This window comes from Streptomyces sp. NRRL S-350 (genome assembly GCF_000719705.1).
Classification (GTDB): Bacteria; Actinomycetota; Actinomycetes; order Streptomycetales; family Streptomycetaceae; genus Kitasatospora.
The window spans coordinates 1-56,519 of sequence record NZ_JOHO01000006.1 but is presented as its reverse complement, the minus strand read 5'-3'; the positions used below and the strand labels follow the sequence as shown (position 1 = coordinate 56,519).

Here is a 56,519-nt window from a genome sequence, read left to right as displayed (position 1 = left end):
CGATCGGGATGCTCTGGCGCGGCGGCATCGCCGGTGCGATCGGCCTGGTGGCGGTCGTCCTGTCGGTGGCGATCTCGTTCCGGATCGGCCGGGGCCTGGCCCGCGAACTGATCGGCCTGCGCAACGCGGCCAACGAGCTGGCCGGCACCCGGCTGCCGTCCGTCATGCTGAGGCTGCGCCGGGGCGAGCCCGTGGACGTGGCCGCAGAGGCGCCCGAACTGCACTTCGGGGACGCCGAGATCGGCCAGGTCGGGCAGGCTTTCAACGCGGTGCAGCGAGCCGCCGTCGAGGCCGCCGTCGAACAGGCCGAACTGCGCCGCGGCGTCTCGGCGGTCTTCGTCAACCTGGCCCGGCGCAGCCAGGTGCTGCTGCACCGGCAGCTCACCCTGCTCGACACCATGGAGCGCCGCACCGAGAACCCGGCGGAGCTGGAGGACCTCTTCAAGGTCGACCACCTCACCACCCGCATGCGCCGGCACGCCGAGGGCCTGATCATCCTGGCCGGCGGCTCGCCCGGGCGCGCCTGGCGCAAGCCGGTGCGGATGGTGGACGTCGTCCGGGCGGCCGTCGGTGAGGTCGAGGACTACGCCCGGGTGATCGTCCGGCCGCTCCCCGGCACCGGCCTGCTCGGCAGCGCCGTCGCGGACGTCACCCACCTGGTCGCCGAACTGGTCGAGAACGCCGCGGTGTTCTCCCCGCCGACCACCCAGGTCACCGTCCAGGGCGAGGTGGTGGCGCACGGCTTCGCGCTGGAGATCGACGACCGCGGGCTCGGCCTGAGCGACCAACTGCTCGCCGAGATCAACGAACGCCTCGCCGTGGAGCAGGAGTTCGACCTCGCCGACACCGACCGGCTGGGCCTGTTCGTGGTCAGCCGACTGGCCCGGCGGCACGGCATCCGGGTGCACCTGCGGCCGTCCCCGTACGGCGGGACGACGGCGGTCGTGCTGATCCCGCGCGAACTGCTCGCGGAGGCGTCGGACGGACTGTCGGAGCCGCCCGCAGGTCGGCGGGCGGCGGTCGCCGGCGGTCGGCCCGGGCAGCGGGACCTGGCCGCGGTGCCGGGGGCTCCGGCCGGGCCGTCGGCCGCTTCCCCGTCCGGCTCTGCCGCGTCCTCCGCCGGGACCTCGCCCGGGCCGGCGTCCGGGCTCGCGGCTGCTGCGGGGTCCGGCGACCATGCGGCAGGTCGGCATCGGGTGACGGGCGGGCCGCGGCCCTCCGCGCCGGATGCGGGGCGGACGGCGGGCGGTCTGCCGCGCCGGGCCTCCCGGGTCAGGAGCGGGCCGGCTCTGGTTCCTGTGCCCGGGGCGGACGCCGCGGAGCCGCCGGGTGCGGGGCGGCACCGGCGGGAGGACGTCGTGGTGGCTGCCGCGGCGGAGGCTGTCGCGGCAGCTGCCGCCGCGGAGAGCGCCGCTGCCGAGACGGCCGCTGTCGGTGAGGCGCCGCCGGTGGAGGCCGAGGCCCGGACGCCGGGCGGTCTGCCCCGGCGGGTCCGGCAGGCGAACCTGGCGCCGCAGCTCAGGGAGCAGCTCACCGAGCAGCTGAAGGAACGATTCCGCAGTGCGGGCGGGTCAGAGGCCGACGCCCGGGCCGACACGGCCGGGGCCGCGCGCGGCGCTCACCAGAGCCGGGAGGCCCGGGAGACCCGGGAGGTCCGGGAGCGCTCGCCCGAGGAGGCCCGCGCCACCTTCGCCTCGTTCCAACGCGGCTTCACCCGGGGGCGGGGCGCCACGGCCCCGGCCGAGAAGAGCCGCGAGGGCTCGACCGGCGACCGTGCCACGGCCCCGACGGACCGCACAGACCGCACGGACCGCACGGACCGCACAGCCCGGGGGAACGCCCGGTTCACCGCCGTACCGGTCTGGCAGCCGCCGGACCAGTCCCGCCGGGCGATCAGCCCGGCACCCGCCCCGGCGGCGCTGCCCGCTCCCTCGGACACCGGCCGGGCGCCGCTCGTCCGCCGGCCGTCGCCCGGGCAACCGGTGCACCGGAATCCGGCCACCGGATCGACCGGATCAAGCGGATCGACCGGATCGCCGGTTCCGCCGGCCTCACCCGCATCACCTGCACCATCCGCATCACCTGCACCACCCGCTCCAGCGGAAGGAACTGATTCATGACCACTTCGACGCAGCCGTCCGGGGACCTCAACTGGCTCCTGGACGACCTGGTGGGGCGCGTGGCGGCCCTGCGGCACGCGGTGATCCTCTCCAGCGACGGCCTGGCCACCGGTGCCTCCGGCGACCTCGACCGCGAGGACGCCGAGCACCTGGCCGCCGTCGCGGCCGGATTCCACAGCCTCGCCAAGGGCGCCGGCAGCCACTTCAAGGTCGGCGGCGTGCGCCAGACCATGGTCGAGCTGGACGAGGCGTTCCTGTTCATCACGGCCGCCGGTGACGGCAGTTGCCTGGCCGTGCTGAGCGACGCCGAGGCCGACATCGGCCAGATCGCCTACGAGATGGCCCTGCTGGTCAAGCGGGTCGGCGAGCACCTGGCCGCCGAACCACGTACCGAAACCGCCCCGCCGGGGAGGTGAACGGGCCGATGGCGGATCCGAAGGCGGATGTGCCGGACGGTCCGGAAGTGCCGGTGGGCACGGCCGGGCCGTCCGGCGCGGAGGCGTCGCCAGACGCGGGCGCGGACGCGGGCGCCGACGCGTCGCCGGGCGGTGACCCCACGACGGGCGCCGGCGCGGACGCGGGAACGGACGTGGGCGCGCCCACGGGCCAGGACGCGCCCGCTCCGGCAATCGCGGAGCAGCAGGCCCCGGACGGGCCGGATGTCGACCTGTTCCTGCCCCGCGCCCCGGTCGAAGACCGCTGGTTCGACGACGAGGCCGGCCCCGTGGTGCGGCTCTACTCGATGACCCGAGGCCGCACCCGGCCGGTCGAGGAGGGGCTGTTCGACCTGATCTCGCTGATCACCGCCGCCGAGCCCGGCCCGGGCGCCGGGGCCGTGCCCGCGCACGTCCTCTCCCCGGAGCACCAGACGCTGCTGGTCCTGTGCCGCCGCGAACCGCTCTCCGTCGCCGAACTCGGTTCCTTCACCGACCTGCCGGTCAGCGTCGTGCGGGTGCTGCTCGGCGACCTCTACGACGCCGACCTGATCAGTGTCACCCGACCCGTTCCGCTCGCCGAGCTGCCGGACGAGCGCCTGCTGCGAGACGTGATCAATGGACTCCGTGCGCTCTGACCACCACGCCCGCCCGGACGGTCTCGCGTCCCGGACCGCGGACACCGACGACCCGCCGTGGCGCGGCGGTCCGGCCGCCGCGGTCAAGATCCTGGTCGCGGGCGGCTTCGGCGCGGGCAAGACCACCCTGGTGGGCGCGGTGAGCGAGATCCGGCCACTGCGGACCGAGGAGGAGCTCAGCGAGCTGGGGCGGCCGGTGGACGACACCTCGGGCGTGGAGGCGAAGCGCACCACCACCGTGGCGATGGACTTCGGCCGGATCGACCTGCGGCCCGGCCTCGCGCTCTACCTGTTCGGCACCCCCGGGCAGGACCGGTTCTGGTTCGTCTGGGACGAGTTGGCCCGCGGCGCACTCGGCGCCCTGGTCCTCGCCGACACCCGGCGGCTGGCCGACTGCTTCCCGTCGGTCGACTTCTTCGAGCAGCGCGGCATTCCGTTCGTGGTCGCGGTGAACTGCTTCGACGGCAGCGAGTGCTTCTCGCCGGAGGAGGTCCGCGACGCGCTCGACCTCGACCCGGACATCCCGGTGCTGCTCTGCGACGCCCGGCTGCGGGAGGACGGGAAGGACCTGCTCGTCGCGCTGGTCGAGCACGCCGCCGACCGCCGCCACCGCGCGGCGCCCCGGGCCTGATCAGGCCGAAAGCCCAGGTGCGGTACCCCGGTTCCGGACCGGCGCTCCGGCCGACGTCTCATTCGGCAGTCCGCATCCCGGACGGCCGGTGCCCGGAAGGTTGCCTGGACAGGCCCGGCCGTGGAAGGCTCTGTGGACGAAGGCCGCCCGGCCATGCCGTCGGAACCGTCGGAACCGTCCGAACCGTCCGAACTGTCCGAACCATCGGAACCGTCGGAAAAACCGGGACCGTCGGAAACGCCCCGTTCGCAAGGGCGTTGACCATCGGCGGACGGCCTTCGACGACGATCCGGCGAATCACCGTCGGCGCGCACCGGAAACGCTGCGTCGTCGCACGCGGAACCAGGGGGAGGGCAGCAGGATGACCGTCGGCAGACGACGCATCACCACCGCCGTGTCCGCGTCCCCCGCGCGCCGTTCCGCCACCGCGGCTCCCGTCACCGCGGTGCTCACCGTCCGCCGCTACATCGACCACGCGCTGACCTGCAGCGCGTGTTGTCGCTGACCGGCCTGCCCCACCCCCGGTACGTCCCCGGCGCTCCCGGCCCACCAGGCCGCCGCCCGACGCACCGCCACCCCGTCGACCAGGCCGAAGCGGACACCGCCGTCCGGCGTGCCCGCGGCCGACCAACCGGACCCGCCCAGCGGAGAGACCACCAGTGAACATCGTCTGCCTCAGACCGTCCCCCGGCGTCGCCGGCCGAGCCCGAACGACCGGTCCGGCCCCCACGACGTGCGTGGAAGGCGGACGGACCAGGCGGTGGAACGGGCGCGCGATTCGTGCCGCGGACAGCCGCCGGGGTCGCCCCGACCTCGAACCGTTCTGGCCGTCCCGGCAGCCGCACCTGTTCGACCAGACGTGTCCGGGCTCGCCCAGCGCGTCCCGGCCCTCCGCCCGCTGACCCGGTTCGATCCGGTCCAGCCCCGGCAGTGCGCCCGGTCGACGCGCAGACGACTCCACCCCGTCCGTCACGCGCGAAATGAGCGACACACCATGTCTTCTTCTTCCACGGCCACCCTGCCCCTGCCCGCCGCGACCCCGCACCTGCGCGCGGTCCGCTCGGTCCCGTCCGGCCCGTCCGGCCCGTCCGTCCCCTCCGTCAGCCCGGGCGTGCCCGGAACCGCCGGCGGCTCCGGACCGTCCGTCCCCCCGGCATCGGCATCGGCATCGGCATCGGCATCGGCATCGGCATCGGTATCGGCGTCGGTTGCCGAACGATGGCCCGGAGCGGCCCGCCCGTCGGCCACGCCGACGACCACCCCTGCGCCGCACCCGGGCGCGGTCCTTCCGCCGGCACCACCGGCGCTGCTCGCCGCGCTGCCCGAGGGGGCGGCCGTGGTCGCCACCCTGCCGCAGGGTGCGCTGCCGCAGGCGCTGCTCGCCCAGTACGGCACCCAGTTCGGCGGTGCGAACGGCAGCCCGATGGTCGGGTACCTGGTGCTGGTGCCGGCCGAGGCGGCGCCGGAGACCCAGGTGCTGCCCGGCGTGCCCGGCGTGCCCGGCGTGCCCGGTGCACCCGGCGTGCCCGGTACCCAGGCTCCCGGGGGCAGCCGCCCGGCGCGTACGGCCGGGCGCGGCATCAGTGTCGACAGCGAGCGACGCAACGCCTACGTCGACGGTCGGCTGCTCGACCTCACCTACCTGGAGTTCGAGCTGCTGGCGCACCTCACCGAGCACCCGCAGCGGGTGCACACCCGGGACCACCTGGTCTCCGCGGTCTGGGGCTACGGCCACGTCGGGGACGGACGGACGGTCGACGTGCACGTCGCCCGACTGCGCCGGAAGCTCGGACCGGCCTACCGCGACACGATCGTGACGGTCCGCCGGGTCGGCTACAAGTACACCCCGGCCGCCATCTGACGGCGCGGGCTCCTCATCGCCTCTTCCGCGCTCCTGCTTTCCTGCTCGACGCAGCGGCGGACTCGCCGGCCCTTCGCAATGGCCGGCGAGTCCGCGCTCGCGGATGACAGCTGACAGGCGACAGCGTTCGAAACCGGTCACCTGTCACCTGTCAGCTGTCACCTCATCTACCATCTGTTAGCGCTCACCCACTCGCCGCGAACTCCCGGCCCAACAACCCAACAGCCCAGCAGGCCGAACAGTGCATCAGGCTGAACAGCTCAACTGCTCAGCCGGTCGATCTCCGCCAGTTCCTCCGCCGTCAGCGGACCGCCGGCCAGCGCGTCGAGGTTCTGGTCCAGCTGGTTCACGCTGCTCGCGCCGATGATCACCGAGACCACCCGCGGATCCCGCAGCACCCAGCACAGCGCCAGCTGCGCCAGTGTCTGCCCGCGCCTCTCCGCGACCTTGTTCAGTGCCCGCAGCTGCTCCAGCTTCGGCCCGGTCAGTGCTTCCTCCTTGAGGAACTTCCCCACCGACATCCGCGAGCCGGCCGGCACCTCGCCCGACAGGTAACGATCGGTCAACAGGCCTTGGGCGAGCGGCGAGTAGGCGATGAGGCTGGTCTGGGTGTCACCCACCGCGTCCAGCACGCCGCCCTCCTCCACGCGCCGGTTGAGGATCGAGTACACCGACTGGTTCATCAGCACCGGAGTCCCCAGCTCCCGCAGGATCGCCACCGCCTCCCGGTGCTGCTCCGCCGGGTAGTTGGAGATGGCGGCGTACAGCGCCTTGCCCGAGCGCACCGCGCTGTCCAGCGCCCCCATCGTCTCCTCGATCGGGGTTTCCGGGTCGTAGCGGTGCGAGTAGAAGACGTCGACGTAGTCCAGCCCCATCCGGTCCAGCGACTGGTCGAGGCTGGCCAGCAGGTACTTGCGGCTGCCGCCGATGCCGTACGGGCCGGGCCACATGTCCCAGCCGGCCTTGGTCGCGATGAACAGCTCGTCCCGGTACGGCCGGAAGTCCTGGGCGAACAGGTAGCCGAAGTTGCGCTCGGCGCTGCCGTACGGCGGGCCGTAGTTGTTCGCCAGGTCGAAGTGCGTGACGCCCCGGTCGAAGGCCCGGCGCAGCACCGCCCGCTGCACCTCCAGCGGCTGGGTGTCGCCGAAGTTGTGCCAGAGCCCGAGCGAGACGGCGGGCAGCAGGACGCCGCTGCGGCCGGCCTTCCGGTAGGTCATCGATGCATAGCGGTCATCCGCGGCGAGGTAGTTCATGGCGGACATCCTGCCAGTCGGCGCCGGTCGATCAACCCCTTGCCCAGCATCCGGCCGGTGCTGGTGTCCGCGCAGGATCGGGTGCGAACCGGGGGTGGGGGCGGGGCGCGCGCCGGGGGCGGGGCGGGGGTGCGATGACGGTCCGGGCCGGAGGTGGCCGCCGGGTGGGGGAGCATCACCGGGAGCCGGCGCTCCTCCGTCAACTCCTGCCGCCCGCCGGGGGAGCCTCGGTCCCGGGCTGCCCGGTGAGCAGCAGCTTTCCTTCGGTCGGCTGGCGGTGCGCCCGGCGGTCCGACGCGAACTCCCGTAGCTGTCGGGTCGGCGCCCGCCCGCGCAACGCGCCGTGCACCCCCCAACGGGTGTGACGCCGACGACCGCCTGTGACGTGACGCGCGCCACCAGGGGTGCCGGAATGCCGTTGCGCCGCACGGGGGATGACGAACCGTCGAGGGGCCGTGGCCGCCGGGGGGCGGCGCACGGCCCTCTGTCGCCGGACGCCCTTCCCGGCGGGCCGCCCCGCCTCTGCGGTTCCGCCCGGTTTGCCACTAGCGCTCTGTACCTATTGGTATGTACAGTCGAGGCATGAGCACCCAGGACCGCCTCATCGAGAGCACCCAGGCACTCCTCTGGGAGCGCGGCTACGTCGGCACCAGCCCGAAGGCCATCCAGCAGCGCTCCGGAGCGGGCCAGGGCAGCATGTACCACCACTTCAGCGGCAAGCCCGATCTCGCCGCCGCCGCCCTGCGCCGCACCGCCGAGCAACTGCGGGGCGCCGCCGCGGCCGACCTCGACGCCCCCGGCACCGCGTACGACCGCATCGCCGCGTACCTGCGCCGCGACCGCGACGTACTGCGCGGCTGCCCGATCGGCCGGATGGCCCAGGACCCGGACGTCGTCGCAGACCCGCAGCTGCGCGCCCCCGTCGAGGAGACCCTCGACTGGCTGCGCGGCCGGATCGCCGAACTGGTCGCCGAAGGCCAGGCGACCGGCGAGTTCGCCCCCGCCCCCGACCCGGCCGACACCGCCGCCGCCCTGGTCGCCGTCGTCCAGGGCGGCTACGTGCTGGCCCGCGCCGCGAACAGCGCCGAGCCCTTCGACCGCGCCGTCCGCGGAGCGCTCGGGCTGCTCGCAGCGCACCGCGCGGCCTGACCCGCTGTCAGGAACCGTACGTCCAGGACCCGAGGAGCCCCGCCGTGCACGCCATGCAGTACGAGATCACCCTCCCGGCCGACTACGACATGGACATCATTCGCAAACGCGTCGCCGACAAGGGCCATCTGCTCGACACCCACCCCGGCCTCGGCCTCAAGGCCTACCTGGTCCGCGAGCGCGGGCAGCAGGGCTCGCCGGTCAACCAGTACGCGCCGTTCTACCTCTGGCGCACTGCCGAGGGCATGAACGGCTTCCTCTGGGGCCCGGGCTTCCGGGGCCTGAGCGCCGACTTCGGGCGCCCCGCGGTCCGTCACTGGCTCGGCACGGGCCTCGCGCACGGCACGGGCCTCGCGCACGGCACGGCGGGCCAGGCCCCCGCCGGGACCCACGGGGTGGAGAAGGTCTGGACCGCCGCTCTGACCACCGCCACCCGCGAGACCGTACGGCTGCCGGAAGGCGCCGACCCGGGGGAGGCCGTCGAGCAGGCGCTCGCCGGGCTCCCCGCGCACCCGGACCTGCACACCGCGGCCGTCGCCGTGGACCCGAGCCGCTGGGAACTGCTCCGCTTCGCGCTGTGGCACGGCCCCGCTCCCGAGGAGGTGCCCGGCACCCGCTACCAGGTGCTGCACCTCTCCCGCCCCGAACTCGACCGGCTGCCGTCCGGCCGACACTGGTGAAAGGTTTCCTCGTCCCGATGACCACCGCACCGATGACCCCTGTCACTGCGACCCCCGACCCCGAGACCCCCGACCTCGCGGCCCCCGACCCCGCGGCCCCCGCCTCGGCGCTGCAGCCGCCACCGGCGTCCACCGGCCTCACCCAGGCCCCGCTCGACCGCGAAGCCGGCTACGCCCTGCTCGCCGAACTCGCCGGCCCGGCCGCCGCCGCCACCCTCCGCGGACTGGACTCCGTCGCCCCCGGCTTCCCGGACTGGATCGTCACCAGCCTGTTCGGCGGCACCTACCAGCGCCCCGGCCTCGCGCTGCGCGACCGTCAGATCGCCAACCTGGCCGCGCTCACCGCCCTCGGCGGCGTGGAGCCCCAGCTGGCCGACCACGTCCGCAACAGCCTGGGGGTCGGCATGACGAAGGAGGAGATCACCGAGGTGATCGTCCACCTCGCGCCCTACGTCGGCGTTCCCAAGGCCCTGGCCGGCCTGCGCGTCGCGACCGCGACCTTCGCCGAAGCCGCCGGGAGCCAGGCATGAGCCCCGCCGTCCCAGCCGTTCCGACCACCGGCACCGTCCCGGCCACCGGCACCGTCCCGGTCACGGACCCCGTCCCGACCGTCCGCACTGTCCGCACTGTCCGCACTGTCCGCACCGTTCTCGGAGACGTCGACCCCGCCGCACTCGGCGCCACCGACTCCCACGACCACCTCTTCATCCGCAGCCCGCTGCTCCCGGGCCAGGAACTGGACGACCCGGCCGCCGCCGAGGACGTCCTGCGGGCCTTCGCCGCCGCCGGCGGCCGCTCCTTCGTCCAGTGGACCCCGCAGGGCATGGGACGCGGCGCGCACTCCCTCGCCGCGCTCTCCCGCGCGACCGGCGTCCACATCGTCGCCGCCACCGGTGCGCACCAGGCCGTCCACTACCCGCAGGGCTCCGCTGCCGTTCGCGGCGACGACCTCGCCGAACGCTTCGTCGCCGACCTCACCACCGGGCTGCCCGGCACCCCAGGCGGTGTCCGGGCCGGGTTGATCAAGGTCGCGGGCGACCCGGGGCCCGCCACCCAGCACACCCGTCGGACGATGGCCGCCGCCGCCGAGGCCCACCACGCCACCGGCGCCCCGATCGCCGTGCACCTCGAACCCGCAGGCGATCCGCACTGGGTCCTCCACCGGCTGCACGTCCGGCACGGTGTCCGTCCCGACCGGATCGTCCTCGGCCACCTCACCCGGTTCCCCGACCGGTCCGTGCACCGCAGCCTCGCCTCCGAGGGCGTCTACCTCGCGCTGGACAGCCCCTCCCGGATCGGCCACCCCGACGACCTCCAGGCCTTCGACGTGATCTCCGACCTGGTCGAGGAGGGCCACGCCGCCCGACTGCTCCTCGGCGCCGACACCACCACCCGCACCGCCCGGCAGGCCGACGGCCCGACCCGTCTGCTCACCGACCTCGCCCCGCGTCTCGCCCGCACCTACGGGCCCGAGCTGCCCGGGCTGCTCCTCACCGCCAACCCGGCCGCCGCCTTCGCCGCCGACTGGCGCACCCCATGAGCCCCGCGGATCCGGCCCCCACGTCGTCCCCGCTCCGGCGGCCGGGCTCCTCCGCCGGGACTTGAACCCGAGCAACCCTCCGGCCCCTGCGTCGCCGAGCCCGGTCGGTTCCGGTCCCGGTCCTGGGTCCTGGGTCCTGGGTCCGGCGTCGGTTCCGGTTCCGCCGTCGGTTCCGGCGGCGGCGCCGCGCTTGCGGTCGGCGGGTTCCAGGGCGGCCGGCAACCGTGTGCGGGACGGTCGCGCGGCTCGCCTCCACCGCCGCCACGGGTTCATCCTCGTCACCCCGCCCGGTGAAGCCGTCGGCCAACTCGTCCGCGAACTCGTCGGCGGACTCGTCATGACGCAGCCCCTCCTCGGGGCCGCAGGCGGATACCGCCGTCGGGGGCCGTCGGGCGGGCGGTCACATGTGGGTGCCGCCGTCGATGCGGAGCTCGGTGCCGGTGACGAAGGCGCCGTCGTCGGAGGCGAGCATGGCGATCACGCCGGCCACGGTCTCCGGGCCGGCGAAGCCCTGGCCGAGGGCGGGGCAGAGCTTGCCGAGCAGGCTGAAGTCGGCGTCGGCGGGCAGGCCGGGGTTGTTGGTCATGCCGCTGTCGATGCTGCCCGGCGCGACGCAGACCGCGCGCAGGCCCTGCTTCGAGTACTCCGACGCGATGGCGTGGGTGAAGGACTGGATGCCGCCCTTGGTCGCGGCGTACGCGGCCATGTAGGGGTGGGCGAAGCTCGCGGAGGTGGAGCTGAAGTTGACGACCACGCCCTTGCCGCCGGCCAGCAGTGCGGGGAGCGCCTCCCGGGTCATCAGGAAGGTGCCGGTGAGGTTGACCGCGAGGAGCTTGTTCCAGAACTCCAACGTGGTCTCGTGGGTGTGCGAGGAGCGGAGGATGCCGGCTGCGTTGACCAGGACGTCGAGGCCGCCCAGTCCGGCTGTCGCCTCGGCCACGCCCGCGACGACGGCGGCCTCGTCGGAGATGTCCAGGACCCGGATGGTGAGGCGGTCCGTAGTGCCGTCGGCGGTCGCGCGGTCCAGGGTCCTCTTCAGGCCGTCCTCGTCGACGTCGACGGCGACGACCGTCCCGCCCTCGGCGAGGATCCGGTGCACGGTCGCCTGACCGATGCCCGAGCCGCCGCCGGTGATCAGGACGTTGCGTCCGCTGAAGCGCTCCATGGTGGTACTCCGTTCGGTTCGTTCGCGGTCTCTCGACCTCGCGGGACACGGTACGCCCAAGTGGCACGTCGTGCCAAAAAGACGCGACGCGCCATAATGTCTTGGTGTGCCACTGTGGCACCGTGCGCTTAGGCTGGCCCCGTGACCGGACGTCCCACCCTCAACCAGCGCCGCCGTGACACCACCCGGCTGGAGATCGCCCGCACCGCCGCCGCGCTCTTCGCCGAACGAGGCGCGGACGCCACCACCGCCGAGGAGATCGCCCTCGCCGCAGGCATCTCGCTGCGCACCTTCTACCGGTACTTCTCCGTCAAGGAGGACGCCGTCGCCCCGCTGCTCGCGGCCGGCGGGCGGCAGTGGGTCGACCGGCTCGCCGACGGCTCGGCGGACCTGCCGCTGCGCGAGGCGCTGGAGAGCGCGGCGGCCGCGTCCCTGACGCCTGCCGACGAGGCGGGCGCCGAAATGATGCAGTGGACCCGCAGCCTGCTGCGCGACCCGCGACTCGAAGGCACCTGGCAGCGCGTCCACGCCGAGTCGGAGGTGCGACTGCGCGCGGTCCTCGCGGAGCGCTGCCCGGCGGACACCGACCCGCTGGAGATCCGGCTGGCCGCGGCAGCGGCGACCGCGGCGATCCGGGTGGCCCTGGAGCAGTGGGCCTCGTCCGACGCCCCCGCCACCGGCCCGGGTTCCCCCCGGGACCTCGGTGCGCGGTGCATGCGCGAACTCACGGAGGGGCTGCGGCTCTGGAAGCGGGTGGCCTGATCCGGCGCCCTTGTCGGTCGCGCCGCCCATGCCCGGGCGGGCGGTCGCCGGCAACTACCGTCGGCAGTCGGCAGTCGGCAGTCGGCAGTCGGCAGTCGGCAGTCCGCAGTCCGCCGGCGTCCGGCAGCCTCCCTGTCCCCTCCCAGCCGTCATCAGCTTTCTCCCAGCTACCGCTAGGGTTGGTCCTCGCGCCCCGGCCGGGGAACCGGGGTGACCTCCTCGGATGTCCCCAGCGGTGGGGACTGGAGTTCGAGGCGTGGGAGCAAGCAGGACATGGGTCTGACGAGCCACAAGGTGTTGGCGCTGACCGTATTGATCGCCGTCGTGATGATGGCCGGCACGGTCTGGCTGTGGCCCAGACTGGCCAGGAAGTCCTGGCAGGCGGTGCTCGGCCGGATCGGCGCGCTGCTCGCCACCCAGCTCACGGTGCTTGCCGCGCTGGGCCTGGTGGCGAACAACTACTTCGCGTTCTACAGCAGTTGGGACGACCTGCTGGGCACCGGCGACACCGGCCCGGTGGTCATCCACAACAAGGCGGACGCCTCGGGCCGCCTGCTGGTGGAGACGATCGGCCGCGCCTCGGTCAAGGGCGGCGGCGCCCTGGGCCGTGAGCCCGCCCAGTCCGGCGAGATCCGCAAGGTCCGCATCGACGGCGCGGTCAGCCGCCTGTCCACCGAGGGCTACGTCTACCTGCCCCCGCAGTACTTCCAGCCGGAGTACGCCCACCGGCAGTTCCCGGCCGTGATCGTCAGCACCGGCTTCCCCGGAATCGCGGAGAACCTGATCACCCGGTTCAACTACCCGGGTGCGGCGCTCAAGCTGTTGCAGGAGGGCCGGATGCAGCCGACCGTCATGGTCCTGATGCGGCCTTCGCCCGCCCTGCCGCAGGACACCGAGTGCGAGGACGTCCCGAACGGTCCGCAGTCCGACACGTACTTCACCAAGGACGTGCCCTCGGCGATCCAGGCCAGCTTCCGGGTGTCGTCGGACCCGCAGGCCTGGGCCTTCATGGGTAACTCGACCGGCGGCTACTGCGCGCTCAAGCTGGCCATGCGCCACCCGGACGTCTTCCCGACCGCCGTCGCCCTCTCCGCCTACTACGAGGCCGCCGACGACCCGACCACGGGCGACCTCTTCGGCGGCAGCAGGCAGCGCCGCGACGAGGCGAACCTGATGTGGCGGCTGAAGAACCTGCCGCAGCCGAAGGCGTCCGTCCTGCTGGCCGGCACCAAGAAGGGCGACGGCAACTACCGCCAGGAGACCGAGGCCTTCGTCAACGCGGTGCGCAGCCCGATGACGGTCTCGTACAGCATGCTGGAGAAGGGCGGCCACAACTTCGAGACGTGGAGCGCGCTGCTGCCGTCCTCGCTGGAGTGGCTGTCCCAGCACCTCAAGGTGCCGAACCAGACCGCCTGACCGCCTGACCGCCCGACCGCCCGACCGTCTGGCCGCCCGACCGCCCGACCGCCTGACCGCCCGGCCGGCCCCGAGGGCGGGGCGACTGAGGAACAGGCTGCCGAACGACCCGCACCCCCGGCGCCCGAGGCCCCGGGGGTGCGGTGGTCACGCGGCTCAGGCGACCTGCTCCAGCGTCCCGGTGTGCAGCTCGCCGACCCGGCCGCCCTCGCCCTCGAAGGTCCAGAAGGCCCGCACCGTCAGCTTGCCGAGGTCCATCACATGGCTGACGGTGATCCCGCTCTGCTCCGTCCAGCTGACGAAGTACACCTCCGGCGCGACCTCGGCGACGTGCAGCCGCACGTCCTCCCACTGGCCCGCGGACTCGCCGAGGCCCTCCCAGCGCAGCCGAGTGCCGTCGGCCGAGTAGGTGTTGCGGAAGGCCGCGCCGTTGTCGGCCCGGAAGAGATAGGTGCGGCCGGCGAAGGCGGGCAAGGGCACGATCATGGTGGGGCGGCTCCTCGTGTCCGTGTTCGGTGCTCTCGTGCACTGCTCTTGTGCACTGCGGAAGATGTCAGGCCTCCAATTTATCCGACCGGGTGCACTCGGTCGGTGCTTTGCCGAGGTCCGGTCCGTGAGACGCACGGCCCGGGGGGCGTCATGGTGGCGCGGGCGGTCGCGACCGCGTGGAGCCGGCCCGGACCCCGGAGGGTGGGAGCCGGTCGACGCCTGGCTCGCCTGACCGTCGGCATTGATCCAACTCGGCCGCGACGCAGCGTCGTTGATCGACACCACTGTGAGCTGCACGACAACCGGGCCGACGGAGTTGTCCGTTCACGGACGGTCTGCCTAGCCTGCAACGGTCGTCCGCCCTCGCGGACCCCGCCGCCGGGACGCCGAGTCCCGTCCACCCGTCGGCGGGTCACCGAGCACCACAGCGGACGGGAGCGGGGGAACCAAGGTCGGCGCCCGGTCCGTGTGCTCATCCGTACGGACCGCGGCTAGGGGTGAAGCCGTTCCACAGGCGGCCGGGCAACTGCAGCCCGAACCCGACAGCTCACCTCGCAGGCGTCGCAGAGGTCATCTCATGCCCAAGCCTGCCCAGCGCCACGCGCCGCGCCACGCCCGCCCCTCCCGCCGCGGTCGCAACGCCGCACTCGCCGCCACCGGGGCCCTCGCCGTCACCGGTGCCGGCCTGCTCGGACTGCCGTCCGTCGCCGGTGCCCAGGCGGCCACCGCGCCGACCGTCACCCAGGACCGCCTCGGCCCCGCCACGATGGTCGCGGGCCAGGCCGCCACCGCCTCGCTCGGCCTGCACTCCTCGGCCTGCTTCACCGCGAAGACCGTGGGTGTGGGTGTGCGCGACGCCCGCGGCACCAACCTGGACTTCCCCGGCAACGCCGCCAACGTGCAGATCTGCCCGAGCGGGGTGAACTTCACCAGCGGTGCGCGCACCCTGCCCGCCGGGACGTACAGCGAGTTCGGCTTCTGGCAGGACCTCGGCGGAGCCTGGCACAACCTGCCCGCGCAGCAGCTGGTGGTCTCCGCCACCGGCACCTCCACGCCGGCCCCGTCCCCGACGGCCACCCCGACCGCCACGGCCACGCCTACGGCCACCCCCACGCCTACGGCCACCCCCACGGCGACCCCGAGCGCCACGGCGAACCCGACCACCCCGGCGCCGTCCTCCCCGGTCGCCGGCAAGTCGCTGACCTGGTCCGACGAGTTCAACGGCCCGATCGGCTGGGGCCAGCGCTGGATCGGCGACAAGAGCACGGCCTACAAGTACGGCAACCACAACCCGGACGACAACAAGCTGGACTGGCTGAACAAGAACAACGTCAGCGTCGCCAACGGGGTCGCCACCTTCACCGCCACGCCCGGCGGGCCGGCACTGGAGAACGGCACGCAGTCCTGGAACACCGGTTTCCTGACCACCGAGGGCTCCAGCGAGGGCTTCCAGGTGAAGACCGGGGACTACGCCGAGACCCGGGTCAAGCTGCCCTCCGGAACCGGCGCCTGGCCGGCCCTGTGGACGTGGAAGAACGGCAACGGGGAGATCGACTCCTTCGAGTACCACCCCGACAATCCGAACCTGCTGGAGCTGACCAACCACGTCAACCCGGGCAACCCCGACTACTACACCGACGCGAAGGCCATCGCGAAGGACCAGTGGGTGACCGTCGGCACCTACTACGGCGCCAACTCGGTGGACTGGTACGTCAACGGCGTCAAGGTCTTCTCGGACGGCAAGGGTGTCGGCGCCAACTGGTCGGCTTACCTGATCCTCAACCTGTCGGTGTGCGCGGGGAAGTACCACCCCGCGCCGCAGGGGACCGCCCCGATCACCATGGCCGCCGACTACGTCCGCGTCTACCGGTAGTCCCGGGTCCGCGTAGCCCGGGTCCGCGTAGCCCGGGCCCGCTTGGCCCGGGCCCGCTTGGCCCGGGCTCGCGTGGTGCCGGACGGCCGTAGACCCGGGCCCGCCGCGTAGTCCGGGGACCAGCCGCTCTCAGGAACCGGCAGCCGTTGCGACGACCGTGATGTCGAACGGCTGCCGGTTGCCGTCCTCGCGCTGGTCGTCCGCGCCGTGCACCGCGACCGAGCCGCCGTGGAGCGTGCCGACCGGCAGCTCGGGGGAGAGCCGGACCGGGACGAGCGCGGTCGCACTGCGCAGGGGCGGCAGGCCGGGCCCGAAGACGCAGCGCACCTGTCGACCGTGCTCCAGGACCCTGCACTCCTGGGGGAAGAACGGGCCCTCGGCGGTGACGCCCTTCGGCAGGGTGACCACGACGGTGAACGGTGAGGCGGTGGTGTCCGGGCCGCGGTTGGCGACGAAGGCGTGGACGGTCGTGGTGAGGCCGGGCGCCGCCGGATCCGGGTCGATCCGGACCACCACCAGGTCGGAGTCGGACGGCACGGCTGCCAGGGCGGGCAGGGTGGACGGCCCGGCGAGGGCGGGCGCCGGAAGCGTCGAGGCCCCGACCGGCGCCGGAAGCGTCGAAGCCCCGACCGGAGCGGGAAGCGTGGAGGCCCCGACCGGCGCCGGCAGCGTGGACGCGTCGGCCACCGCTGGCAGCACGGACGCCGCGGGCGCGCCCGGCGCGACGACCTCCACCGCCGGCCGCGGCTCGGGCCGCCGCAGTGCCCAGGACGGGCTGGTGACCAGGACCGCCACCGCGCAGCCCGCCGCAACCGCCGCGGCCCACCCGGCGCCGCCCGACGCCCTGCCCCGTCCGGCGCCGCCCGACGCGCTGCCGCTCGCGCCGTCCCGTACGGTGCCGCGCACTCCCCGGTGCTCCATGCCGCTCACCCTGCCCTCGTGTCCCGGCCGCCCGCGCCGTTGCGGGCCGCGTCCGCACCAGGGTGGCCGAGCCGACGACGGGACCGGTCACAACCCGCCCGCCGTCCGCTCGAAAGGAGGACGGTGGGTGTTCGCCGGTCCTCGGCCGGACTCCCCCTGCCGCGTCCGGCCCCTTCCGACGGCACGGGTGGGTTGACGAATCGTCAGGGGGCGAGGACCTGGCCCAGGCGGGTGGCGATCTGCTGCATCACCGGCACCAGTGAGGCGGCCCCGGCCTGCTCCTCCAGGGCCCGGATGCGGGCCTCCGGCCCGGAGACCGAGAGCGCGGTGGGCGTCGGCGCGCCCGGGACGGCGAGCGCGATGCAGCGGACCCCGATCTCCTGCTCCTGGTCGTCGACCACGTAGCCGCGCTCGCGGGCCTCGGCGAGCTGGCGGATCAGCTCCTGCGGGTCGGTGACCGTGTACTCGGTGTGCGCGGGCAGGGGGTTGGGGCCGAGGACGGCGCGGGCCTCCTCCTCGGGGAGCTGGGCGAGCAGGGCCTTGCCGACGCCGGTGCAGTGCGGTTGGACCCGCCGCCCCACCTCGGTGAACATCCGCATCGAGCGCCGTGACTGCACCTGCCCGACGTAGACCACCTCGCCGCCCTCCAGGACGGCCAGGTTGGCGGTCTCGCCGGTGGCCTCCATGAGTTCGGCCAGGTAGGGGCGGGCCCAGCTGCCGAGCAGGCGGCCGGAGGTCTCGCCCAGTCGGATCAGCCGGGGGCCGAGGGTGTAGCGGCGGGCGGTGTCCTGGCGGACATAGCCCTGCTGGACGAGGGTACGAACCAGTCGGTGGATGGTCGGCATCGGGAGGCCGGAACTGGTGGAGAGCTCGCTGAGGGTGGCGACGCCGCCGGAGTCGGCCAGTGCCTCCAGGAGTTGGAAGGCGCGCTCGACGGACTGCACGCCGCCGCTCGCGCGGTCGGAGCCTGTCGTCGATGCTGTGTCGGGGGTCGCGACCACCGGCGTTCCCTTCGCTGTCGGGGAGGAGTAGAGTCCCGGCGACTCTTTCAACAAACCGTTGAAATTCTGTATCGCGGAAACTAGTCTCCACCTTACAGAATCGAACTCGCCGACAGGTGGGTTCCGATCGAGGAAGTTCCCGAGGAAGTTCCCACCGGAACTCCCTTCGCCAGGCTCAACCGCTTAGGAGTGTCCTGCTCATGGCTGCAGATCAAGGACCCGCCGGCGCCTCCCCCGCCGCCCCGGTCGTCACTGTCGCCGGTCCTCGCGTCCACCGGGCGGAGGAGGTGCTCACTCCGGAGGCGATCGCCTTCGTCGTCGGCCTCCATCGCGCCTTCGAGGGCCGCCGGCAGGAACTCCTGGCCAGGCGGAAGGCCCGCCGCGCCGAGATCGCGGCAGCCGGCACGCTGGACTTCCTGCCCGGGACCGCGCAGGTCCGGGCCGCCGACTGGAAGGTCGCCGAGGCACCCCGCGCCCTCCAGGACCGCCGGGTCGAGATCACCGGCCCGACCGACCGCAAGATGGTCGTCAACGCCCTCAACTCCGGGGCGAGGATCTGGCTCGCCGACTTCGAGGACGCCACCTCCCCGACCTGGGAGAACGTGGTGAGCGGCCAGATCAACCTGATCGACGCCTTCGAAGGCCGGATCGACTTCACCACCCCCGCCGGCAAGGCGTACGCCCTCAAGCCCGCCGCCGAACTCGCCACCGTCGTGGTGCGCCCGCGCGGCTGGCACCTCGACGAGAACCACCTGCTGGTCGACGGCACCCCCGTGGCCGGCGCGTTCCTCGACTTCGGGCTGTACTTCTTCCACAACGCCGCCCGGCTGCTCGCCAAGCGCGCCGAGGACCCCGAGGACCCCAACTCCGGGCCGTACTTCTACCTGCCCAAGACCGAGAGCCACCTCGAAGCCCGGCTCTGGAACGACGTGTTCACCCACGCCCAGGCCGAACTCGGCATCCCGCACGGCACCGTCCGCGCCACCGTCCTGATCGAGACCATCACCGCCGCCTTCGAGATGGACGAGATCCTCTACGAACTGCGCGACCACGCGGCCGGCCTCAACGCCGGGCGCTGGGACTACCTGTTCTCCATCGTCAAGAACTTCCGCGACGCCGGCGAGCACTACATCCTGCCGGACCGCAACAGCGTCACCATGGCCTCGCCGTTCATGGCCGCCTACACCCGCCTGCTCGTGCGGACCTGCCACAGGCGCGGCGCCCACGCGATCGGCGGCATGGCCGCGTTCATCCCCAGCCGCAAGGACCCGGAGGTCAACGCCGCCGCGCTGGAGAAGGTCAAGGCCGACAAGGACCGCGAGGCCGGCAACGGCTTCGACGGCTCCTGGGTCGCCCACCCGGACCTCGTGCCGGTCGCCCGGGCGTCCTTCGACGCGGTGCTCGGCGAGCGGCCCCACCAGAAGGACAATCCCGGCCCCTCCGAACCGGTCACCCCCGCCCAGCTGCTCGACATCGCCGGCGCCGGCGGCACCTGCACCCACGCGGGGCTGCACAACGCCGTCCAGGTCGGCATCCGGTACATCGAGGCCTGGCTGCGCGGGATGGGCGCGGTCGGCATCTTCAACATGATGGAGGACGCCGCCACCGCCGAGATCTCCCGCTCGCAGATCTGGCAGTGGATCCACAACGGGGTCGTGCTGTCCGACACCGGCGAGAAGGCGACGGCCGAACTCGTCCGCACCATGGTCGCGGCGGAGCTGGCCGAACTCCGCGCCGAGCTGGGCGAGGAGAGCTACAGCGCCGGCCGCTGGCGCGAGGCCGCCCAGCTCTTCGAACAGGTCGCCCTGGCCGAGGAGTTCGCGGACTTCCTGACCCTCCCCGCGCTGCCCCTGCTGGGCTGAGCCCAACCTATCCGCCGGTGCCACCGCTGCCGCCTGCCAGGCTGTAGCACTCCGGCGGCCCGTTACTCCGTTCCGTACGGCGACGAATCCACCTGTCCTCTTGGCGCCGTACGGAACGGCCTTTTTCCACCTGAGGAGTCACACCGATGCCGCGCATCTTCTTCAACGGCCAGGCGATGGTCGGCGGTCCCTTCCACGCCAAGGTCGCCGACGCCCTGATCGGCCCGGCCAGGACCGCTCCCGGCTACCGCTTCTTCTCCATCGACCACAGTGGCGGGACGGACGTCTGCCCGGGGCTGCTGCCCGACCCGGCCGTCGACACCGCCATCGAGGGCGAGCTGTACGAGGTCGGCCTGGAACGGCTGAGGGACGTCATCCTGCCCGGCGAGCCGCGCGAGCTGGAGCTCGGCGTGATCAAGCTGGAGGACGGCTCCGCGTGCTTCTCCATGCTGCTCGCCCGGGGCGAGGTCGAGCGGGGCGTGCACCGCGAGATCACCCACCACGGCGGCTGGCGGGCCTACCTGGCGACGATCGGGCGCGACGCGTAACGGCCGGGCGGCCAGGCCGCTGCGAACGAACGGCAGCGAACGGCAGCGAACGGCTGACAGATGACAACGGTCATCATCTGTCAGCCGTTCGCTGTTTGTCGTGCCCGTTTGACGTTCGCCGTTCGCCGTTCGCCGTTCGCGGTTCGCCGTTGGCCGTCGGGCGTGCGTTCACGCCGCGGCCCCGGACCCTCGCCGTGGGTCCGGGGCCGCGTTCCGCGTACCCGCCGGGGTGCGCGGAGTCCGGGAGCGCACCGTCCCTGGGTGCTCCCGGAGTCCGGTGGAGGTGTCAGACCGGTCGGGCCGCCAGCTCGCGGGCGGCGCGGGCGCAGTCGCGCGCGATCCGGTCCTCGTTGACGGTGGTGAGCTGCCCCTTCTCGACCACCGCGTTGCCGTTGACGAACAGCACCGAGAGCGGGGGCAGCGCACCGAAGGTGAGGGCGGCGACCGGGTCGGCGATGGAGGAGTGCATGACCCCGTCGATCTTCCAGAGCGCCAGGTCGGCCAGCTTGCCGGCCTCGATGGAGCCGATCTCGTCCTGCCGGCCGAGCACCCGGGCGCCGCCCATGGTGCCGAGGCGCAGCGCCTGCCGTCCGGTCAGGGCGGTGGGGGAGCCGTGCAGGCGGTTGATCAGCAGGGCGTTGCGCAGCTCGGTGCCGAGTTCGCCGGACTCGTTGGAGGCGGTGCCGTCCACGCCGAGGCCGACCGGGACGCCGGCCCGGAGCATGTCCGGCACCCGGGCGATGCCGGCGGCCAGACGGGCGTTGGAGGACGGGCAGTGGGCCACGCCGGTGCCGGTCTCGGCGAACTTGGCGATGTCGGAGTCGTTCATGTGGACGCAGTGCGCCATCCAGACGTCCTCGCCGAGCCAGCCGACCGACTCGAAGTAGTCGGTGGGGCCCATGCCGAACAGTTCCTTGCAGAACTGCTCCTCCTCGGCGGTCTCCGAGCCGTGGGTGTGCAGCCGGACGCCCTTGCGGCGGGCGAGTTCGGCGGACTGGCGGAGCAGGTCGGTGGAGACCGAGAAGGGCGAGCAGGGCGCGATGGCGACGTGCAGCATCGAGCCGAAGGAGGAGTCGTGGTACGTGTCCACGGCGGCCTCGGAGGCGGCCAGGATGTCGTCCAGCTCCTCGACGGCGTGGTCCGGCGGCAGGCCGCCGTCCTTCTTGCTGCGGTCCATGGAGCCGCGCAGTGCGGTGAAGCGCAGGCCGAGCTCCTGGACGGCCTCGATGGACGCGCCGAGGACGTCGCCGCCGTTCTCGGGGAAGACGTAGTGGTGGTCCGAGGCGGTGGTGCAGCCGGACTTGAGCAGTGCGGCGGCGGAGCCCTGGCTGGCGGCGTGGACGAGCTTCTCGTCGATCCGCGCCCAGGTCGGGTAGAGGGCGACCAGCCAGTCGAACAGGATGTCGTCCTGGGCGAGGCCGCGGGTGATCCACTGGTAGAAGTGGTGGTGGGTGTTGACCAGGCCGGGGGTGACCAGGTGTCCCTCGCCGTTGATCCGGCGCACCACGTTGTCCAGCCACGCCGGGGCGGGGCCGTCGCCGACCGATTCGATCGTGTTGCCGAGGATGACGACGTGGCCGCGGGCGTACTCGGTGTCGTTGGCGTCGACGGTGGCGATCGCGACGTTCTCGATCACGATCCGCTGGTCGGCGGGCGGGGGCTGGACTGCCATGGTGTCACTCCTATGGGGGAGGGCCGGGAGGAGCGCACGTCGGGCGAGGCGCGCTCCTCCGGGACCGGTCAGGACGGTGTCGCCGTCGGCACCGTCGCGCCGGAGCCCTGGCCGGTTCTGGTCCGGCGGGCGGCTCCGACGTGGTGGAAGAGCAGGTTGAGCAGGACGGCCATCACGCAGCCCGCCGAGATCCCCGAGTGCATCAGGGTCCGGACGGCCTCCGGGAAGGAGTCGTAGAACGTCGGCACGGCTATCGGGATGATGCCTACCCCGAGCGAGACCGACACCAGGATGGTGTGGGAGCTCGATTCCATGCCGGCTTCGGCGAGGGTGCGGATGCCGCTCGCCGCGACCGTGCCGAAGAGCACGATCCCGGCGCCGCCGAGGACGGGCTGCGGCACCAGGGAGACGACCGAGCCCAGCACGGGGAACAGCCCCAGCAGGACCAGGATGCCTCCGCCGGCCGCGACCACGAACCGACTGCGGATCTTCGTCAGCGCCACCAGTCCGATGTTCTGGGCGAAGGCGCTGGCGGCGAAGCCGTTGAAGACGGGGCTGAGCGCGGTGGCCAGTCCGTCGGCCCGCAGGCCGGCGGCGAGGGTGGGTTCGTCGGCTTCGCGGTCGACGATCTTGCCGAGTGCGAGCATGTCGGCGGTGGACTCGGTCATCGAGACCACCATGACGATGCAGAGCGAGACGATCGCGGCCGCGTCGAACTCGGGCGCGCCGAAGTGGAACGGGGAGGGGAGCGCGAAGATCTTCGCGTCGTGGACCGCGCCGAAGTCGGCGAGGCCCAGCGGGAGGGCGATCAGGGTGCCGAACGCCAGTCCGACGAGCAGGGAGAGCTGCTGCCAGAAGCCGCGCAGCAGCCGGTTGCAGAGCACCACCGCGACGAGGGTGATCGCGGCGAGGCCGATGGCCCGCATGGAGCCGTACCCGGGGGCGCCCGGCGAGCCGCCGCGCGCCCAGTTGACCGCCACCGGGAGCAGGGACACCCCGATGAGGGTGATCACGGTGCCCTGGACGACCGGGGGGAAGAACCGGATGAGCTTGCAGAAGTAGGGCGCCGCGAGGAAGCACAGGGCTCCCGCGACGATCACCGCTCCGAAGATCACCGGGAGGGCGTCCTTCGGACTCCCCGTCCTTTCGATGGAGCCCTTCGCTATGGCGATCATGGGCGCGACTCCCGCGAAGGAGACGCCGTTGACGAACGGCAGCCGCGCGCCGATCTTCCAGACGCCGAGGGTCTGGAGGAGGGTGGCCAGTCCGGCGGTGAACAGGCTGGCCGATATGAGCAGGGCGAGTTCGGCGGGGGAGAGCCCGACGCCGGCGCCGACGATGAGCGGGGGTGCGACGACCCCCGCGTACATCGCGGCGACGTGCTGGAGTCCGGTGGAGAACAGCTTCACCGGGGGCAGCATCTCGTCCACGGGGTGGATCCCCGGCCCGGACGCCTTGCCGGGGAGGCCGGCGGACTGGTCCGGGCCAGGGGGTCTTGCCGGGGTGGAACCGCCGTCTGTACTGCTGGTGCTGCTGGGTGCCATGTCGAGCCCCTCTTGTGCCCGTGGCTCCCGGCGCGCCCGTGGCGCTGGAGTGCGGCTGGTGGTGTCGTGGCCGAGGACGGGACGGCGGTGCAAGGATCCCTCGGCCGGCCTCTCCAGTGCCCCGGGCCGGCCGCCGCGAGGCAGACACGAACTCCGGTGGGTGGGGGTGGAGAAACTGCTGGTACGGGTGGTGCGGGTCCTGCTGGGGGTGGTGCGGGCGGTGCGGGTCCTGCTCGGGGTGGTACGGGTGGTGCGGGCGGACCGGCCCGCCCGGACTCGACCGGCTCGTGCGGGCCGGTGGGTGCGGCGATTCCGGGCGGAGTCCACGGAGAGGGGGGAGGTCAGGCGACCGGGATGACCGGGACGACGCCCTCGCGGTGCACGGTGCCCTCGATCAGGCCGTACATGCGGTCCGCGGCGTAGTAGACCTCGTTGTCGTTCTTGAGGCCGAAGGGCTCCAGGTCGACGAGGAAGTGGTGCTTGTTCGGCAGTTCGAGGCGTACCTCGTCCACCTCGGCGCGGTTGTTGAGGACCCGGCTGCCCATCGCGTGCAGGGTCTGCTGCAGCGAGTAGGAGTAGGTCTCGGCGAACGCCTCCAGCATGTGCCGCTTGACGTGCGCGTAGGAGCGGTTCCAGTTGGGCTGGGCCTCGCCCGCCTTGCCGCTGTAGCCGTACTTCCAGCGGGCGGTCACCTGGGTGGCGAGGATGCGGTCGTACGCCTCCTGCAGGGTGGTGTACCTGTCCTTGATGTAGCCCCAGAACTCCGAGTTGGTGGAGTTCATGACGACGAGGTCCTTGAGGCCGGAGATGACCTGGACGGATTCGCCGTCGTAGACCACCTCGGTGGTGCGGACCTCCTGGCCGTTGCGGACGAAGGAGTGGCCGACCTCCTCGGAGCCGATGAAGCGGGCCGAGTTGTCCGGCGTCTTGATCCGGTCCCAGGTGTACTCCTCGATCCGGATCCGGGCGCTGTGCACGACGCCGCGCTCGGTGTCGTCGACGAAGTGGCGGGCCAGCACGATCCCGAAGGCCTCGGCCGACTCGATGCCGTGCTCCTTGGCGAAGGCGTAGACGGTGTTCTTGGTGGTGTCGGTGGGGAGGCAGTTGGCGTTGGACCCGGTGAGGTGGACGTCCTCGAACTCACCCTGGAGGGAGACCGAGACGTTCAGGTCCTTGATCTCGTGCCGGGTGGAGTCGCGGTAGATCCGGACGATGCGGTTCTCCGCCTTGCCGTACTGGTTCTGACCGAGCACGTGGGCCATGACGTGGCTCCTAGAGCTTCCAGGTCGGTCTACTAGCTTCCGCGGTAGACCGAGTATCCGAACGGGTTGAGCAGCAACGGCACGTGGTAGTGGTGCTGTTCGGGCGCGACCGTGAAGACGATCGAGACCTCGGGGAAGAACGGCGGCTCGGCGGACCCGGGCGTGAAGTACGCGCCGGTGTCGAAGAGCAGCCGGACGACCGAGCCCGCCTCCACGGCCGGCAGGTCCTTGACCCGGCCGTCGGAGTCCGTGGCGGAGGTGCCGAGCACCTGCCAGCCACCCTCGGTGTGCAGTGCGAGCTCGACCGGGACGCCTTCGGCCGGGCGGCCGAGGCTGGTGTCGAGCACGTGGGTGGAGATGCCAGTCATGGGTGAAGTGACCTTACTGATGGCAGTGGTGATGGTGTGTCAACTCGCTGCCCCAACTATCCGGCACCATGCCGCAACGGCTGCCGGGTGAGCTGCCTGACGGCGTGTCAGGCCGCGTCGAGCAGGCGGTTGAGGCGGATGTCGTTGATCTTGCGCAGTTCCTCGCGGACGATCTCCGCCTCGGTGGCGGCGTCGTTGGGGTGGCGTTCGCGCAGTGCGGCGAGCATGCCGACCGCGGTGCGGCCGGTCGCGCAGATCAGGAAGACGTGGCCGAACTTCGCCTCGTAGGCGGCGTTGGCCTCGCGCAGTTCGTCGAGGACGGCCTGGTCCACGCCCTGGATTCCGGCCTGCTCGCGCTCGGAGGTGGCGTCGCCCGTCTTGGGGTTGCCGATCCGGGCGTGGCCGGCCATCGCGTCGCGCAGGTCCGCGGCCGTGAGCGAGGCCATGGCCGCCGCGTTGGCGGCGAGCAGGGCCGCGCGGTCGGACCAGGGCTTGGCCTCCGCGACCGCGGCGGCCCAGCGGGGGCTGGAGCATACCTCCAGCAGGATCTCTTCCAGCTCCGCGGCGTCGGCCGCGGCCAGGGCGTCAAGGGCGTGGGGGTGGTTGGTCACGGGTGGACCTCCTGAAGAGTGGTGCCACCCCGAAAAGCTAGATCGACCCCACCCGGTCGTCAACACTTTGTTGAACGGTTGGTGGTTACGTTTTGAACCGACCCGCGATGGCGGGCCCTTTCGTGTGCGATCCGCCAAGTGTGCCCCGCCGTCGGCCGATCCAGACTTGCCGTACCGACGGGGTCACCCGTTCGGAAGCCCCCGTGGCGGGGCGGTCCCGCGCCCCGGGCGGGATCCGTTCGGGCCCGCCCGGAAGCCGTTCAGGAGGGCTTCGAGCCTTCCTGGCGGTTCAGGTAGTTGTACACCGTGAAGCGGCTGACGCCCAGCGCCGAGGCGACCGTCTCGACGCCGTGGCGGACGGTGAAGGCGCCGCGCTCCTCCAGCAGGGCGACGACCCGCTGCTTCTCCAGCCGGTCGAGCTCGGAGAGCGGGCGGCCGTCGAACTGGCGGGCCATCTCGGCCAGCAGCCGGTCCAGTGCGCTGCTCAGGTGCGGCAGCCGGACGGCCAGGGCCGGCGTGCCCTCCCACTCCAGGACGACGTCCTCGGCCTTCGCCTCGCCCAGGGGGACGGGTGTCGCGCCGACCGCGTCCAGTAGCGGCTTCACCGCCGCGGCGAGCGGGTGTTCCACGTGCTCGGTCACGGCGTACCGCCCTCCTCGTCCAGCACGCTGACCTGGACGGAGATGCGGGTCGCACCGGCGTCCAGGGTCTCCCGGAGCAGCTTGGTCACCGCGGCGAGGACCTCCTCGGCCCCGCCCTCGGCGCCGGTCCCGAAGGGGCCGACCGCCACGGCCAGGCCGGCCTCGTCGACGACCTTGCGGGCCGCCGCGGCGTGCTCCGGGAACGTGTCCAGTTCGAACGGTTCTGTCGTGAACTCCACCATCAATCGCACGGGATCACTGTAGCGAGCGGGGGTGGGGGCGGGCAGGGGCTGGGTGATCCCACAGGCGGAGGCCGGGGGCCGGCGAGCGGTGGAGGCGGCTTCAACAAAATGTTGCGGCTCCCTTGACACCCGCTTCGCCGTCCGGAGATGCTTCCACCACACAGAATCCCTCTTCCGGATCGTGGAAGTTGCGGATGACGGAAGAGAGCTGAGAGGTGAGTGACGTGACGGCGGCTGCCAAGCACCACTACACGGTCAACCTGTCGATCCTGTTCGGCGAACTGCCGCTCCTGGAGCGCCCCGCCGCGGCCGCCGAGGCCGGCTTCACCGCCGCCGAACTCTGGTGGCCCTTCGGGGAGGAGCACGACCCCTCCCGGGCCGAGCTGGACGCGCTGCGCAAGGCGTTCACCGACGCCGGAGTCCGCCTCACCGGCCTCAACTTCCTGGACGACCTCGGCAAGGGCGCCCGCGGTACCGTCTCGGTGCCCTCCGAGCGGGACCGCTTCCGGGCCAACGTCCCGGTCGCCGCCGCGCTCGCCGGCTCCCTCGGCGCCAAGGCGCTCAACGCGCTGTACGGCAACCGGGTCGATGGCGTGGCGGCGGCCGAACAGGACGCCCTCGCGCTGGAGAACCTGGTGCTCGCCGCGAAGGCCGCGCACGACATCGGCGCGATCCTGCTGATCGAGGCCCTGAACGCGGCGGAGTCCCCGGACTACCCGCTGGTCTCGGCCGCCGCCGCGGTCGAGGTGGTCGACAAGGTCAACGCCGCCACCGGCCTGGACAACGCCCGGTTCCTGTGCGACCTGTACCACCTGGCCAAGAACGGCGAGGACCTGGCGGCGGTCATCGACACCCACGCCGACCGCATCGGCCACGTGCAGATCGCCGACAACCCGGGCCGCAACGAACCCGGCACCGGCGAGCTGGACTTCGAGGACCTGTTCGCCCGGCTCACCGCCGCCGGCTACAGCGGCCCGATCGGCCTGGAGTACCGCCCCTCCACCGGCGTCAGCGCCGACAGCTTCGGGTGGCTGCCGCGCGAGCTGCGCGCCGCCGAGTAGGCGCCGCCGGCGCCCGCGAGCGGCCGCCGACGGCCGTGAACGCCACACACGACCGCGCGTGCCCGCAAGTGCCCGCAACCTCCCCACCCCACGAACGACGTAAGGAACGACGCGATGAGCCGCAAGATCGCCTTCATCGGCCTCGGCATCATGGGCAGCCCGATGGCCGCCAACCTGGTCAAGGCCGGCCACCACGTCACCGGCTACAACCTCACCCAGCCGCCGATCGACGCCCTGGTCGCGGCCGGCGGCCACGGCGCCACCAGCATCGCCGACGCGGTGAGGGACGCCGAGGTCGTCATCACCATGGTCCCGGCCGACCCGCACGTCGAGCAGGCGATCCTGGGCGACGGTGGCGTGCTGGAGAACGTCAAGCCGGGCACCCTGGTGATCGACATGTCCTCGATCACCCCGCAGACCTCGATCAGGGTCGAGGCGGCCGCCAAGGAGAAGGGCGTCCGCACCCTGGACGCCCCGGTCTCCGGCGGCGAGGCCGGCGCCGTCGAGGCGGTCCTGTCGATCATGGTCGGTGGCGCCGCCGAGGACTTCGCCGAAGCCAAGCCGCTCTTCGACGCGCTGGGCACCACGGTCGTCCACGTCGGCCCGGCCGGCGCCGGCCAGACCGTCAAGGCCGCCAACCAGCTGATCGTCGCGGTCAACATCCAGGTGCTCGCCGAGGCCGTGGTGTTCCTGGAGAACGCCGGGGTCGACCTGGGGGCCGCCCTGGACGTGCTCGGCGGCGGCCTGGCCGGCTCGACCGTGCTCAACCGCAAGAAGGCGAACATGCTGAACCGCGAGTTCGCCCCCGGCTTCCGGATCGACCTCCACCACAAGGACATGGGCATCGTCACCGACGCCGCCCGCGCCGTCGGCGCCGCGCTGCCGGTCGGCGCCGTGGTGGCCCAGCTGGTCGCCTCCGCCCGGGCCAACGGCGACGGCTCGCTCGACCACTCGGCGCTGCTGCGCGGCGTCGAGCGGCTCTCCGGCCGCGAGGTCGCGTAACCCCCCGGGGGCTCCCGCACGGAGCCCCCGCCCAAGCTCCCCTGGCGGCGTGTACCCATCCGGTCGTGCCCGCGCCGCCAGGGGCTCTACCCGACCGGCGGGCGGGCCGGGGCTCATCCGCCCGCCCGCCGGTCGATCCAGCCGGTGATGCGCACACCCTCCACGGGGGGCACTTCGGTCGTGCCCGACGCGTCGCCCGGCCCCCTCCCCGCCGAGGGGAGCCCCTCGTACGTCGGAAGCGGGACGAGGGGAACGGCGGGGAGGGGGCGCACCCCGGACGGGGGGAGGGGGCGCGCCCCTGGAACCACCCGGGGCGCGCCCTCCGGACCGCTCCGGACCGCTCCGGAAGGCCCGGGCAAGACCTCGTGGCCGTACCGGCCGGGGGGGATCGCACCCCCGAGCCCCCGGGCCCATGCTTGACGCACGTCGCAGTACCACCGCCACACCCGTTCGGAAGCGAGGACCGCACCATGCTCCCCACCCCCCGCCAGGGCCATGTGGTCGTCGCCCCCGACAAGTTCAAGGGCACCCTGGAGGGCGCCGAGGTGGCAGCCCGGATCGCCGCCGGCATCCGGCGCGCCGCGCCCGGCACCGAGGTGCGCGAACTGCCCGTCGCCGACGGCGGCGAGGGCACCCTGGCCGCCGCGCTCGCGGCCGGCTTCGACCGCGTTCCGGCCAAGGTGGCCGGCCCGACCGGCCTGCCGGTGGCCGCCGCGCTCGCCGTCCGGGGTGACACCGCCGTGGTCGAGCTGGCGCAGGCCTCCGGGCTCGCCCGACTGCCCGGCGGCCGGGCCGCCCCGCTCGCGGCCGGGTCCTACGGCGTCGGCCAGCTGATCGCCCGGGCCGTCTCGCTCGGCGCCAAGCGGATCGTGCTCGGCCTCGGCGGCAGCGCCTGCACGGACGGCGGCGCCGGCATGGTGCAGGCCCTCGGGGTGCGGCTGCGAGACGCCGACGGCACCGAACTGCCGCCCGGCGGAGCCGCGTTGCGCAGGCTCGCGGAGATCGACCCCGGTCCGCTGGCCGACGTGCTGGGCGGCGTCGAGATCGTGGTGGCCTGCGACGTGGACAATCCGCTGCTCGGGCCGCGCGGCGCCACCGCCGTCTACGGCCCGCAGAAGGGCGCCGACGGCGCCGACCTGCTGGTCCTGGAGGAAGGGCTGACCCGCTTCGCCGACCTGGTCGCCGAGGCCACCGGCCGGGACCTCCGACAGGCCCCCGGCGCCGGGGCCGCGGGCGGGGTGGGCTTCGCCGCCCTGGCCCTGCTCGGCGCCACCATGCGACCCGGCATCGAGCTGCTGCTCGACCTGCTGGGCTTCGACGAGGCCGTGCGTGGGGCACGCCTCGTCGTGACCGGCGAGGGCTGCCTGGACGCACAGACGCTCCATGGCAAGGCCCCCGCCGGAGTTGCCGCGGCGGCCGCCCGGGCGGGGGTTCGGGTGGCCGCCGTGGCGGGCCGGCTGGAACTCGGCGAGCCCGAGTGGCGGGCCGCGGGCTTCGCCGCCGCGATCGCGCTGACCGACCTGGCCGAACGGCCGGGGGACAGCATGACCAAGGCCGCGGAGCTGGCCGAACTCGCGGGGGAGCGGTTGGCCGCCCGGCTGTTGGTGCGCTGAACGCTCGTACGTTCATCCATTGACGTTTTGTTGAAGGCGGGCCTAGGCTCCCCGCAATCCCCCGCCTCCGCCCTCGCACCACCGCCCTCGAACCGCCCTCGAGCCACCCACGAACCACCCCCGACTCCAAGGTTCCGGAGGTCCCCATGCCTTTCAGCCAGCCCACGGTGATCCGCTCCCGGCGGGTCGTCCTGCCCGACGGCGAGCGCCCCGCGGACGTGCTGATCCGGGACGGGAAGATCGAGCAGGTCGTCGCACACGGCTCGCCCGCCGTCGGCGACCGGCACCTCGTCGACCTCGGCGACACCGCCCTGCTGCCCGGCCTGGTCGACACCCACGTCCACGTCAACGAGCCCGGCCGCACCGAGTGGGAGGGCTTCGCCACCGCCACCCGGGCCGCCGCGGCCGGCGGCGTCACCACGATCATCGACATGCCGCTCAACTCGATCCCGCCCACCACCACGGTCGAGGGACTGCTGACCAAGCGGAAGACCGCCGAGGGCCAGGCCTGGGTCGACCTCGGCTTCTGGGGCGGCGCCGTCCCCGGAAACGTCGCGGACCTCGAACCCCTGCACCGCGAGGGCGTGTTCGGCTTCAAGAGCTTCCTCGCCCCCTCCGGCGTCGACGAGTTCCCGCACGTCGAGGGCCCCGACCTGGAGGCCGCACTGGCCGAGCAGGCCCGGATCGGGGCGCTGGCGATCATCCACGCCGAGGACCCGACCGTCCTCGCCGCCGCCCCGCAGCAACCCGGCGTCCACTACCGGGACTTCCTCGCCTCCCGCCCCGCCGACGCGGAGACCGCGGCCGTCGCCCACCTGCTGGACGCCGCCCGCCGCACCGGGGCCCGGGTCCACATCCTGCACGTCTCCTCCGCCGCCGTCCTGCCGCTGCTGCGCCGGGCGCGCGAGGACGGCGTCCAGGTGACCGCCGAGACCTGCCCGCACTACCTGACCCTCGCGGCCGACCAGGTGCCCGACGGTGACACCGCCTTCAAGTGCTGCCCGCCGATCCGCGACGAGTCCAACCGGGACGCGCTCTGGGAGGCCCTGGGCCGCGGCGAGTTCATCGCCGTCGTCTCCGACCACTCGCCCTCCACCCCCGACCTCAAGCTGCTGCCCGAGTACGGCGGCAGCGGGGACTTCGCGGCCGCCTGGGGCGGCATCGCCTCGCTGCAGCTCGGCCTGCCGGCCGTCTGGACCGAGGCCCGCCGCCGCGGCCACACCCTGGCCGACGTCGTGCGCTGGATGTCCGCCGGACCGGCCGAACTGGTCGGGCTCACCGGCACCAAGGGCGCCATCGCGCCCGGACACGACGCCGACCTGGTCGCCTTCGACCCCGACGGTGAATTCGCCGTCCGCGCAAGCGGGTTGCACCACCGCAACCCCGTCACCCCGTACGCCGGGCGGACCCTCACCGGCTCGGTGCGCAGCACCTGGCTGCGCGGCCGCGAGGTGGACACCGGCGCCCGGCCCTTCGGCCGCCAGCTCACCCGGCCGACCACTCCCGCTGCCGCCACCTCCGCCGCCCCGGCCGGCACCGCCGCTCCGGCCACCTCCGCCGCCACCGCCCCGTCCGATCGCGTCTGAATCCGAACGCGCCTACAGAGGAGAGTCAGTGACCACTGCCGACACCCCCCGTGCTCCCTTCACCGAGCTGGTCGACCTGGCCTCCCGACTGCTCGGCGCGGGCGTCGTCGCCACCAACGAGGACACCTTCGCGGACGCCGAGAACCTGCTGGTCGCCAAGGCGGCCGAGTTCCGTCCGCACACCTTCGGCCACAAGGGCCAGATCATGGACGGCTGGGAGTCCAAGCGCCGCCGCGGCGTCTCCGCCGAGCACCCGCACCCCACCGACGAGGACCACGACTGGGTGATCGTCCGGCTCGGCGCCGCCGGTGTGATCCGCGGCGTCATCGTGGACACCGCCCACTTCACCGGCAACTACCCGGAGTCCGGCTCGGTCGAGGCTGCGTCCGTCCCCGGCCACCCCTCGCCGGAGGAACTGCGGACCGCCGACTGGACCACGCTCGTGCCGCGCACCCCGCTCCGGGGCGACACCGTCCACGAGTTCGCCGTCGAGGACGGCACCCGCTACACCCACGTGCGGCTGAACATCTTCCCGGACGGCGGCGTCGCCCGGCTGCGCGTGCACGGCGAAGTGCTGCCCGACCCGCGGGAGCTGGACGGCCTGACCTTCGACCTGGCCGCGCAGGAGTACGGCGGCGTGGCCGAGGCGGCGTCCGACCGCTACTTCTCCTCCCCGCACAACCTGAACGCTCCCGGCCGTGCCTCCGTCATGGGCGACGGTTGGGAGACCCGGCGTCGGCGCGACAAGGCCAACGACTGGGTGCAGATCGCCCTGGCCGGGGGCGGTGAGGTCCTGGCCGCCGAGGTGGACACGTCCCACTTCGTCGCCAATGCCCCCGGCTGGGCCGACCTGATCGGCTTCGACGCCTCGACCGGGACCGACCCCGCCGACGGCGAGTGGTTCGAACTCCTGCCCCGCACCCGCCTGCAGCCCGACACCCGGCACCGCTTCCGGCTCGACGCCGGCCGCCCGGTGACCCACGTGCGCATCAACGTCTACCCGGACGGCGGACTCGCCCGCCTCCGGCTCACCGGCCGCCTCACCGAGGCCGGCCGCGCGGCCCTCGCGCTGCGCTGGTTCAACGCCCTCCCGGCCGCCGAGGCCGCCGCGGCCCTCACCGGGGCCGGGCTGACCGCCGACGACGCCGCCGCACTGACCGCCGCCCGCCCGCTGGCGGACCCGGCCGCGACCGGCGCCGCCCTCGCGGCGCTGCGGCCGGCTCCCTCCGGTGAGGAGACCGCCCGCCGCCACGAGGCCGTCCGGCGCCTGCTCGGCGCCTGAGACACCCGAGGCACCCGCCCGGCACGCCCTGACCGGACGTCAGCCGACCCTCCACGCACCGCCCTTATCGACACCTGAAGGACCCTCCATGTCCAAGATCCTGACCACGGAGTCCGGCGCGCCGATCGCCGACAACCAGAACTCGGCCTCGGCCGGCGAGTACGGCCCGCTGCTGATCCAGGACCAGCAGCTGCTGGAGAAGCTGGCCCGGTTCAACCGCGAGCGCATCCCGGAGCGCGTCGTGCACGCCCGCGGCTCCGGCGCGTACGGCTACTTCGAGGTCACCGACGAGGTGTCGCAGTACACCCGGGCGGCGTTCCTCGCCGAGGTCGGCAAGCGCACCGAGGTCTTCCTGCGCTTCTCCACCGTGGCGGGCAACCTGGGCGCCGGCGACGCGGTGCGCGACCCGCGCGGCTTCGCGCTGAAGTTCTACACCGAGCAGGGCAACTACGACCTCGTCGGCAACAACACCCCGGTGTTCTTCATCAAGGACCCGATCAAGTTCCCCGACTTCATCCACTCGCAGAAGCGCGACCCGTACACCGGCGTGCAGGAGCCGGACAACGTCTGGGACTTCTGGGCCCACTCGCCCGCCTCGACCCACCAGATCACCTGGCTGTTCGGCGACCGCGGCATCCCGGCCTCCTACCGGCACATGAACGGCTACGGCTCGCACACCTACCAGTGGGTCAACGCCGACGGCGACGCCTACTGGGTGAAGTACCACTTCAAGACCAACCAGGGCATCCGCTGCCTGGACGCCGGCCAGGCCGCCGAGGTCGTCGGCGCCGACGCCGACTCGCACCAGCGCGACCTCCACCAGGCCATCGAGCGCGGGGTGTTCCCGTCCTGGACCCTCTACGTCCAGCTGATGCCGGTCGCCGAGGCCGCCGACTACCGCTTCAACCCGTTCGACCTCACCAAGGTGTGGCCGCACGCCGACTACCCGCTGGTCAAGGTCGGCCGCCTGGTGCTCAACCGGAACCCGGACAACGTCTTCGCCGAGGTCGAGCAGTCCGCGTTCTCGCCGAACAACTTCGTGCCCGGCATCGGCCCGTCCCCGGACAAGATGCTCCAGGGCCGGCTGTTCGCCTACGCGGACGCCCAGCGCTACCGCCTCGGCGTCAACCACACCCAGCTGCCGGTGAACGCCCCGCGCGCCACCGAGGCCGCCAACTACGGCCGGGACGGCCTGATGGCCCTCAACACGGCCGGCCGCGGCAGGAACTACGAGCCCAACTCGTACGGCGGCCCGGCGCAGACCGACGACGTGCTCGCCGCGCCGGTCAAGGTCGACGGCCACACCGGCACCTACACCACGCCCGCGCACACCAAGGACGACGACTTCTTCCAGGCCGGCGAGCTGTACCGGCTGATGTCGGCCGACGAGAAGACCCGCCTGATCGACAACCTCGCGGGCTTCCTGTCGCAGGTGACGCGCGACGACATCGTCGAGAAGAACCTCGCCCACTTCCACGCCGCGGACGAGGAGTACGGCGCCCGTCTGGAGGCGGCCGTCGCCGAGCTCCGCGCGGGCGACGAGGGCTGACCGGGCCTCCCCGCGCGTCCTCCCCGCCCGTCCCTCCCCTTCCGCACCACCACCCTCACGGCCGCCGGCCCGCACCCGGTGACCGTCCGACCGGCCCCTCCCCCTGGGCAGTGGGGGCGGGGCCGGTCGTGTCCGCCCAGGTGGACCGGAGGTTGCTCCACGGAATGTTCACGGATATTCACGGACAGCAGTCGCCCGAGGCGCCGGGTCGATAGTCTGGCGGTGCCCGCGGTCGCTCCGTGGGGGGACATCGGAAGGGGACGACATGTCGACACCAGCCCCGGGTCGTCACGCCGCGCTGGACCAGGGCCCGACGGGCCCGTTCACCTCCCTGCAGCACGCCCTCAGACTGCTGGAGGCAGTCGACCGCCACCCCGACGGGGCCACCCTGGTGGGCCTCGCGCGGGAGACCTCGCTCGGGCTGCCGACCGTTCGGCGGCTCGCGGAGATCCTGGAGATCGAGGGCTACCTCCAGTGCCAGGACGGCGGTTGGGTGCTCGGCGGCACCTTCGCCCTGCTCGGGCAGTACAACCGGGAGCAGCTGGTGAAGGCCCGACTCAACCGCAAACTCGCCGAACTGCGCGACGAGTTGGGCGCCGCGGTGTACTTCACCCGGTACCACGACGGCGAGTTGTCGGTGGAGGCGGTCTCGGCCGCCGACTACGCTCCTGCGGTGCAGGAGTGGGTCGACTTCCGGGCCACCGCGCACGCCAGCGCGATCGGAAAGTGCCTGCTCGGCCAGCTGGACGCCGATGCCCGGCGCGACCACCTCTCCCGGCACCCGGTCGCCCGGCTCACCTCCCGCACGGTCACCGACGCCGACCAGCTGATGCACCGGCTGGAGCGGCAGCCGGCCACGGTGCCGGTGCTGGACATCCAGGAGTACGCGCTGGGCACGGTGTGCGCGGCGGTGCCGATCACGGCGGGCAGCACGGTCGGCTGCCTGGCCACCTCGATGCCGGTGGGCAACGTCCACAAGCTGAAGGCCGCGGCCGAACTGCTTGCGGCCCGGGCGGCGCCGCTGATGCTGGCGATGGCGGTCTGACGGCGGGTCGGCCGTCGCGCGCGGGAGTCGGAGGAAGCCCTGCCGGGGAACCGGTGGGGCTTCCGGCGTTTCCGGGGGCGGCTGGGCTTTCCCGGGCGCCCGCCTGCCCGTGGCGCCCGCCTGCCCGTGGCGCCCGCCTGCCCGTGGCGCCCGCCTGCCCGTGGCGCCGCTTCCCCGTGGCGCTGCTTTCCCGTGGCGCCCGCGTTTCCTCAAGGGCGCCCGGCGGTCCGCATCACTTATTAGACTCGATGTCGATAAGGGGCGCCGAACCCCTTGTCCCGGCCGCTACCCGCGAGTACGTTTCCCTGGACCGCGCCGCCGCCCCCAGGTCAGGAGGGTCCGCCATGCCCCGCCCCACCCCAGTCCCCGCCGTCGCCGCCCCCGCCGTGCGGGTGCACGACAGCCTCGTCCTGGAGCCCCGCGACGTCCGCTTCGACTGGTCCGGACTGCCACTGCACTGGATCCCCGACGAGCCGATGGCCACCCACGTCATCAACGTGCTCCACCTCCTGCTGCCCGAGGGCGAGCGCTGGTTCGTCCAGGTGTTCAAGGAGGCCCTGCCGCTCATCCGGGACGAGCGGCTCCGGGAGGAAGTCCTCGGGTTCATCGGGCAGGAGGCCATCCACGCCGAGGCGCACCAGGAAGTCCTGGACCACCTGCTCGGCCAGGGGCTCGACCCGCGGCCGTACGTCCGGCAGATCTCCTGGCTGTTCCGGCGGATCCTGGGCGACAAGCCGGGCCTGACACCGGCCCGGCGGCGCGAGAACATCATCGAACGGGTCGCCTTCATCGCGGCCATCGAGCACTTCACCGCCTTCCTCGGCAACTGGGCACTCAACTCCCCGGGCCTGGACCGGGCCAAGGCCGACCCGACGATGCTCGACCTGCTGCGCTGGCACGGCGCCGAGGAGGTCGAGCACCGCAGCGTCGCCTTCGACCTGATGGTGCACCTGGACCCGGGCTACCTGCGCCGGATCCGGGGGATGGCGGTGTCCGGGCCGCTGCTGGTCCACCTCTGGGTGCGCGGCGCCCGCTTCCTGCTCGCCGCCGACCCGACCCTGGAGGGGAGGCTCCGGCCGACCTGGCGCGAGGCCGGCCGGATCGCCAAGCGCGGCCTACTGCCGGACCCGATCGGATCGCTCCGATCCGGGCTGCGGTACCTGCGGCCGGGCTACCACCCCACCCAGGAGGGCTCCTCCAGCCAGGCGCTGGGCTACCTCGCCTCCTCCCCGGCCGCCCGCGCGGCGGCAGCGCGCTGAAGGCGGTCGGCGGACAGCATTCAGTCGACTGGTCCCGGACGACAGCTCTCACGACTGCTTCAGCCGACCGCTTTCAGCCGACAGATACCAGCGAACGGTTTTCAGCGAACAGACGACGTCGTCCGTCAGCTGAAAGACGTCGTCTGTCACGGCCCCGCCCGTTCCCGACGCCAAGGACCCCGCCGGATGGACCTGCTCAACCCGCCCCCCGACCTCTACGGCCGCCCCCGCGCCGACGCCTTCATCCGCCGGCTCACCGCCTTCGGCGACCGCTACTCCCCGGCCCTCGGCGGCCCCCTGCTTCGCCGCAACCCCCGCCGCCCGCACAGCCGCCCCCTCCCGCCGCTGCAACTGGTCGTCACCTCCCGCCGCCGACCCGCCGCCGACGTCGTGGAACTGCAGCTCGCCGACCCCTCCGGCGGCCCGCTGCCCGGCTGGCAGCCCGGCGCCCACCTGCGCCTCACCCTGCCCTCCGGCCGCGAGCGCCACTACTCCCTCTGCGGCGACCCGGCCGAGCGCCGCAGCTACCGCATCGCCGTCCGACGGCTGCCCGAGGGCGGCGGCGGGTCCGTCGAGGTCCACGACACCCTGCATCCCGGCACCCGGCTCACCGCCCGTCGCCCCCGCAACGGCTTCGCCTTCTGCGCCGAGCCCGCCGTCCTCCTGCTGGCCGGCGGCATCGGCATCACCCCGCTGCTCCCGATGGCCCGCGAGGCGCAGCGGCACGGCCTGGACTGGCGCCTGGTCCACGTCGGACGCAGCGCCGGCACCCTCCCGTACACGGCCGAGCTGCGGGCCCTCGACCCGCACCGCGTGGTGCTGCGCACCGACGACGAGCACGACGGAGTGGCCACCGGCGCCGAGCTGCTCGCCCACGCCCCGCTCGGCGCCGCCGTGTACTGCTGCGGGCCCGCCCCGATGCTCACCGCCGTGCAGCGGGCCCTGGACGCGTCCCCGGCCGCCTCCCTGCACTTCGAGCGCTTCGGCGCGGCCCCGATCACCGACGGCAGGCCCTTCGCCGTCCGTCTCGGCGCCGACGGCCCCACCCTCGAAGTCCCCGCCGACCGCTCCGCCCTGGACGTGTTGCGCGAGGCCCGCCCGGACCTTCCGTACTCCTGCCACCAGGGCTTCTGCGGCACCTGCGAGGTCCGGGTGGCGGCCGGCTCGCCCGACCACCGGGACCGCCGCCTCACCGCCGAGCAGCGCGCCGCCGGCGCCCTGCTGCCCTGCGTCTCCCGGGCCGCCGAGGGCGAGACCCTCGTCCTCGACCTCTAGAAGGAGCCCCGATGCCCCCGTCGGCGAAAGCGACCCCCGCCTTCCGCTACACCGAGCGCGACCTCGCCCGTTTCCGCGAGACCCAGCAACTCGCCTACCACTGCGCCGAGGAGGTCGCCGCCTGGATCGAACCCGGCGTCACCGAGCGGCAGACCACCGCCGAGCTGCGCCGCCGCCTGGTCTCCGCCGGGGTGCAGGACTTCTTCCACGTCCCCTTCGCCTGGTTCGGCGACCGTACGGCCTTCCGGCACTTCCACACCCCGCTGCAGTTCTTCGCCGGCAACCGCCGCCTGGAGGAGGGCATGCCGTACGTGCTGGACTGTGCGCCCGTCGTGGACGGCTACACCGCCGACATCGGCTACGGCGGCAAGGTCGGCGAGAACAGGCTCTGGGACCGCCTCGCCGACGACCTCCGGGTCTACCGCGAGCTGATCCTCGCCGAGGTCCGTGCCCGCAAGCCGCTCGCCGAGGTGTACGCGGCCGTGGACGCGCAGCTCGCCGCGCACGGCTACGACAACCGCCACCGGGTCTACCCGGGCCGGGTGATCGGCCACCAGGTCACCCGCACCGTCACCCGCGGACCGGCCGGGGTCAACGTCCTGGGGTTCGGCGTGCGCACCCTGCAGACCCTCGGCCGGGAGCTCGTCTCCGAGCGTCTGCAAGGCCGTTCACCGCTCTGGGCGGACGGGCGGTCGTCCCGGCACGCGCCGACCCCGGGCCTGTGGGCGGTGGAGCCGCACATCGGTTTCCGCGGCGTGGGTATCAAGTTCGAGGAACTGCTCGTGGTCACCGAGGACGACGCCCACTGGCTGGACGACGACCTGCCGCACGTCCGCCGCTGGAACGGCGGGGCTGCCACCGCAGATCCGGCCGCGCCCGCCACCGCCGACCGGCCCGACCCCGCCGACCCGACCGCCCTGGAGGCCACCCGATGACGACCCCCGTCCGCCGCCGCACGGTCCACTCCGGCGGCCTCCCGCTGGCCGTCTTCGAGCAGGGCGACCCGGACGCCCCCACCGTGCTGCTCGTCCACGGCTACCCGGACACCCACACCGTCTGGGACGACATCGCCGCCGACCTCGCCCGCGACCACCACGTGGTGCGCTACGACGTGCGCGGCGCCGGCGAGTCCGGTGTCCCCGCGGACCGCGACGGCTACCGGCTGGAGCGGCTGGCGGAGGACCTGTTCGCCGTCGCCGACGCGGTCAGCCCGGAGCGGCCGGTCCACCTGGTCGCGCACGACTGGGGCTCGATCCAGTCCTGGGAGGCCGTCACCGCTCCCGGCGCCGAGCGCCGGATCGCCTCGTACACCACGATGTCCGGGCCCAGCCTGGACCACATGGGGTACTGGCTGCGCCACCGGCTGCGCCGCCCCACCCCCCGGCACCTGAAGCAGCTGCTCCACCAGGGGCTGCACTCCTGGTACATCACCGCCTTCCACCTGCCGTACCTCGCGCCCGGCGTCTGGCGGCTCGGTCTCGCCCGGGCCTGGCCGCGGGTGCTGCGCGACCTGGAGCACGTCACCCCGCGCGCCGACCACCCGCAGCGCAGCCTGCGCCGCGACGCGGTCCGCGGCATCGAGCTGTACCGGGCCAACTTCCGCCCCACCATGGGCAGTCCGCGTGAGCGGCCGACCGAGGTCCCGGTCCAGCTGGTCACCCTCACCCGGGACCGCTACGTGGGCACCTACCTCTCCGAGGGCCTGGAGCGCTGGGTGCCCAGGCTGACCCGCCGGACGCTGCACGCCGGCCACTGGTCGGCGCTGCTGGAGAAGGGAGTCACCGTGGCCGGCCTGGTCCGCGGGTTCACCGCCCGCGTCGAGGCCGAACGGGCCGGGCAAGCCGGCCGGGCCACGGGCGAGGCGGCCGCCCTGGACGACGGCCGGCTGGTCGTGGTGACCGGCGCCGGCAGCGGCATCGGCCGGGCCACCGCGCTCGCCTTCGCCGAGGAGGGCGCCCGTGTGGTGGTCTGCGACCTCGACCTCGCGTCGGCCCGGCGCACCGCCGAACTGGCCTCGCTGATCGGCCCGACGGCGCACGCCTACCGGGTCGACGTCTCCGACGGCGCCGCGGTGGACGCGTTCGCACAGACCGTCGCCGCCGAGCACGGGGTGCCCGACGTGGTCGTCAACAACGCGGGCATCGGCCACTCCGGAACGTTCCTGCAGACCACCGAGAAGGAGTGGCAGCGCGTCCTGGACGTCAACCTCTGGGGCGTGATCCACGGCTGCCGGGCCTTCGGCACCCTGATGGCCGACCGCGGCCAGGGCGGCCACATCGTCAACGTCTCCTCGGCGGCCGCCTACCTGCCCTCCAAGGCACTCACCGCGTACGCCACCAGCAAGGCCGCGGTGTTCATGCTCTCCGACTGCCTGCGCGCCGAGTTCGTCGGCCACGGCATCGGCGTCTCCACCATCTGCCCCGGCATCGTCAACACCAACATCACCCGCGCCTCCACCTTCTCCGCCACCACCGCCGCCGAGCAGGCGGCCAAGCAGGCCCGCGCCGCCAAGCTCTACGCCCGCCGCGGCTTCCCCCCGGAGAAGGTCGCCACCGCCATCCTCGCCGCCGTCCGCACCGGCAAGCCCGTCGTCCCGGTCACCCCCGAGGCCAAGGCCGCCCGCCTCCTCGCCCGCCTCAGCCCCGGTCTGCTGCGCCTCGCCGCCCGCCTCGACGTCACCTGACCGGAGGAATCCCACCGGAGGGGTCCGAGCAACTCCGACCGGCGGTCCCCACCCGGCGAGGTGTGGACCGCGCCATCGAGGTGCGGGCCCTCCTCACCGCCGAGGGCGACGCGCGGGCGCTGGCAGTACCGGACCTCGTCATCGCGGCCACCGCTGAGCGGCACGGCGCCACCGTCCTGCCGGGCTGTGAGAGCATCCAGGCCCATGGAGATGACAACCGCCCTGTGGTCGTTCGCCCTCGTCGTGGGGCTGCTCACGCTGACGCCTGGCCTCGACACCGCGCTCGTCCTGCGGACGTCCGCGCTCGGGCGGCGGCGGCAGGCCTGGGGTGTCGTGCTCGGCATCCAGACCGGGACGCTGATCTGGGGGACGCTGACCTCGGCGGGCGTGACGGCGCTGCTGACCGCCTCACAGGTGGGATACGAGGTGCTGCGCTGGGCCGGCGCCGCGTACCTGGTGTGGATGGGCCTCGGGATGCTCCGCGACCGGGGCGCCCGGGCGGCGGCGGAGGAGGAGCCCGAGGAGGGCGGCTTCGGCGACGGCTGGCGGCGGGGCACGCTGACCAACCTGCTGAACCCCAAGGTCGGGGTCTTCTACGTGGCCGTGCTTCCGCAGTTCATCCCCGCCGGCGCCCCGCACTTCGCCGCGGGCGTGGCGCTGACCTGCGTCCACGTCGTGGAGGGGCTGCTCTGGTCGACGGTCCTGGTGGGCTTCGCCCAGGTGCTGCGCGGCTGGCTTCGCCGGCCGGCCGCGCGCAGGCTGATGGACCGGGTGACCGGTGTGGTGGTGCTGGGCTTCGGCGTGAAGCTGGCGCTGGGCGACTGACCGGGAGGCTCAGGACTCCAGCCGCCGCAGGCCTTCCTTCAGCTCGTCGGCGTTCATGCACGGGTGGATGTCGACGCTGGCGTTCAGCTGGAGCCAGAACGGTTCGGCGATGGACGGGATCGAGGCTTCGTCGGCGACGTCGATGACGGCGATCATGGCGCGGCGTCCGTTGCGGGAGAAGTAGTACGAGGCTTCCGGCTTGAGCTGGGCCAGGGCTTGCTGGATGCCCTCCGCCATCTTGCCTTCGGCGATGGCCTTGTTGCCGGCCTCGGTGTCGAGTTCGATTTCCAGCAGGGCGCGCATGGTGCCCGCTCCTTCCCCGGGCTCGGGTGAGTCCGCAACTCCAGCGTCCCGCCGCTCCGGTGGCGACGCAACGTGACGCTCAGGCGGCGTGGGTCCGCCGCGGCCGGGCCTGCTGTGCGGGCGCCGCCGGGTCACGCTCCGCGGCCGGCGTCGACGCGTCGTGGTGGATCGGTCCGTCTCCGGCGCTCAGCGGCAGGCAGCTGCCGGCGCGCCGGTGGGCGATGATCTCGGCGGCGACGGAGACCGCCGTCTCCTCGGGGGTGCGCGCGCCGAGGTCGAGGCCGATGGGGGAGCGCAGCCGGGCCAGCTCGGCCTCGGTGAGTCCGGTCTCGCGCAGTTTCGCCTCGCGGTCCCGGTGGGTGCGGCGCGAGCCCATCGCGCCGACGTAGCCGACGGGCAGCCGCAGGGCGCGCTCCAGCAGCGGGACGTCGAACTTGGCGTCGTGGGTGAGCACGCAGAGCACGGTGCGTCCGTCGATCCGGCCGAGCTGGGAGTCCAGGTAGCGGTGCGGCCAGTCGACCACGACCTCGTCGGCCTCGGGGAACCGGCGGGTGGTGGCGAAGACGGGCCGGGCGTCGCAGACGGTGACGTGGTAGCCGAGGAACTTGCCGATCCGCACCACGGCGGCCGCGAAGTCGATCGCCCCGAACACCAGCATCCGCGGCGCGGGCACGTAGGACTCGACGAAGCAGGTGACGGTGCCCCGCTCGTGCTCGTCGCAGGGGCGCCCGTCCAGGCCGAGGACGAGCCGGCCGGTGCGTCCGGCCTCCAGCATGGCCCGGGTCTCGGCGACGATCGCCCGCTCCAGCGTGCCGACCGTGGTCGGGCCGACGGAGAGCGCCCCGGTGACGCCGTCGGCGGTGACGGCGAGGGTGGCGCCGAGCAGTGCGGCCGGTCCGGAGATCACCCGGGCCAGTGCCACCGGCGTCCCGTCGGCGATCCGCGCGATTCCGGCGTCCAGGCCGGGGTCGGTTCCCGGCACGACCGGCTGGACGAACACGTCGAGGATCCCGCCGCAGGTCAGCCCGACCGCGAAGGCGTCCTCGTCGCTGAAGCCGAAGCGTTCCAGCACCGGCTCGCCGCTCTGGATCGCGGCCTGGCACAGCTCGTACACCGCGCCCTCGACGCATCCGCCGGAGACGCTGCCGATCGCCTCGCCGTCCGCGTCCACGGCCAGTGCCGCCCCGGGGTCGCGCGGAGCGCTGCCGGAGACGCCGACCACGGTGGCCACGGCGAAGGCGCGCCCGGCCGCGTGCCAGGCCTGCAGCTGCTCGGCGATGTCCTGCATGGCGGAGGCTCCTTACACGGTTCGACAGTAGCGGGGGCGCCGCCGTACGGGAAACGATCCCGTACGGCGGCGGTGGCGCGTCCGGGCGGAGCGCGGTGGTGCGGGGCGCTGCCGCCCGGCGGCCCGGCTAGTGCACGCCCAGCCAGGACTTGATCGGCGTGAGCGCGAAGTAGAGCACGAACACCGCGGTGAGGACCCACATCAGCACCCCGGGTTCGCGCCAGCGCCCCGTGCCGGCCTTGATGACGGTGTACGAGATGACGCCGGCCGCGACGCCCGCGGTGATGCTGTACGTGAACGGCATCAGGACGCAGGTGAGGAAGGCCGGGATGGCCACCTCGCGGTCAGACCAGTCGATGTGGCGGGCCTGGCTCATCATCATCGAGCCGATCACGACCAGGGCGGCGGAGGCCACTTCGACGGGCACGATGCCGGCGATCGGCGAGAAGAACAGCATCAGCGCGAACAGTCCGCCGGTGACGGCGGAGGCGAGCCCCGTCCGGGCGCCGTCGCCGACGCCGGTGGCGGACTCGACGAAGACGGTCTGGCCGGAGGCGCCCGCGAGGCCGCCGACCGCGCCGCCGGCGCCGTCGATGAAGAGGGCCTTGGACAGTCCGGGCATCCGGCCCTGCTTGTCGGCCAGTCCGGCCTCGGTGCCGACGCCGATGATGGTGGCCATCGCGTCGAAGAAGCCGGCCAGGACCAGGGTGAACACCGCGACCGAGGCGCTGATCGCGCCCATGCCCCGGCCGCCGAAGGCGCCGAACAGGTCGACGTGGCCGAACAGGCTGAAGTCCGGCGCGGAGACCGGGCTGCCGGGCCACACCGGCACGGAGTTCTTCCAGGCGGCGGCGGGGACGTGCGCGACCTGGTTGACGACCATCGCGAGGACGGTGCCGCCCGCGATGCCGATCAGGATCGCGCCGCGGACGCCGCGCGCCATCAGCACGAAGATCGTCAGCAGCGTGACGCAGAAGACCAGCACCGGCCAGCCGGCGAGTTCACCGGTCGGGCCGAGCGACAGCGGGGTGGGGCCGCCGGTGTGCATGAAGCCGGCCTTGTAGAGGCCGATCACCGTGACGAACAGGCCGATGCCGATGGTGATGGCGTACTTGAGCGGCAGCGGGATGCCGTTCATGATCTTCTCGCGCAGTCCGGAGACCACCAGCAGCACGATCAGCAGGCCGTAGATCACGCACAGGCCCATGGCCTGGGGCCAGGTGGTGTGCGGGACGACGAGCGCGGAGACCGCGCCGGAGACCGAGAGCCCGGCGGCGAGGGCGAGCGGCACGTTGCCGACCACGCCCATCAGGATGGTGGTGACGGCGGCCGCCAGGGCGGTCGCGGTGGTCAGGGCGGCGTGGTCCAGCTTGACGCCGGTGACGTCCGCGCCGCTCAGGATGAGCGGGTTGAGCAGGATGATGTACGCCATCGCCATGAAGGTGGTGAGACCACCGCGCAGTTCGTTGGCGAGTGTCGAGCCCCGGGCCGAGATCTTGAAGTAGGCGTCGAGTGCGCTCGTCGGGCGTGGGGCCGGGGACGCCGGGTGGGTGACGTCCTCGGTGGGTCTGTCTTCGGTGGTGCCGGGTTCCGTGGGGATCCTGGGCATGTCCACTCCCAAGTGTCAAAGGGGGTTGGGGTGGGCGAGCCGACCTGACTGCCGGTCAACGAGGCGGCGCAGGGGGACGTATCGACTCACTGTGGGGGGGCACTCGTGAAGGGGGAGTGCCAGCGGTGCATTGAGGGTGGGGCGCACCGCTGCGGAACCTCGGCGCGGGTAGGGCAGCGGGTGTGGGGGTGGTGCCCCCGGGGCGGCGGGGAAGACGGTCGCCGCCCCGAGGAGGCGTGAACTCCGGTCGTCAGCCGGGCTGTTCGGTGGTCAGGTGCTCCGGCCGGACGGGGATCCGGTTGAGCGCGAGACCCGTGGCGTTGCGGATGGCGGCCACGATGGACGGCGTCGCCGACACGGTCGGCGCCTCGCCGACCCCGCGCAGCCCGTACGGCGCGTTGGGGTCGGGCAGTTCGAGGATCTCCACCGGGATCGGGGGGGTGTCCAGGATGGTGGGGATCAGGTAGTCGGTGAAGGAGGCGTTGCGGACCTTGCCGTCCCGGACGATGATCTCCTCCATCACCGCCAGGCCGAGCGCCTGGGTGCAGCCGCCCTGGATCTGGCCGACGACGGAGAGCGGGTTGAGCGCCTTGCCGACGTCCTGGACGGCGGTGAGCTCGACCACCTTGACCAGGCCCAGCTCGACGTCGACGTCCACCACCGCGCGGTTGGCGCAGAAGGTGTACTGGACGTGGCCGAAGCCCTGGCCGGTCTCCTTGTCGAAGGGCTGGGTGGGCCGGTGGTGGTGCTCGCGGGTGAGGTCGATGGCCTCGTCGCCGAGCAGGTCCACCATCGGGACCAGGACGCCGGCGCTCTCCGAGACGACCTTGCCGCCGGCCAGCGTGATGTCCTTGTGGGTCCAGCCGTAGCGCCGGCGGCCCTTCTCGATCAGCTCGCGCCGGACGGCCTCGGCGGCCAGCTTGACGGCGCCGCCGGTCATGTACGTCTGGCGCGAGGCCGAGGTCGAACCGGCCGATCCCACTTCGGTGTTGGCCGGGTGGATGGTGACCTGTTCGACGCCCAGCTCGGTGCGGGCGATCTGGGCGTGCACGGTGACGCCGCCCTGGCCGACCTCGGCCATCGCGGTGTGCACCATGGCGACCGGCTCGCCGCCGATCACCTCCAGCCGCACCCGGGCGGTGGAGTAGTCGTCGAAGCCCTCGGAGAAGCCGACGTTCTTGATGCCGACCGAGTAGCCGACGCCGCGCACGATCCCCTCGCCGTGCGAGGTGTTGGACAGTGCCCCCGGCAGCTGGCGCACGTCCAGGTGCTCGGTGTCCAGCGGCGGCGGCAGCGGCATGTCCTTGGCCCGGCGCAGGAGTTCGGCCACCGGCGCGGGCGAGTCGATCTGCTGGCCGGTGGGCATGCGGTCGCCCTCCGACATCGCGTTGAGCTGCCGCAACTCCACCGGGTCCATGCCCAGTTCGGCGGCCAGCTTGTCCATCTGCGACTCGTAGCCGAACGCGGCCTGCACCGCTCCGAAGCCGCGCATCGCCCCGCAGGACGGGTTGTTGCTGTAGAGCGCGATGGCGTGCATCCGGACGTTCGGGATCACGTACGGGCCGTGTCCGAGCGAGGCGGCGTTGCCGACGACGGCCGGCGAGGCGGAGGCGTACGCGCCGCCGTCCAGGACGATCCGGCAGTCGGCGAAGACCAGCTTGCCGTCGCGGGTGGCGCCGTGCTCGTAGTGCATCTTCGCCGGGTGGCGGTGCACGTGGCCGTAGAAGGACTCGTCCCGGGCGTAGACGATCTTGACCGGCTTGCCGGTGTGCTGGGCCAGCAGGCAGGCGTGGATCTGCATCGAGATGTCCTCGCGGCCGCCGAAGGCGCCGCCGACGCCGGCCAGCGTGAGCCGGACCTTCTCCTCGGGCAGGTCGAGCACCGGCGCCATCTGCTCGCGGTCCACGTGCAGCCACTGGGTGGCGATGTAGAGGTCGATGCCGCCGTCCTCGGCGGGCACGGCGAGGCCGGACTCGGGGCCGAGGAAGGCCTGGTCCTGCATGCCGACCTCGTAGTCGCCGCTGACGATGACGTCCGCCAGCGCCCGCACCTCGTCGGTCACGCCGAGGCCGGAGACCAGCTTCTGCTCGTGGCAGATGTTGCCGTACGCGTGCGACTTGTACTCGTGCGGCTCGTGGACGTACCCGTGGGTCTCCGGGTCCAGGCACTGCTCCTCGGTGACGATCGGGGTGAGCACCTCGTACTCGACCTTGATCTTCTTCACCGCGCGGCGGGCCGTCTCCGGGTGGTCGGCGGCGACCAGCGCGATCGCCTCGCCGTGGTACCGGATCTTGTCGATGGCCAGGGCCGGCTGGTCCTGGATCTCCAGGCCGTAGTACTTCGAGCCGGGGATGTCCTCGTGCGTCAGCACCGCGTAGACGCCGGGCACCTTGAGCGCCTCGGAGATGTCCACCGAGAGGATGTCGGCGCGGGGGTGCGGCGAGCGCAGCGCCATGCCCCACAGCATGTCCTCGTGCCACAGGTCCGAGGAGTAGGCGAACTCGCCCTTGACCTTCAGGTGTCCGTCCGGACGCAGCGGCGAGCCGCCGATGCCGTCCTTGGACGCCTGGTTGATGTTCTGCAGGTTCTTCTGGCCCTGGATGGTCCGCGTGGTCATTCCGAAGCCTTCCCGGCGCACTTGCGGGCCGAGGCGAGCCGCACGGCGTCCATGATCTTCTCGTAGCCGGTGCAGCGGCACAGGTTGCCGGACAGCGCCTCGCGGATGTCGTTGTCGCTCGGCTGGGCGTCCTGCTCCAGCAGGGCGTCGGTCTGCACCAGCAGGCCGGGGGTGCAGAAGCCGCACTGGACGGCTCCGGCGTCGACGAAGGCCTGCTGGACGAGGCCCAGTTCGCCGTCGTCCCCGCTCAGGCCCTCGACCGTGCGGACCTCGCGGTCCTGCACCTGCCCGGCCGCGACGAGGCAGGAGCACACCGGGACGCCGTCCAGGTAGACCGTGCAGGAGCCGCACTCGCCCTGCTCGCAGGCGTTCTTCGAGCCCGGCAGGCCGACCCGCTCGCGCAGCACGTAGAGCAGGCTCTCGCCCTCCCACACGTCGTCGGCCTCGACCGGCTTGCCGTTGGCGGTGAAAGTGACCCTCATGCCGCGCTCCTGATCTGCTTGCTGTAGTCGTTCCAGGTCCAGGCGAGGGTGCGGCGGGCCATCACGGCGAGCGCGTGCCGGCGGTACTCGGCGGTGCCGCGCACGTCGTCGATCGGCGAGGCCGCGGCCTTCACCAGCTCGCCGAAGCGCTGGACCACCTCGGCGCCCAGCAGCCCGCCGGACTCCCAGAGACCGCGCTCGGCGAGCACGCCCTGCAGGTACTCCTCGGCCTCGACGGCGCGGCGCGGCGTGGGGGCGGCCGAACCGATCCCGGTGCCGACGGTGCCGTTCCTCGGGTGGAGGGCGAAGCCGAACGCGCAGACCGCGATCACCATCGCGTTGCGGGTGCCGATCTTCGAGAACTGCTGCGGCCCGTCCGCCACCGGGATGTGCACGGCCCGGATCAGCTCGTCGGCCTCCAGGCAGTTGCGCTTCACCCCCAGGTAGAAGTCGTCGATCGGGATCAGCCGGGTGCCGCGCACCGAGGCCGCCTCCACGAGCACGTCCCGGCCGGCCGCCAGCAGCGCCGGGTGGGAGTCGCCGGCCGGGGAGGCCGCGCCCAGGTTGCCGCCGACGCTGCCGCGGTTGCGGATCTGCGGCGAGCCGACGGTGTGGGCCGCCAGCGCGAGCCCGGGCAGCGGAGCGGACAGCTCCGCGATGATCCGGGCGTACGGGACCGCGGCGCCGAGCCTGACGACGCTGCCGTCGTTCGACCATTCGGTGAGCTCGGTGACGCGGTTCAGGTCGAGAATCGCGGATGGCCGGTGCACGTCGAAGTTCAGCTCGACCATGACGTCCGTGCCGCCCGAGACGGGCAGCGCGGTCGGGTACTCAGCCTTCGCCGCGAGCGCCTCGTCCCAGGTGGCGGGCCGAAGGAACTCCATGCGGGTGTCTCCTCAAGTCGTCGCCCGCCGGGTGTCCGGCGGCGTGTCGCCCAGTGAACTCCTGTGACGCGGCCCACTGGCAGTCACCGATGGCATGAAGCCCCGGCTGTGGTCGCGCCCGGCATCCTGTACGTTCCTCTAAGGAGTGGAACCTCGCAGCCCAGGTGTTCGCCGGGTGCTACCTACGACCGTAATCCGGCCGTGACGGACGGGCTACGGCCCGCGATCCGGCCCCCCGCTGGTACGTAACGCCGAGCACGGATGTTCGGGCACACTGTGACCCCCGGACCGAAGGCCCGGCCCCCGCTTCCCCCTTCCGCCCTTCCCGTCCCCCTTCCTCCCCCGATCCGGTCCCCCGTTAGGAGTCTGCGGATGCGCGTCCGTGACCTGCTCGCCCCCGGCGCCCCGCGACTGCGCCTGCTCGCGGCCGAGGAGGAGCTGGACCGGCAGGTCAGCGGTGTGATGACCACGGACCTCCAGGACCCCGGCCGCTACCTGCACGGCGGCGAACTGGTGCTCACCGGCATGCTCTGGCGCACCGTCCCGGCCGACTCCGAGCGCTTCGTACGGACCCTCGCGGCCGGCGGCGCGGTCGCCCTGGCAGCCGGCGAGGCCGAGGTCGGCCCGGTGCCCGACGACCTGGTCGAGGCCTGCCGCCGGCACCGGATGCCGCTGCTGGCCGTCCCCGACGACATCGCCTTCGGCACCGTCACCGAGTTCATCGGCCGACAGGTGTCCGCGGACCGCGCGGCCGACCTCGCCGCCCTGGTCGACCGGCACCGCCTGCTGGTCTCCGCGGCCGGCGGCGGCGGGCTGGACGCGGTGCTGGACCTGCTCGGCGGCGACCTCGACCTGGACTGCTGGGTCCTCGCCCCCACCGGCGCGGTGATCGCCGGCCCCGGCGACCGGCTCTCCGCCGAGGACCGCGACCAGCTGGTCCGCGCCCACCTCGCCGCCCAGCGCCAGCGCCGCCGCCCCCCGCACCGGGCCCGCCTGGCCGCCGGCTCCTACTCGCTGCTGCCCGCCGCGGTCTCCGCCGAGCACGAGGCGCCGCTCGCCGACTGGATGCTCGCGGTGGCCGGCGACGTCACCGAGTGGACCACCAAGCGCCAGCAGCTCGCCGAGAACCTGGCCCGCCTCGTCGCCGCCGAGCGCCACCGCCGCGACGAGGGCCGCCGGCTGCGCCGCCGCCTCGCCGACGAGGTGCTGGCCCTGCTGCGCCGCGACGCCGACCCGGCCGAGATCAGCCGCACCCTGTACGCCTCCTCGGCGATGGCCGCCCGCTACGAGAGCGCCGATCCCAAGTCCCAGGCGGAGGAGGGCTCCTGGCTGGTGCTCAGCGCGGAGGGCACCGGCCTGCCGGAGGGCACCGTCCGGGCCGTGCTGGAGGAGGCGCTCGGCGCTTCCACCGACCGCGCCCTGGTCGCCGGGACGGGCAGCGGCGCCGTCGTGGTGCTGCCCGCCCCGGACAGCCCGGTGCCGGCCGACACCCTGCGCGACCTGCTCGCCCCGCTGGAGGCCGGGCTCGGCTCCGAGGGGCGGATCACCCTCGGTGTCTCCGCCCCCGCCCCCGAGGCCGGCGGTCTGCGCGGCGCCCTGGAGGAGGCCCGGCACGCCCGCCGGATCGCCGCCTCCCGGGTCGGCCGGGTCTGCGTCGCCGGCCCCGAGGAGCTCGCCTCGCACGTGCTGCTGCTGGCCGCCGTCCCGGACGAGGTCCGCCGGGCCTTCCGCAGCCGGCTGCTGGACAAGGTGATCGCGTACGACATCGAGCACCAGGCGGACCTGGTCCGCACCCTGGAGGCCTTCCTGCGCTCGGACGGCTCCTGGACGCGCTGCGCGGGGCAACTGCACGTCCACGTGAACACCCTGCGCTACCGGATCGGCCGGATCGAGGAGCTGACCGGGCGTGACCTCTCCCGGCTGGAGGACCGGGTGGACTTCTACCTGGCGCTCGAACTGGCCTGACGGCGCGTCCGGCACACGCGAGGGCCCGCCGCGAAGCATCGCGGCGGGCCCCGTCGTACCTCCGTGCGCTACTGCGGCGGGATGATCGAGCTGAGCCAGGTGAAGGCGCTCGGGACCATCTTCTTCCACTGCTCGGTGGTGTGCGGGCCGACGCCCTCCTCGACCTGGATCGTGGTCGGGGCCTTGGCCGCGGCGCGGATCGCCTCGCCGTCCTCGTAGCCGTCGCCCTTGGAGCCGCTGACCAGCAGGGCGACCTTGGGCGGCTGCTGGGAGGCCTTCAGGATGTTGACGGGGTTGTTGGCCTCGCGCAGCTTCGGGTCCTTGCCGACCAGCGAGTCCTTCTCGGACGCGGGGTCGTTGTAGCCGGACATCGCGATGCCGGCCCGGTAGCGGTTGGGGTGGGACAGCGACAGCTTGGCCGCGCAGTGCGCGCCCGCCGAGTAGCCGGCGATCGCCCAGCGGTCCGCGGACGGGTCGGCGCGGAAGTTGTCCAGCACCATCTGCGGGACGTCCCGGGTGATCCAGGCGTCGGCGTTGACCTTGCCGGGGATGTCGGTGCAGCCGGCGTCCTGGTTGTTGCCGAGCAGCAGGGTGCGCGGCGAGACCAGGATGAAGGGGGCCACCTTGCCCTGCTGCATCAGCGGCTTGAGCTGCTCGGAGACCTTGAGCGTGCCGTACCAGGTGGAGGAGGAGCCCGGGTAGCCCGGGATCAGCTCGACCACGGGGAACTTCTTGTCCTTGAACGCCGGGTCGTTGTACTGGGGCGGCAGCCAGACCAGCACCTCGCCGTCGACGCCGGAGACCTGGCCCTTGAGCTCGGTCTTCTGCACGTCGCCGGGCACCGCCGGGTCGTTCACGCCGCCGAAGCTCTGCTTGACCTTCGGGAGCTCCCGGGCCGCCTCACCGCCGGCCGCCTCCGCCGGCGGCACCGGCGGCACCGCGCGGACGTGGTTGCCGGTGCCCAGCAGGTCGTCCCAGTTGCCGTAGATCAGGTTGGCGTTGTTGACCATCACGAAGACCATCAGAACGGCTGTGACCTGGCAGAACATGATCATGACGATCCGGGTGAGGGTCCTCACCGGCTGGGGGCCGCCGACCTTCCCCCAGAACAGCAGCGCCACTGTGATGGACACCGGCACAAGAATGACGGTGAGGATGAAGAATGGCGTACCTGTCAGTTCCATCGAGTTCTCGTATCCGGGTCGCTCGCCGTTCGGGCCCCAGCGCCCGAACGCACGTCAATGGCATCAGACGGCCGATGGCGGATGATCGGTTGCCGTCCGAATCTGTGCGGAACCTGAGAGGAACATCACGTTCTCGTGATGCACCCCTTCGGATCGGCGCCTAGTCTGTCACCCGGACGGCGGTTGTCCGGACCAGATGTTCAGCGAACTTCCAGGAAAGGTCCCCCGGGGCACCTTACCTCCCGGGCCGATCGCGCCGCCGGGCGAGGCGGTGCGATCCCGTGCGGCCCGGCCAGGGAGACTATGGGGATGAGCATCACCCGCTTTCGTCCGTCCCGCCGCTTCTGGCCCGCGTGCGCCGTCCTGGCACTCGCGGTCACCGCGGCCGGTTGCAGCAGTACCGGAGGCAGACGCGCCGAGGAGGCGCGCGCCAAGGCCGCGTCCGCGGCCGGCAGCGCCGTCACCACCCCGCGCTGGAAGGTCGCCATGGTGACCCACGCCGGGGCCGGCGACGCCTTCTGGGACACTGTGCGCAAGGGCGCCGAGCAGGCCGCGGCCAAGGACAACATCGCCTTCCTGTACTCCAACGACGCGCAGACCCAGAACCAGGTCCAGCTCGTCCAGGCGGCCATCGACCAGAAGGTCGACGGCCTGCTGGTCACCCTCGCCAAGGGCGACGCCATGGCCGACGTCCTCGCCAAGGCCAAGGCCGCCGGCATCCCCGTGATCACCATCAACTCCGGCCAGGAGTACTCCCAGAGGTTCGGCGCGCTCACCCACATCGGCCAGGACGAGTCCACCGCCGGCCAGGCGGCCGGCACCGAACTGTCCTCCCGCGGACGCAAGAACGTGCTCTGCGTCATCCACGAGCAGGGCAACGTCGGCCAGGAGCAGAGGTGCTCCGGCGCCCAGTCCAAGGCCGGCGGCGCCTTCCAGGTGCTCTACGTCAACGGCGTCGACATGCCGGACGCCCGCGCCTCGATCTCCGCCAAGCTCCAGGCCGACCCGGCCATCGACACCGTGCTCACCCTCTCCGGCCCGATGGCCGCCACCGGACTGCAGGCGATCCAGGACGCCCACCGCTCCGTCGAACTGGACACCTTCGACCTGGGCCGGCAGGTGGTGGCCGGGCTCAAGTCCGGCAGCGTCGGCTTCGCCGTCGACCAGCAGCCCTACCTCCAGGGGTACGAGGGCGTCGACCTGCTCTGGCTGTACAAGTCCAACCTGGACATGCTCGGCGGGGGCAAGCCGGTCGAGACCGGCCCGCAGATCCTCACCAAGGAGAACGCCGACGCCCTCGCCGAGTACGTCGCGAGGGGGACCAGGTGAGCACCCCGGACCTCCTCGTCCAGGACCGCCCGGCGGCCCTGCGGCGGCTCCTCGCCCGCCCGGAACTGGGCTCGCTGATCGCCGCCGTCGCGGTGTTCGTGGTCTTCGCCGCCGCGGCGGAGCCGTTCCTGCGGGCCTCCTCGCTCGGCACCGTGCTCTACGCGGCGTCCACCATCGGGATCATGGCGGTACCGGTCTCGCTGCTGATGATCGGCGGCGAGTTCGACCTCTCGGCCGGCGTGCTGGTCACCACCGCCGCGCTGACCTCCTCGATGGTCTCGTACCAGTTCACCGCGGTGACCTGGGTCGGCGTGCTGGTCTCCCTCGTGACCACGCTGGCGGTCGGCTGGTTCAACGGGTGGATGCTCGGCCGTACCAGGCTGCCCAGCTTCATCGTCACCCTCGGCACCTTCCTGATGCTGACCGGCGCCAACCTGGGCGTCACCAAGGCGGTCTCCGGGACGGTCTCCACCAAGTCGATCTCCGACATGGAGGGCTTCGCCGCCTGCCGCCGGCTGTTCGCCTCCGAGGTCACCGTCGGCGGCCTGACGATCAAGGCCACCGTCTGGTGGTGGCTGGGCCTGCTCGCGGTCGGCAGCTGGGTGCTGCTGCGCACCCGCTTCGGCAACTGGATCTTCGCCGTCGGCGGCGACGCGGACGCCGCCCGCGCGGTCGGCGTGCCGGTCGCCCGGACGAAGACGGCGCTCTACCTCGGCGTCGGCTTCGGCGCCTGGGTGCTCGGCCAGCACCTGCTGTTCTCCTTCGACACCGTGCAGTCCGGCGAGGGCGTCGGCAACGAGCTGATCTACATCGTCGCGGCCGTCATCGGCGGCTGCCTGATCACCGGCGGCTACGGCTCCGTGGTCGGCTCCGCACTCGGCGCGCTGATCTTCGGCATGGTCAGCAAGGGGATCATCTACGCCCAGTGGAACCCGGACTGGTTCAAGTTCTTCCTCGGCGCGATGCTGCTGATGGCCGCGCTGCTGAACGCCTACGTCAAGCGCCGGGCCGAGCGGGGGCCGCGATGAGCAGTGAACTCCTCGCCCTCGAGGGCGTCGGCAAGAGCTACGGCACCGTCAGGGCGCTCCAGGACGTCTCGCTGACCCTGCGCACCGGCGAGATCAGCTGCGTGCTCGGCGACAACGGGGCCGGCAAGTCCACCCTGATCAAGATCATCTCGGGGCTGCACCAGCACGACGAGGGCAGCTACACGGTGGGCGGCGAGGAAGTCCGCCTCGACTCCCCGCGCCAGGCCCTGGACCGCGGCATCGCCACCGTCTACCAGGACCTCGCCGTCGTCCCGCTGATGCCGGTCTGGCGCAACTTCTTCCTCGGCTCCGAACAGGGCATGCGCCGCTGGGGCGGCCTGCGCCTGGACGCCGACGGGATGCGCGCCACCACCCGTGAGGCACTCGCGCGGATGGGCATCGACCTGCACGACGTCGACCGGCCGATCGGCACCCTCTCCGGCGGACAGCGCCAGTGCGTGGCGATCGCCCGCGCGGTCCACTTCGGCGCCAAGGCCCTGATCCTGGACGAGCCCACCGCCGCACTCGGCGTCAAGCAGTCCGGAGTGGTGCTCAAGTACGTCACCGCCGCCCGCGACGCCGGGCTCGGGGTCGTCCTGATCACCCACAACCCGCACCACGCGCACCTGGTCGGCGACCACTTCACCCTGCTCAAGCGGGGCCGGATGGCGGGCAGTCACCCCCGCGCCGAGATCAGCCTGGAACAGCTCACCACCGAGATGGCCGGCGGCTCCGACCTCGCCGAACTCTCGCACGAGCTGGCCCGACCCTCCAGCTTCGATTCCCGTGAGGAGCGTCCGCAGCCGTGACCAGCCCCCAGAGCAGCACCCGGCCGCCCGTCCTGCCCACGCTGCTCGGACTCGGCCCGCGCGCCGAGCGCCGCCGCCGCGCCCTGCCCGTGGGAATACTGCGACTGCCCACCATCGGCATCGACATCGGCGGCACCAAGGTCGTCGCCGGAGTGGTGGACGGCGAGGGCAAGGTGCTGGAGAAGCTGCGCACCGACACCCCGGACAAGAGCAAGAGCGCCAAGGTGGTCGAGGACGTCATCGTCGAACTGGTGCTGCAGCTCGCGGACCGGCACGACGTCCACGCCGTCGGCATCGGCGCGGCCGGCTGGGTCGACGCCGACCGCTCCCGGGTGCTGTTCGCCCCGCACCTCAACTGGCGCAACGAGCCGCTCCAGCAGGCGCTCAGCGAACGGCTGCGGTTCCCGGTGATCGTGGAGAACGACGCCAACGCGGCCGCCTGGGCCGAATGGCGCTTCGGCGCCGGGCGCGGCGAGGACCACATGGTGATGCTCACCCTGGGCACGGGCATCGGCGGCGCGGTGGTCCGGGACGGCTACGTCGACCGGGGGAAGTACGGCCTGGCGGGCGAGTTCGGGCACATGCAGGTGCTGCCCGGCGGGCACCGCTGCCCGTGCGGCAACCGCGGCTGCTGGGAGCAGTACTCCTCCGGCAACGCCCTGGTGCGCGACGCGCGCGAACTGGTCGCCGAGGAGTCCCCGGTGGTGCAGCCGCTGCTGGCCCGGGCGGGCGGCACGGTCGACGGCATCACCGGCCCGTTGGTCACCGAGGCCGCGCGGGAGGGCGACCCGACCGCCATCGAACTGCTCTACGAGGTCGGCACCTGGCTCGGCGTCGGCATCGCCAACCTGGCCGCCGGGCTGGACCCGGGCCGCTTCGTCATCGGCGGCGGGGTCTCCGAGGCCGGCGACCTGCTGCTCGGCCCCGCCCGGGACACCTTCCGCCGCACCCTCACGGGCCGCGGCTTCCGCCCGGAGGCGACCATCGTGCACGCCGCCCTCGGCAACGAGGCCGGCCTGGTCGGCGCCGCCGACCTCGCCCGGCAGGTGGCCCGGCGCTTCCGCACCATCAAACGTCGGCGGGTGGAGCGCAGCGCGCTGTAGGGGCCCTGTCTCTTATACACATCTGACGCTGCCGACGAAGAGGATAGTGTAGATT

General features: G+C 73.0%; 50 protein-coding genes, 2 pseudogenes and 1 riboswitch (1 of these 53 running past the window's edge). Of the genes and pseudogenes, 32 read left to right on the top strand and 20 right to left on the bottom strand.

Annotated elements, in window-relative coordinates; all coding sequences use genetic code 11:
• The 5 genes from IF30_RS0108150 to IF30_RS47590 all read left to right on the top strand — a co-directional run.
• Positions 1-2,120: the 3' portion of a nitrate- and nitrite sensing domain-containing protein gene (locus IF30_RS0108150; protein ID WP_051709470.1), read on the top strand. Its footprint begins 916 nt before the window's first position; 2,120 of the gene's 3,036 nt are visible here — the last part of the coding sequence; its start codon lies off the left edge, out of view; it ends in the stop codon at positions 2,118-2,120.
• Entirely contained in the window at positions 2,117-2,536 is a 420-nt protein-coding gene (locus IF30_RS0108145) for a roadblock/LC7 domain-containing protein (RefSeq protein ID WP_030234070.1), read from the top strand. The genes IF30_RS0108150 and IF30_RS0108145 overlap by 4 nt, the downstream gene beginning before the upstream one ends.
• Before the next feature lie 173 nt (positions 2,537-2,709).
• The gene (locus tag IF30_RS49145; protein WP_420791128.1) at positions 2,710-3,192 is read left to right on the top strand and encodes a DUF742 domain-containing protein; all 483 of its coding nucleotides are present in this window, start codon (positions 2,710-2,712) and stop codon (positions 3,190-3,192) included.
• A gap of 88 nt (positions 3,193-3,280) precedes the next feature.
• A complete protein-coding gene (locus IF30_RS0108135; protein ID WP_030234066.1) occupies positions 3,281-3,823 on the top strand; it encodes a GTP-binding protein in 543 nt (180 codons plus the stop codon).
• Positions 3,824-4,184: 361 nt separating this feature from the next.
• Positions 4,185-4,328, top strand: a complete 144-nt coding sequence (locus IF30_RS47590) for a hypothetical protein (RefSeq protein ID WP_158834833.1) — start codon at positions 4,185-4,187, stop codon at positions 4,326-4,328.
• A 464-nt stretch (positions 4,329-4,792) separates the two neighbouring features.
• On the opposite strand, the gene IF30_RS49140 is transcribed toward IF30_RS47590, so the two are convergent.
• Positions 4,793-5,083, bottom strand: coding sequence for a hypothetical protein (locus IF30_RS49140; protein WP_030234064.1), 291 nt, complete (start codon positions 5,081-5,083; stop codon positions 4,793-4,795).
• Between the two features lie 46 nt (positions 5,084-5,129).
• On the opposite strand from IF30_RS49140, the gene IF30_RS44965 reads away from it, so the two are divergent.
• The gene (locus tag IF30_RS44965; RefSeq protein ID WP_234322633.1) at positions 5,130-5,684 is read left to right on the top strand and encodes a winged helix-turn-helix domain-containing protein; all 555 of its coding nucleotides are present in this window, start codon (positions 5,130-5,132) and stop codon (positions 5,682-5,684) included.
• A 260-nt stretch (positions 5,685-5,944) separates the two neighbouring features.
• Here IF30_RS44965 and IF30_RS0108115 read toward each other — a convergent pair whose 3' ends face one another.
• Positions 5,945-6,937, bottom strand: a complete 993-nt coding sequence (locus IF30_RS0108115; protein WP_030234059.1) for an aldo/keto reductase — start codon at positions 6,935-6,937, stop codon at positions 5,945-5,947.
• A gap of 582 nt (positions 6,938-7,519) precedes the next feature.
• On the opposite strand from IF30_RS0108115, the gene IF30_RS0108110 reads away from it, so the two are divergent.
• Genes IF30_RS0108110 through IF30_RS0108095 form a run of 4 tightly spaced genes read left to right on the top strand, consistent with a single transcriptional unit; the run spans position 7,520 to position 10,306 of the window.
• Positions 7,520-8,086, top strand: coding sequence for a TetR/AcrR family transcriptional regulator (locus tag IF30_RS0108110; protein WP_030234057.1), 567 nt, complete (start codon positions 7,520-7,522; stop codon positions 8,084-8,086).
• 44 nt (positions 8,087-8,130) lie between these two features.
• Complete coding sequence (locus IF30_RS0108105; RefSeq protein ID WP_030234053.1) at positions 8,131-8,766, top strand: DUF4865 family protein; 636 nt, start codon at positions 8,131-8,133, stop codon at positions 8,764-8,766.
• Between the two features lie 17 nt (positions 8,767-8,783).
• Entirely contained in the window at positions 8,784-9,296 is a 513-nt protein-coding gene (locus IF30_RS41105; RefSeq protein ID WP_267884512.1) for a carboxymuconolactone decarboxylase family protein, read from the top strand.
• Positions 9,293-10,306: a hypothetical protein gene (locus IF30_RS0108095; RefSeq protein ID WP_078891218.1), complete on the top strand. Its 1,014-nt coding sequence runs from the start codon at positions 9,293-9,295 to the stop codon at positions 10,304-10,306. The genes IF30_RS41105 and IF30_RS0108095 overlap by 4 nt, the downstream gene beginning before the upstream one ends.
• A gap of 400 nt (positions 10,307-10,706) precedes the next feature.
• Here the strand turns inward: IF30_RS0108095 and IF30_RS0108090 are convergent, their stop codons facing one another.
• Positions 10,707-11,471, bottom strand: a complete 765-nt coding sequence (locus IF30_RS0108090; RefSeq protein ID WP_030234044.1) for an SDR family NAD(P)-dependent oxidoreductase — start codon at positions 11,469-11,471, stop codon at positions 10,707-10,709.
• Positions 11,472-11,612: 141 nt separating this feature from the next.
• Between IF30_RS0108090 and IF30_RS0108085 the strand changes: the two genes are divergently transcribed.
• On the top strand, positions 11,613-12,233 hold the full coding sequence (locus IF30_RS0108085; RefSeq protein ID WP_030234042.1) for a TetR family transcriptional regulator: 621 nt from the start codon (positions 11,613-11,615) through the stop codon (positions 12,231-12,233).
• Between the two features lie 273 nt (positions 12,234-12,506).
• Positions 12,507-13,649 (top strand): alpha/beta hydrolase, encoded by a 1,143-nt coding sequence (locus IF30_RS0108080; protein ID WP_030234041.1) that lies wholly within the window; start codon positions 12,507-12,509, stop codon positions 13,647-13,649.
• 156 nt (positions 13,650-13,805) lie between these two features.
• Here IF30_RS0108080 and IF30_RS0108075 read toward each other — a convergent pair whose 3' ends face one another.
• A complete protein-coding gene (locus IF30_RS0108075; RefSeq protein ID WP_030234038.1) occupies positions 13,806-14,135 on the bottom strand; it encodes a MoaF-related domain-containing protein in 330 nt (109 codons plus the stop codon).
• Between the two features lie 413 nt (positions 14,136-14,548).
• A riboswitch (cyclic di-AMP (ydaO/yuaA leader) is annotated at positions 14,549-14,714 on the top strand.
• 1 nt (position 14,715) lies between these two features.
• Between IF30_RS0108075 and IF30_RS44960 the strand changes: the two genes are divergently transcribed.
• Entirely contained in the window at positions 14,716-16,011 is a 1,296-nt protein-coding gene (locus IF30_RS44960; RefSeq protein WP_078891217.1) for a glycoside hydrolase family 16 protein, read from the top strand.
• Between the two features lie 129 nt (positions 16,012-16,140).
• Here the strand turns inward: IF30_RS44960 and IF30_RS43305 are convergent, their stop codons facing one another.
• Together IF30_RS43305 and IF30_RS0108060 are read right to left on the bottom strand one after the other, a co-directional pair.
• Positions 16,141-16,932: a hypothetical protein gene (locus tag IF30_RS43305; protein WP_158834829.1), complete on the bottom strand. Its 792-nt coding sequence runs from the start codon at positions 16,930-16,932 to the stop codon at positions 16,141-16,143.
• Between the two features lie 203 nt (positions 16,933-17,135).
• Positions 17,136-17,933: an IclR family transcriptional regulator gene (locus IF30_RS0108060; protein WP_030234029.1), complete on the bottom strand. Its 798-nt coding sequence runs from the start codon at positions 17,931-17,933 to the stop codon at positions 17,136-17,138.
• A 200-nt stretch (positions 17,934-18,133) separates the two neighbouring features.
• Here IF30_RS0108060 and aceB point away from each other — a divergent pair, with 200 nt between their 5' ends.
• Complete coding sequence (gene aceB, locus IF30_RS0108055; protein ID WP_030234025.1) at positions 18,134-19,795, top strand: malate synthase A; 1,662 nt, start codon at positions 18,134-18,136, stop codon at positions 19,793-19,795.
• A 146-nt stretch (positions 19,796-19,941) separates the two neighbouring features.
• Positions 19,942-20,343, top strand: a complete 402-nt coding sequence (locus IF30_RS0108050) for a gamma-glutamylcyclotransferase (RefSeq protein WP_030234022.1) — start codon at positions 19,942-19,944, stop codon at positions 20,341-20,343.
• Between the two features lie 286 nt (positions 20,344-20,629).
• Here the strand turns inward: IF30_RS0108050 and IF30_RS0108045 are convergent, their stop codons facing one another.
• The 7 genes from IF30_RS0108045 to IF30_RS0108015 form a co-directional block, all read right to left on the bottom strand.
• Positions 20,630-22,015, bottom strand: a complete 1,386-nt coding sequence (locus tag IF30_RS0108045; protein ID WP_030234019.1) for an 8-oxoguanine deaminase — start codon at positions 22,013-22,015, stop codon at positions 20,630-20,632.
• Between the two features lie 68 nt (positions 22,016-22,083).
• Positions 22,084-23,436, bottom strand: coding sequence for a nucleobase:cation symporter-2 family protein (locus IF30_RS0108040; protein WP_051709533.1), 1,353 nt, complete (start codon positions 23,434-23,436; stop codon positions 22,084-22,086).
• Between the two features lie 464 nt (positions 23,437-23,900).
• Entirely contained in the window at positions 23,901-24,821 is a 921-nt protein-coding gene (gene pucL / locus IF30_RS0108035; protein ID WP_030234014.1) for a factor-independent urate hydroxylase, read from the bottom strand.
• A 32-nt stretch (positions 24,822-24,853) separates the two neighbouring features.
• Entirely contained in the window at positions 24,854-25,189 is a 336-nt protein-coding gene (gene uraH, locus IF30_RS0108030; RefSeq protein ID WP_030234011.1) for a hydroxyisourate hydrolase, read from the bottom strand.
• A 107-nt stretch (positions 25,190-25,296) separates the two neighbouring features.
• Positions 25,297-25,800 carry a 2-oxo-4-hydroxy-4-carboxy-5-ureidoimidazoline decarboxylase gene (uraD, locus tag IF30_RS0108025; protein WP_051709466.1) on the bottom strand — a complete coding sequence of 168 codons (504 nt, stop codon included), beginning with the start codon at positions 25,798-25,800 and terminating at the stop codon, positions 25,297-25,299.
• A 260-nt stretch (positions 25,801-26,060) separates the two neighbouring features.
• Complete coding sequence (locus tag IF30_RS0108020) at positions 26,061-26,441, bottom strand: helix-turn-helix domain-containing protein (protein WP_030234005.1); 381 nt, start codon at positions 26,439-26,441, stop codon at positions 26,061-26,063.
• Complete coding sequence (locus tag IF30_RS0108015; protein ID WP_030234002.1) at positions 26,438-26,692, bottom strand: thiamine-binding protein; 255 nt, start codon at positions 26,690-26,692, stop codon at positions 26,438-26,440. The genes IF30_RS0108020 and IF30_RS0108015 overlap by 4 nt, the downstream gene beginning before the upstream one ends.
• Before the next feature lie 206 nt (positions 26,693-26,898).
• Here IF30_RS0108015 and IF30_RS0108010 point away from each other — a divergent pair, with 206 nt between their 5' ends.
• From IF30_RS0108010 to IF30_RS0107955, 12 genes and pseudogenes are all read left to right on the top strand, one after another.
• Positions 26,899-27,744, top strand: coding sequence for a TIM barrel protein (locus IF30_RS0108010; protein WP_030234001.1), 846 nt, complete (start codon positions 26,899-26,901; stop codon positions 27,742-27,744).
• Positions 27,745-27,855: 111 nt separating this feature from the next.
• Positions 27,856-28,746, top strand: a pseudogene (locus IF30_RS0108005) (2-hydroxy-3-oxopropionate reductase); the annotation flags it as partial.
• A gap of 470 nt (positions 28,747-29,216) precedes the next feature.
• Positions 29,217-30,359: a glycerate kinase gene (locus IF30_RS0108000; RefSeq protein WP_030233996.1), complete on the top strand. Its 1,143-nt coding sequence runs from the start codon at positions 29,217-29,219 to the stop codon at positions 30,357-30,359.
• A 146-nt stretch (positions 30,360-30,505) separates the two neighbouring features.
• Positions 30,506-31,945 (top strand): allantoinase AllB, encoded by a 1,440-nt coding sequence (gene allB, locus IF30_RS0107995; protein WP_078891213.1) that lies wholly within the window; start codon positions 30,506-30,508, stop codon positions 31,943-31,945.
• 28 nt (positions 31,946-31,973) lie between these two features.
• A pseudogene (alc, locus tag IF30_RS0107990) lies at positions 31,974-33,020 on the top strand (allantoicase); the annotation flags it as partial.
• 295 nt (positions 33,021-33,315) lie between these two features.
• On the top strand, positions 33,316-34,776 hold the full coding sequence (locus IF30_RS0107985) for a catalase (RefSeq protein WP_030233990.1): 1,461 nt from the start codon (positions 33,316-33,318) through the stop codon (positions 34,774-34,776).
• A 265-nt stretch (positions 34,777-35,041) separates the two neighbouring features.
• On the top strand, positions 35,042-35,821 hold the full coding sequence (locus IF30_RS0107980; protein WP_030233987.1) for an IclR family transcriptional regulator: 780 nt from the start codon (positions 35,042-35,044) through the stop codon (positions 35,819-35,821).
• Between the two features lie 344 nt (positions 35,822-36,165).
• Positions 36,166-37,080: a metal-dependent hydrolase gene (locus IF30_RS0107975; RefSeq protein WP_030233984.1), complete on the top strand. Its 915-nt coding sequence runs from the start codon at positions 36,166-36,168 to the stop codon at positions 37,078-37,080.
• 186 nt (positions 37,081-37,266) lie between these two features.
• Positions 37,267-38,355 carry a PDR/VanB family oxidoreductase gene (locus IF30_RS0107970; RefSeq protein ID WP_030233982.1) on the top strand — a complete coding sequence of 363 codons (1,089 nt, stop codon included), beginning with the start codon at positions 37,267-37,269 and terminating at the stop codon, positions 38,353-38,355.
• Between the two features lie 11 nt (positions 38,356-38,366).
• A complete protein-coding gene (locus tag IF30_RS0107965; protein WP_051709465.1) occupies positions 38,367-39,290 on the top strand; it encodes a M24 family metallopeptidase in 924 nt (307 codons plus the stop codon).
• The gene (locus IF30_RS0107960; RefSeq protein ID WP_030233978.1) at positions 39,287-41,038 is read left to right on the top strand and encodes an SDR family oxidoreductase; all 1,752 of its coding nucleotides are present in this window, start codon (positions 39,287-39,289) and stop codon (positions 41,036-41,038) included. Before IF30_RS0107965 ends, IF30_RS0107960 begins: the two co-directional genes overlap by 4 nt.
• A 204-nt stretch (positions 41,039-41,242) precedes the next feature.
• A complete protein-coding gene (locus IF30_RS0107955; protein ID WP_030233976.1) occupies positions 41,243-41,863 on the top strand; it encodes a LysE family translocator in 621 nt (206 codons plus the stop codon).
• Between the two features lie 9 nt (positions 41,864-41,872).
• Here IF30_RS0107955 and IF30_RS0107950 read toward each other — a convergent pair whose 3' ends face one another.
• From IF30_RS0107950 to IF30_RS0107925, 6 genes are all read right to left on the bottom strand, one after another.
• Complete coding sequence (locus IF30_RS0107950; RefSeq protein ID WP_030233972.1) at positions 41,873-42,166, bottom strand: hypothetical protein; 294 nt, start codon at positions 42,164-42,166, stop codon at positions 41,873-41,875.
• Positions 42,167-42,245: 79 nt separating this feature from the next.
• Complete coding sequence (locus IF30_RS0107945) at positions 42,246-43,454, bottom strand: XdhC family protein (RefSeq protein WP_051709463.1); 1,209 nt, start codon at positions 43,452-43,454, stop codon at positions 42,246-42,248.
• 127 nt (positions 43,455-43,581) lie between these two features.
• On the bottom strand, positions 43,582-45,063 hold the full coding sequence (locus IF30_RS0107940; RefSeq protein ID WP_078891212.1) for an NCS2 family permease: 1,482 nt from the start codon (positions 45,061-45,063) through the stop codon (positions 43,582-43,584).
• Between the two features lie 250 nt (positions 45,064-45,313).
• Positions 45,314-47,680, bottom strand: coding sequence for a xanthine dehydrogenase subunit D (gene pucD / locus IF30_RS0107935; RefSeq protein WP_051709461.1), 2,367 nt, complete (start codon positions 47,678-47,680; stop codon positions 45,314-45,316).
• Positions 47,677-48,162: a (2Fe-2S)-binding protein gene (locus IF30_RS0107930; protein WP_030233961.1), complete on the bottom strand. Its 486-nt coding sequence runs from the start codon at positions 48,160-48,162 to the stop codon at positions 47,677-47,679. Before IF30_RS0107930 ends, pucD begins: the two co-directional genes overlap by 4 nt.
• Complete coding sequence (locus IF30_RS0107925) at positions 48,159-49,046, bottom strand: FAD binding domain-containing protein (RefSeq protein ID WP_030233958.1); 888 nt, start codon at positions 49,044-49,046, stop codon at positions 48,159-48,161. Before IF30_RS0107925 ends, IF30_RS0107930 begins: the two co-directional genes overlap by 4 nt.
• A gap of 372 nt (positions 49,047-49,418) precedes the next feature.
• Here IF30_RS0107925 and IF30_RS0107920 point away from each other — a divergent pair, with 372 nt between their 5' ends.
• The gene (locus IF30_RS0107920; RefSeq protein WP_030233955.1) at positions 49,419-51,011 is read left to right on the top strand and encodes a PucR family transcriptional regulator; all 1,593 of its coding nucleotides are present in this window, start codon (positions 49,419-49,421) and stop codon (positions 51,009-51,011) included.
• A gap of 68 nt (positions 51,012-51,079) precedes the next feature.
• Here IF30_RS0107920 and IF30_RS0107915 read toward each other — a convergent pair whose 3' ends face one another.
• Positions 51,080-52,144 (bottom strand): alpha/beta hydrolase, encoded by a 1,065-nt coding sequence (locus IF30_RS0107915; protein WP_234322626.1) that lies wholly within the window; start codon positions 52,142-52,144, stop codon positions 51,080-51,082.
• Positions 52,145-52,510: 366 nt separating this feature from the next.
• Between IF30_RS0107915 and IF30_RS0107910 the strand changes: the two genes are divergently transcribed.
• The 4 genes from IF30_RS0107910 to IF30_RS0107895 are packed head-to-tail and all read left to right on the top strand — an operon-like array spanning position 52,511 to position 56,464.
• Complete coding sequence (locus tag IF30_RS0107910) at positions 52,511-53,524, top strand: substrate-binding domain-containing protein (RefSeq protein WP_420791130.1); 1,014 nt, start codon at positions 52,511-52,513, stop codon at positions 53,522-53,524.
• On the top strand, positions 53,521-54,552 hold the full coding sequence (locus IF30_RS0107905) for an ABC transporter permease (protein ID WP_030233946.1): 1,032 nt from the start codon (positions 53,521-53,523) through the stop codon (positions 54,550-54,552). The genes IF30_RS0107910 and IF30_RS0107905 overlap by 4 nt, the downstream gene beginning before the upstream one ends.
• On the top strand, positions 54,549-55,361 hold the full coding sequence (locus tag IF30_RS0107900; RefSeq protein ID WP_030233943.1) for an ATP-binding cassette domain-containing protein: 813 nt from the start codon (positions 54,549-54,551) through the stop codon (positions 55,359-55,361). The genes IF30_RS0107905 and IF30_RS0107900 overlap by 4 nt, the downstream gene beginning before the upstream one ends.
• Positions 55,358-56,464: an ROK family glucokinase gene (locus IF30_RS0107895; protein WP_030233941.1), complete on the top strand. Its 1,107-nt coding sequence runs from the start codon at positions 55,358-55,360 to the stop codon at positions 56,462-56,464. The genes IF30_RS0107900 and IF30_RS0107895 overlap by 4 nt, the downstream gene beginning before the upstream one ends.
• Positions 56,465-56,519: the final 55 nt, after the last annotated feature.

What these genes read in the sequence shown, in the direction of transcription:
- IF30_RS0108145 (WP_030234070.1), top strand. Translation starts at nt 2,117, where the DNA reads ATGACCACTTCGACGCAGCCGTCCGGGGACCTCAACTGGCTCCTGGAC.
- IF30_RS47590 (WP_158834833.1), top strand. Translation starts at nt 4,185, where the DNA reads ATGACCGTCGGCAGACGACGCATCACCACCGCCGTGTCCGCGTCCCCC.
- IF30_RS0108115 (WP_030234059.1), bottom strand. Translation starts at nt 6,937, where the DNA reads ATGAACTACCTCGCCGCGGATGACCGCTATGCATCGATGACCTACCGG.
- IF30_RS0108110 (WP_030234057.1), top strand. Translation starts at nt 7,520, where the DNA reads ATGAGCACCCAGGACCGCCTCATCGAGAGCACCCAGGCACTCCTCTGG.
- IF30_RS41105 (WP_267884512.1), top strand. Translation starts at nt 8,784, where the DNA reads ATGACCACCGCACCGATGACCCCTGTCACTGCGACCCCCGACCCCGAG.
- IF30_RS0108095 (WP_078891218.1), top strand. Translation starts at nt 9,293, where the DNA reads ATGAGCCCCGCCGTCCCAGCCGTTCCGACCACCGGCACCGTCCCGGCC.
- IF30_RS0108090 (WP_030234044.1), bottom strand. Translation starts at nt 11,471, where the DNA reads ATGGAGCGCTTCAGCGGACGCAACGTCCTGATCACCGGCGGCGGCTCG.
- IF30_RS0108080 (WP_030234041.1), top strand. Translation starts at nt 12,507, where the DNA reads ATGGGTCTGACGAGCCACAAGGTGTTGGCGCTGACCGTATTGATCGCC.
- IF30_RS0108075 (WP_030234038.1), bottom strand. Translation starts at nt 14,135, where the DNA reads ATGATCGTGCCCTTGCCCGCCTTCGCCGGCCGCACCTATCTCTTCCGG.
- IF30_RS44960 (WP_078891217.1), top strand. Translation starts at nt 14,716, where the DNA reads ATGCCCAAGCCTGCCCAGCGCCACGCGCCGCGCCACGCCCGCCCCTCC.
- IF30_RS43305 (WP_158834829.1), bottom strand. Translation starts at nt 16,932, where the DNA reads ATGGAGCACCGGGGAGTGCGCGGCACCGTACGGGACGGCGCGAGCGGC.
- aceB (WP_030234025.1), top strand. Translation starts at nt 18,134, where the DNA reads ATGGCTGCAGATCAAGGACCCGCCGGCGCCTCCCCCGCCGCCCCGGTC.
- IF30_RS0108050 (WP_030234022.1), top strand. Translation starts at nt 19,942, where the DNA reads ATGCCGCGCATCTTCTTCAACGGCCAGGCGATGGTCGGCGGTCCCTTC.
- IF30_RS0108045 (WP_030234019.1), bottom strand. Translation starts at nt 22,015, where the DNA reads ATGGCAGTCCAGCCCCCGCCCGCCGACCAGCGGATCGTGATCGAGAAC.
- IF30_RS0108040 (WP_051709533.1), bottom strand. Translation starts at nt 23,436, where the DNA reads ATGCTGCCCCCGGTGAAGCTGTTCTCCACCGGACTCCAGCACGTCGCC.
- pucL (WP_030234014.1), bottom strand. Translation starts at nt 24,821, where the DNA reads ATGGCCCACGTGCTCGGTCAGAACCAGTACGGCAAGGCGGAGAACCGC.
- uraH (WP_030234011.1), bottom strand. Translation starts at nt 25,189, where the DNA reads ATGACTGGCATCTCCACCCACGTGCTCGACACCAGCCTCGGCCGCCCG.
- IF30_RS0108000 (WP_030233996.1), top strand. Translation starts at nt 29,217, where the DNA reads ATGCTCCCCACCCCCCGCCAGGGCCATGTGGTCGTCGCCCCCGACAAG.
- allB (WP_078891213.1), top strand. Translation starts at nt 30,506, where the DNA reads ATGCCTTTCAGCCAGCCCACGGTGATCCGCTCCCGGCGGGTCGTCCTG.
- IF30_RS0107985 (WP_030233990.1), top strand. Translation starts at nt 33,316, where the DNA reads ATGTCCAAGATCCTGACCACGGAGTCCGGCGCGCCGATCGCCGACAAC.
- IF30_RS0107980 (WP_030233987.1), top strand. Translation starts at nt 35,042, where the DNA reads ATGTCGACACCAGCCCCGGGTCGTCACGCCGCGCTGGACCAGGGCCCG.
- IF30_RS0107975 (WP_030233984.1), top strand. Translation starts at nt 36,166, where the DNA reads ATGCCCCGCCCCACCCCAGTCCCCGCCGTCGCCGCCCCCGCCGTGCGG.
- IF30_RS0107970 (WP_030233982.1), top strand. Translation starts at nt 37,267, where the DNA reads ATGGACCTGCTCAACCCGCCCCCCGACCTCTACGGCCGCCCCCGCGCC.
- IF30_RS0107965 (WP_051709465.1), top strand. Translation starts at nt 38,367, where the DNA reads ATGCCCCCGTCGGCGAAAGCGACCCCCGCCTTCCGCTACACCGAGCGC.
- IF30_RS0107960 (WP_030233978.1), top strand. Translation starts at nt 39,287, where the DNA reads ATGACGACCCCCGTCCGCCGCCGCACGGTCCACTCCGGCGGCCTCCCG.
- IF30_RS0107955 (WP_030233976.1), top strand. Translation starts at nt 41,243, where the DNA reads ATGGAGATGACAACCGCCCTGTGGTCGTTCGCCCTCGTCGTGGGGCTG.
- IF30_RS0107950 (WP_030233972.1), bottom strand. Translation starts at nt 42,166, where the DNA reads ATGCGCGCCCTGCTGGAAATCGAACTCGACACCGAGGCCGGCAACAAG.
- IF30_RS0107945 (WP_051709463.1), bottom strand. Translation starts at nt 43,454, where the DNA reads ATGCAGGACATCGCCGAGCAGCTGCAGGCCTGGCACGCGGCCGGGCGC.
- IF30_RS0107940 (WP_078891212.1), bottom strand. Translation starts at nt 45,063, where the DNA reads ATGCCCAGGATCCCCACGGAACCCGGCACCACCGAAGACAGACCCACC.
- pucD (WP_051709461.1), bottom strand. Translation starts at nt 47,680, where the DNA reads ATGACCACGCGGACCATCCAGGGCCAGAAGAACCTGCAGAACATCAAC.
- IF30_RS0107930 (WP_030233961.1), bottom strand. Translation starts at nt 48,162, where the DNA reads ATGAGGGTCACTTTCACCGCCAACGGCAAGCCGGTCGAGGCCGACGAC.
- IF30_RS0107925 (WP_030233958.1), bottom strand. Translation starts at nt 49,046, where the DNA reads ATGGAGTTCCTTCGGCCCGCCACCTGGGACGAGGCGCTCGCGGCGAAG.
- IF30_RS0107920 (WP_030233955.1), top strand. Translation starts at nt 49,419, where the DNA reads ATGCGCGTCCGTGACCTGCTCGCCCCCGGCGCCCCGCGACTGCGCCTG.
- IF30_RS0107900 (WP_030233943.1), top strand. Translation starts at nt 54,549, where the DNA reads ATGAGCAGTGAACTCCTCGCCCTCGAGGGCGTCGGCAAGAGCTACGGC.